Source organism: Amycolatopsis sp. NPDC051903 (genome assembly GCF_044452505.1).
Lineage (GTDB): Bacteria > Actinomycetota > Actinomycetes > Mycobacteriales > Pseudonocardiaceae > Amycolatopsis.
This window is the reverse complement of record NZ_JBITBT010000016.1, coordinates 65,623-120,897: the sequence shown is the minus strand read 5'-3', so window position 1 is coordinate 120,897 and position 55,275 is coordinate 65,623. Positions and strand designations below refer to the sequence as shown.

Below are 55,275 nucleotides of genomic sequence, written 5' to 3'. Positions count from 1 at the left end.
GTCGTAGGCGGCCTTCTGCACCTTCGGGTCGATCGTGAGCTTCACGTTGCCACCGCGCGGATCGCGGCCGGTGATCATGTCCGACAGGCGGCGCACGAACAGCCGCGGGTCGGAGCCGTTGAGCACGTCGTCCTCGGCGCGCTCCAGGCCGCCGGCGCCGTAGTTGATCGAGTAGAAGCCGGTGACCGGCGCGTACATCGCGCCGTCGGTGTAGGTGCGGGTGAACTTGAACTTGTCGCTCGAGGGCTTCACCCCGGCGAGCACCGTGCCGTCGGGCGCCACGATCTGGCCGCGCTGGCGCGAGTACTCGTCGTAGAGCACGCGCTGGTTGCGCGGATCGGTGCGGTAGTCATCGGCCTTGACCACCTGGATGTAGGTGTCGTTGGCCAGCAGCAGGACGATCATCACGAGCATCGCCATGCCGACCTTGCGCAGCGGGGTGTTCACGGTGTCCTCCCGTCGCCGTTCGGGCCCGCGCCGGGAGCGGGGCGCTGCACCAGCACGGTGTGCGCCTCGGCGATCGGAGCCTGGGGTTGCTGCGCCTTCGGGCGCTTGGCCGGCCTGCGGGCCGCGTCCGAGATGCGCAACAGCAGCGCGACGAGGATGTAGTTCGCGAGCAGTGACGAACCGCCCTGGGACAGGAACGGCGCCGTGATGCCGGTTTCCGGGATCAGCGCGGTCACGCCGCCGACGACCACGAAGATCTGCATCACGATCGTGAACGCGAGCCCGCCGCCGAGCAGCTTGCCGAACGTGTCGCGCACGGCCAGCGCGCTGCGCATGCCGCGCATCGCGATCAGCAGGTACAGCATCAGCACGGCGGCCAGGCCGATGAAGCCCAGCTCCTCGCCGATCGACGCGGTGATGAAGTCGGTGCCCGCCGCGGGCACGATGTCCGGCCGGCCGGCGCCGAGACCGGTCCCGCCGACCCCGCCGGTGCCGAGGCCGAACAGGCCCTGCGCGAGCTGGTAGGAGCCGCCGAGCTCGTCGTAGCGCGGGCCGAGCGGGTTGAGCCAGTTCTCCACGCGCTGCTGCACGTGGGTGAAGAGGTTGTAGGCGATCAGGCAGCCGCCCACGAAGAACGTCAGCCCCACCACGACCCAGATCACGCGTTCGGTCGCGACGTAGAGCATCACGAGGATGATGCTGAAGTACAGCAGCGACGTGCCCAGGTCCTTCTCGAACACCAGGATGCCGATGCTCGCCGCGGCCGCGATGAGGATCGGGCCCAGGTCACGGGCGCGCGGCAGCTCCACGCCGAGGACCTTCTTGCCCGCCACCATGAACAGGTCCCGTTTGGACACCAGGAACGAGGCGAAGAAGATCATCAGCAGGATCTTCGCGAACTCACCGGGCTGGATCGAGAAGAACGGCAGCTTGAGCCACACCTTCGCGCCGTTGACCTCGGACAGGCTCGAGGGCAGCACGGCGGGCAGGGCGAGCGCGATGATGCCGACGAGACCGAAGGTGTAGCCGTAGCGCGTGAGGGTGCGGTGGTCGTTGACCACGATCAGCACGACCACGAACAACGCGAGCGAGATGACCGTGAACAGGACCTGCTTGGTCACCTCGGGGCTGTAGTCCGTGCCCCGCTGCGCGGCTTGCTCGGCTTCCGCGAGGTCGAGCCGGTGGATGATCACCAGCCCGATGCCGTTGAGCAGTGCGACGCACGGCAGCAGCACGGGGTCCGCGTACGGCGCCCACCTCCGGACGGCGAGGTGCGCGGCCGTGAGCACACCCATGTACGCCAGGCCCAGCCACAGGATCGAAAGCGTGAGCTCCTGCTCCTGGTTGGCCTCCACCAGCACCAGGGCGAGCGTGACGATGAACGCGGCGAACCCGAGCAACAACAGCTCGGTGCCCCGGCGCTTGGGCAGCTCCCGGGGCGGATTGGTGGCGAACTGGGCCGACAACGGGTCGGCCACGGGCTGGCCCATCAGTTACCGCCCCCTGCCGGCGCCGTACTCGACGTCGAGCAGTCCCTCCCCGCAGGCTGGTTCGCCGACGAAGAGGTGCCGCCCGAAGGCGGCGCAGCGGCGCTGGACGACGCCGGTGGCCCACCCGGAGCCGTCGGCACCCCGCCGGACGACGGCGGCACCGAAGTCGCCGAGGTCCCGGTTGTGCCGGGCGCGCCCGGCGTCACCGGCGAGCAGTCACCCAGCTGCTTCTTCAGCCGCAGGAAGTCGTCGATGTACTTGCGCGCGTCGTCCAGGCTGTCGCGCTTCACGCCGTTCTGCACGGCGATGCGCGCGTCCTCCTGCAGCGCCGGGACGCGCAGCTTGTCGGAGCACAGCTGACCCGGCGGGCACGAGCCCTGCTCGAGGGAGTGCAGCTGGATGCCGAGGATGCTGCCGGGTACCCCGCGGTAGATCACGACCTCCTGGTCGGGACCCTCGCCCACGTAGTACTGGCTGAGCACGAAGTAGCGCGTGGCGATCGCGGCCGCGGCCAGCACGATCAGCACCACGACCGCGCCGACCAACCACCGGAACCGCTTGCGGCGCTTGGCCTTCGGATCCTCCTCGAACGCCTGCGGCTCGGGCCGCGGCGGAGGGGGCGGCTGCGTGAGCGCCCGGGCGCGCGCGGCGGGCGAATCGCCCTGGTGCTGTTCGTCACTCCCGTCGCCCGCGGCGCCGCCGACGATCGGGGCGTCTTCGCCGAAGTCGACGTCGACCACGTCGGCGATGACCACGGTGACGTTGTCCGTACCACCGCCCTTGAGGGCCAGCTCGATCATCCGGTCCGCGCAGTCCTGCGGGTCCGGGATGCGGATGGCCTCGGCCATCGTCTCGTCGCTGACCATGCCGGACAGGCCGTCGGAGCAGATCAGGTACCGGTCACCGGCACGCGCTTCGCGCACGGTGAGACTCGGCTCGACCTCGTGGCCCGTGAGCGCCTTGAGCAGCAGCGAGCGCTGCGGGTGCACCGCGGCCTCTTCGGCCGTGATGCGGCCCTGCTCCAGCAGCTCGTTCACGAAGCTGTCGTCGCGGGTGATCTGGGCGAACTGGCCGCTGCGGAACAGGTAGGCGCGCGAGTCGCCGACGTGCACCACGCCGAGCCGGTTGCCGGCGAACAGCACGGCGGTGAGCGTGGTGCCCATGCCGTCGAGGTCGGGGTCCTGCGAAACGAGCTCGGCGATCGCCGCGTTGCCGTTCTGCACCGCCTCGCGGAGCTGGGCGAGCAGGTCGTCGCCCGGCTCGTCGTCGTCGAGCGGCGCAAGCGAGGCGATGACGACCTTGCTGGCCACCTCGCCCGCGGCGTGGCCGCCCATTCCGTCGGCGAGCGCGAGCAGGCGCGGGCCGGCGTACACGGAGTCCTGGTTGCTCGAACGCACCAGGCCCCGGTCACTGCGGGCCGCGTAGCGGAGGACGAGAGTCATGGGCGAAGCTCGATCACCGTCTTGCCGATCCGGATGGGGACTCCGAGCGGGACCCGGAGGGGTGCAGTGACCTTAGCCCGGTCGAGGTAGGTCCCGTTCGTCGAGCCCAGATCTTCCACGTACCAGTCCTCCCCGCGCAGCGAAATGCGGGCATGACGGGTCGACGCGTAGTCGTCGTCCAGCACGAGCGTCGAGTCGTCGGCCCGGCCGATCAGGATCGGCCGGCCGTCGAGCGCGATGCGGGTACCGGCCAGCGCCCCGTGCGTGACCAGGAGCTGCTGCGGCGACTTGCTGCCCCGCGGCTTCTTCTCCTTGTTCCGCCGGAACGACGGCACCTGCACCCGGAGGCCGGACGCCGCGTAGAGATCCGAACGGACGACCCGCAGGGCGGCGAACACGAAGAGCCAGAGCAGCACGAGAAAGCCGACTCTGGTGAGTTGAACGACCAGCTCTGGCACTTGTTGTGTCCGCTCCCGACTCTGCCTGCAAGCCGCGGTGCGCGCGCACCGCGGATCCCCCCGCACGACAATTCTGCGGGAACCCCGTCACCGGCCTCTGGTCAGCCCTGGGTTCGGAACACCAGCGACGAGTGCCCCACCCGGATGACGTCGCCGTCGGCGAGCTGCCACGTCTGCACGGGGGTCCCGTTCACGGTGGTGCCGTTCGTCGACCCGATGTCGGCGAGCGTCGCGCTCTGGCCGTCCCAGGTGATCTCGAGGTGCCGGCGCGACACGCCCGTGTCGGGCAAGCGGAAGTCGGCGTCCTGGCCGCGGCCCACGACGTTCCCGCCCTGTTTCAGCGAGTACGTCCGGTTCGAACCGTCGTCGAGCTGCAGGCTCGCCGCGAGCTGGCGGCCACCGGCCGGGGCGCCGGGCTGGCCGTAGCCGCCCTGCTGGCCGTACGGGTCCGCCGGCGCCTGGCCGTAGCCACCGCCCTGCTGGCCGCCGTACTGGTCGTAGCCACCCTGCTGGGGCTGGCCGCCGTACTGGTCGTAACCGCCCTGCTGGGGCTGGCCGTAACCCTGGTCGTAGCCCTGCTGGCCGTAGCCACCCTGCTGCGGCTGGCCGCCGTACTGGTCGTAACCACCCTGTTGCGGCTGGCCGCCGTAACCCTGCTGGTCGTAGCCGCCCTGCTGGTAGCCCTGGTCGTAACCGGGCTGGCCACCCTGGCCGCCGTACTGGTCGTAGCCGGGCTGCTGGCCGTAACCCTGCTGGTCGTAACCGCCCTGCTGGCCATAACCCTGGTCGTACCCGGGCTGCTGGCCACCCTGCTGTCCGTAGCCGTACTGGCCGCCTTGCTGGCCGTACGGGTCACCCTGGTCGTATTGGCCGTAGCCGGGGGGCTGGCTCATTGCTGGGTCTCCTGCGTTGCTGGGTCGTGCCGACCGTGACGAGCCACCTGCCGCGCGGGCGTCTGGATCGACGGACGAACGGGTCTTGAACTGTCCAGTATGCAGCGCCTCGTTGCGCTCGAGTGATACGACGACGTCACCATAGGTGTCCCAGCCGTGCTCGGCGAGGTGTTCCGCCACCGCTTGTGCGAGAACCGCGGTGACCCGCTGCTCGTCACCGGCCATGCGATCGTGGTCAGCCGTCCCCAAAGACACGATGTAGTGATTCGGGGCGAGCTGCCGACCGCCTGCCAGCTCACGAACGTTCTCCTCGCCTTCCCGCTCGAGCGCCACCGCCACTTCCTGCGTGACGACGTTGCCACCGAACATGCGCGCGAAGGTGTTCCCCACGAGGTTCTCGAGACGCCGGTCAAAGCGCTCTGCGCGACCCACCCGGGGAGCCCTCCTCACACGTGTACTTCCGAACCGATCCTATCCGGGAGAGGAAGCCTCGACACGGCCCCCGCTGAAACCCGTGAAAACACCCTGCTAAGCTTCACTGGCTGCCAACGGGAAGACCCGTTGCGACTCGCGCGAGTGGCGGAATGGCAGACGCGCACGGTTCAGGTCCGTGTGTCCGAAAGGACGTGAGGGTTCAACTCCCTCCTCGCGCACCGTGTTCAGGGCCCTGGTTGCTAGCGCAACCAGGGCCCTTCCCGTTGTCGGTCGTCATTTTTCCCGGGGGGCGACCCCCCGGACCCCCACGGTGCGATCGGTGGCTGACCCAGCACGGTTCTGTAGGTGAACGCGGATCCCGCCGTGCTGTTGGTGGCTGACCCGGCACGGTTCTGTAGGTGAACTTGGATCCCGCGGTGGTGTTGGTGGCTGATCCGGCACGGTTCTGTGGGTGAACGCGGATCCCGCGTGCTGTTGGTGGGCGGTTCAGCGTGGTTTGGACCGGGTTGGGGTGTGGATCTTGGGGGCTGGAGCTGGGGGTATGAGGTTTGTCATGGCGGGGAGGTGGGGGATTCACGCGCAGGTGGTGAGGGCTGCGTCTGGGGGCGGGCAGGGGGTCCGGCCACTGTGGGGGCATGGGTAGGGAAGTGGTTGTCGAGGTGGACGGGCTGCGGATCGACTACGGGTCGTTCGTGGCGGTCCACGGGCTGAGCTTTTCGGTGCGCGCCGGTGAGGTCTTCGGGCTGCTGGGGACGAACGGCGCGGGCAAGACGTCGACGATGGACGTGCTGGAGGGGTACCGGCGTCCGGCGGCGGGGAGCGTGCGGGTCTTCGGGGTCGACCCGGCGCAGCAGCGGGAGAAGATCGCGCCGCGAGTCGGGATCATGCTGCAGGAAGCCGGGTTCTTCGACGACCTGACGGTGCTCGAGTCGATCCGGGCCTGGCGCCGGTTCACGGCGGAGCCGATGGGGCTCGACGAGGTCGTCGACCTCGTCGATCTGGGGAAGGTCGCCGGCACGCGCGTGGGGAAGCTGTCCGGCGGGGAACGCCGACGGCTCGACCTGGCCCTGGCGGTACTGGGGCGGCCGGAGCTGCTGTTCCTCGACGAGCCGACGACGGGGCTCGACCCGCAGGCGCGGCGGCGGACGTGGCACGTGCTGGAGAACATGGTCAGCCAGGGCATGGCGATCCTGCTGACCACGCACTACATGGAAGAGGCGCAGTACCTGGCCGGCCGCGTCGCGATCATGGACCGCGGGCGCATCGTGCGGCACGGGTCCGTCGACGAGGTCATCGGAGCCGATCACGGGTCCACGATCACCTTCACCAGCGACGCCGCCGTGCCCATCGAGCTGGCCGGCGTCGCCGAAGACGGCCGCCGCTACGAGACCAGCAGCACCGACCCGCAGGGTGACCTCCACACGTTGCTCGACTGGGCGTACCGGGCGGGCGTGCGGATTTCCGACCTCGAGGTGCGGCGGAACTCGCTGGAAGACGTCTTTCTCAAGGTGGCCGACGAGGCCGACCTCGCCACGACCGCGAAGGAGCGGTGATGACCGCAGCAGCACCCGCGCTCGCCCCGAACCGAACGCTCGGCTGGTGGCGCTACACGTGGTCCCAATTCCTGTTGTCGCAGAAGGTGCACTGGCGCGATCTCGGTTTCGCGCTCACGGGTGTGCTGATTCCACTCGGCCTCGGCATCGGATTGCCCGCGAGCCAGCACGGCAAGGGCGACATCGCCGGTGTCGACGGCGGCGTGTACCTCCTTCCGGGGATGATGGGATTCGTCCTCGTCTGGATCGTTTACAACGTCGTGAACTCGGCGACGAGCCGGCGCGGAAAATTGATTTACAAACGACTTCGCGGCACCCCGTTGCCCGATACCGCCATCATGACCGGCGAAGCCATGAGCGGTTCCGTCACGAGCGTCGCGCAGGTGGTCGTGCTCCTCGTTTTCGGCCTGGCGTACCTGAAAGCTCCCGCGCCGGCGAACCCGCTGTTGCTGCTGGTCGGTGTGGTGCTCGGCGCGTTCACGTTCGCGTTGCTGGCGATCGGCGTTTCCGGGCTGCTGCCCACGAGCGAGGTTTCCACGTGGCTCGTCACGCCATTCCTGTTCCTCATGATGTTCGCGTCCGGGATCGTTTTCCCGCTGTCCGAAATGCCGCACTTCCTGCAGGTGCCGGTGCAGTACCTGCCGTCGAGTTCGGTCGTCGAAATTCTGCGCAGCGCGTATCTCGGCCGGGACTTCGCGTCGAATCCCGCGACGGCGCAGCTGCCGCACCAAGTCGGATTCCTGGAGTCGTTCCGCGCGTGTGTTATGCCGCTGGGACTACTCTGTGCCTGGATCGGCGTTTCCCTCGGCCTGGGCAAGCGCTTCTTCAAGTGGGATCCGAAGCGGGCCGGCTAGGCGGGAGGGGACGTGGACCGGTGGAACCCCGGGACACTGGGCCGCGTCGTCGCGCTGCTGATCCTCGGCACGGTCGTCGCGTTCACCCTCGAGGCGTTCTTCCTGTGGCTGAGCACCCACCCGCCGGTGGTCGACGTGCTCTTCGCGGTGCTGGCCGGCGCGGGTGTGCTGGTCAGCACCGGCCGCGTCGTCTGGGCGGCCGTGCGGCGCTCGGCTTCGCGCGAGCACCTCGTCGACGTGGCGATCGGCACGAGCCTCACGTACGCGCTGCTGCTGGCGTTCGGCCCGGCCTGGCTGGCGCTGCCGTCGCTGGTCGCCGGTGCCGCCGTGATCAGCTTCGCCGGGCTCAAGCGCTGGATCTTCCCGCTGGCGGTGCTCGCCACGACGACCGGCATCGCGTTCCTGATGCAGCTGCCCGCGTTCGCCGTGGCCGAGGTGATGCTCCGCTCGGTGGTGACGATCGTGGTGCTCGCCGGGATGGGGCTGCTGGTCACGTACGCGTCCGAAGTGCACGCCAACCGCGACGAGCTGGCGCGCATGGCCGTGGTGGAGGAGCGGCTCCGGTTCGCCCGTGACCTGCACGACGTGCTCGGGCGCGGGCTCTCGGTGGTGCGGCTCAAGGCCGAACTCGGTGTGCGGCTGCTCGACACCGACAAGGACGCCGCCCGCGACCAGCTCGTGCAGATCGCCGAACTGGCGGGCGGTTCGGTGACGGAGCTGCGCCGGGTGATCGCCGGCTACCGCCAGGCCGGCCTGGCCGAGGAGCTGCGGGGCACGTCGTCGATCCTCAGCCTCGCCGGGGTCCGCGTGGTCGCCGACCCGGTCCCGGAAGGACTGCCCGCGCCGGTCGCCGAGGCGATCGGCGCGACCATCCGCGAAGGCGGCACCAACATCCTGCGGCACAGCGCCGCCGAGAACTGCCGCGTCGAGTTCGTGCGCGAGCGGGGTGCGCTGACCGTCCGCATCCGCAACGACCGACCCCACGCCGGGGGCGTCCGCGCCGGTCACGGCCTCACCGGCCTGGCCGAGCGGCTGGCCGCCGTGCGCGGCACGCTGGAGCACGCCGAAGCCGGCGGCGATTTCGTGCTCACCGCCCGCGTGCCCCTTGACCTGCCGAGGAAGAGCTCATGACCCTGCGGATCGTGCTGGCCGAGGACCACGCCCTGCTCCGGGAATCTCTGCGCACGGTGTTCAGCCTGGTCGACGACATCGAGGTGGTCGAGGCCGTCGACAACGGGGCCGACGCGCTGGCGGCGATCCGCCGCGAACGGCCCGACGGCGCCATGGTCGACATCGACATGCCGCGCCTGTCCGGCCTGGAAGTGGCCGAAGCGGTGAAGGCCGAAGGGCTGCCGTGCGGTCTGCTCGTGGTCACCAGCTACGGCAAACCCGGCTACCTGCACCGCGCGATGCGGGCGGGCGTGCGCGGGTTCGTCACCAAGAACATCTCGCCGGACGCGCTGATCGACGCCGTGCGCAAGGTGTGCTCCGGTGGGCGGCACGTGGACCCGGAGATCGCGGCCGACGCGCTCGCCGTCGGGGAGACGCCGCTGACCGAGCGGGAACTCGAAGTGCTGCGGCTCTCGGGCGCCGGCCTGCGACCGGCGGAGATCGGCGCGCGGCTGTCGCTGGCCGAGGGCACCGTGCGCAACTACCTGTCGAGCACGCTCACGAAGCTGCAGGTGGACAACCGCGTGGCCGCCTACCGCGTCGCCGAGGAGGCCGGGTGGCTGTGACGGAGCTGGTCGAGCTGTACGAGGACCTGCACCGCCACCCGGAGCTGTCGGGAGCGGAGGAGCGGACCGCGGCCGTGCTGGCGCGCGAGCTGGGTGCGCTGGGCTTCGCCGTGCGCACCGGCGTCGGCGGCCACGGTGTCGTCGCCGCGTTCGACAACGGCGACGGTCCCGCGGTCGCGCTGCGCACGGAGCTGGACGCGTTGCCGCTGGTCGAGCGCACGGGGTTGCCGTACGCGGCCGACGGCGCGGCGATGCACGCGTGCGGGCACGACCTGCACCTCGCCGCCGTCATCGGGGCCGCGCGGGAGCTGGTGGCGGACCGGGCGTCGTGGCGCGGGCGGCTCGTGGTGCTGGGGCAACCGGCCGAGGAAACGCTCGACGGCGCGCTCGCCATGGTCGCCGACGACCTGCACGGCGTCGGCCCGCTGGCGGCGCTGCTGGCGCAGCACGCCGTGCCGGGGCCGGTGGGGCGCGTCGGCCATTCGCCGGGGCAGATCACCGCGCCGTGCACCGAGCTGGCGATCACGGTGCACGGCCGGGGCGGGCACGCCGCCGTGCCGCACCTCGCCGTGGACCCGGTGGTGCTGGCCGCGCACCTCGTGGTGCGCCTGCAGTCGGTTGTTTCGCGTGAAACCAACCCGGCCGAGCCGGTGGTGGTCACCGTCGGTGCGATCCACGCGGGCGAGGCGGCCAACGTGATCCCGGACCGCGTCGAGCTCGGCGTGAGCGTCCGCGCGGCGACCGACGGTGCGCTGGCCGGAGCGCTGGCCGCCCTCGAGCGCGTGTGCCGGGCGGAGGCCGAGGCTTCTGGCGCCGCGGTCGAGCCGGAGGTCAAGACCGTCCGCTCGGCGCCGGCGACGACCAACGACCGGCACCTGGCGATCGCCGTCCGGGCCGCGCACGTGGCGGGGCTGGGCGCCGGCAGCGTCACGTGGACGGCGCCCGTGGCCGCGGCCGAGGACGTCGGCCACCTGGCGCGACGACCGGACGGCACGCGGGTGCCGCTCTGCTACTGGACCCTCGGCGTCGGCTCGCGGGGCACCAACCACTCGCCTGACTTCGCTCCGGAGCCGGCGGCGCTTTCGGCGGGGGGACGGGCGCTCGCGGTCGCCGCCCGGGCTGTACTCACCGTGACCAGTGAGTAGTCAGTCGTGCACCCTGAGCACGGCCACCCTAAGGGAACCCTAGGGAAACCCTAAGATAGCTGGCAGCTACTTACTCCAGACGGGTGACATCGGTGATTAACTCTCCACTCGGACGCCCAGTTGGGTTTAGCGTCACCTCCGTGCGAATCGCTCAGAGCGAATAGCGCAAAACTGGGGAATCAAAAGCCTGGGGGGGCTTGCGAGATGAGAAGTGTCATCGTTGCCGCTTTTGTCGTTGTGTCCGTTTTGTTCGGTATCTCCGCCGCTGAGGCCAGCGTGCCGGCACCACCTGAGTGCGTGCCGAGCACGCAGTTCAAGAACGTCGGCTTCGAGCTGGCGAAATGGGAGTACCTCGGTACTGCCGGCGGGGATTACGGCTACCGGTACAGCTTCAACAGCTGGGATCAGGGCACTGTCACCTGTACACCCTAGGTGAATTCCTTTCGCATGTTACCAATCCGACCAAAAGTAGGCGGATGCCCAGCGGGACGGTACTCGAGTACCGCAACGGTTTCCGCCGTGGCTGTGGTCGGATTGGTAACGATCGACACAGTTGCCTCTGGAGGGAGGTGAAAGGAATGCAGGAAAACACCATCGCCACCGAGGCGGTCGAGGAGCTGCAGGTCGAGGAGCTGGTGGAGACCACCGCGGCCGGCACCGCCTTCTGCGTCGGCAGCGCGGGTTGCCCGTCGAGCGCCGGCACCGCGTCCAGCTTCGGCTGAGCAATCCGCACCACCACAACACAACCGAGGAGACCGAGATGAACGAGTTCGACAACCAGGTCGAGCAGGCGTTCGCCGAGGACATCACGGTGGAGGAGCTCGGCGAGATCGCCGGCGCCGGCACCACGAACACCGGCGGCACCATCAGCTCCACCACCTGCCCGGCGTGCGTCGGCACCGCCTTCAGCTGGTCCTGAGAGGAAACGACATGGAGATCCAGGAGTCGCAGGACTTCACCGAGGAACTGACCGTCGAAGAGCTGTCCGACGCCACCGGCGCCGGGTGGTGCGTCGGGTCGGCCGGCACGTTCGGCTGCCCCTCCAGCGCCGGCAGCTACGGCACCGTCAGCTCGCACTGACGTTCTGAACAGGAGAAACGAGATGAACGAAGAGATCCGCGAGCCGGCCACGGCCGACCTCACGATCGAGCAGCTCTCCGACGACCAGGCCGGCAGCTTCTGCATCGGCACCGTGGGCACCGCGGGGTGCCCGAGCTCGGCGGGCTCGGTCGGCACCGCGAGCTCGAGCTGACAATCCCCCAGGACATCCGCGGCGAAACGAACCTCTGAAGGGAGGTTGTCATGGAGAACGTTACCACGCAGGTCACGCCGGTCGAGGAGCTCGTGATCGAGGAGCTGACCGAAGCCGGCGCCGGCAACTGCTTCGGAACTGCGGGCAGCGTCGGTTGTCCGGTGTGCTTCGGCACGTACGGCTGCGCCACCTGATCCAGGTGCGTTAGCCCGGCTATTCCACCCACACCGCGTGGTCGCCGTCTATTCGTGAATCATTTTTCGGCGGCGACCACGTGGTGCGGACGAACACGTGCCTGAAAGGACTTGGGGGATGGCAGAAATCGTCCAGCGGTTGTGGCGGCACTTCGCGCGCCAAGTTCCGTTCGGGATGCAGGCTCCGGAATTCTTCGCGGAGCTGGCCGAGCAGGCGCCGGTGGTGCGCTTCGACGGGATGTGGGTCATTTCCGGCTACGACCTGGTGACCCGCCTCTGCACCCAACCCGGCTTCCCGATGGCCGCCCCGGTCTTCCCCGAAGCGGTGCACCGGGATAACCCACAGTTTGTTCGCTTCTTCAGCAGCACTATGTCCGTGCGCGCCGCCGAGGAGCACCAGCGGCTACGCAGCGTGCTGACAGGGGCGTTTTCCGGCCGCCGGCTGGCCGCGCTGCGCGACCGCATCGACGACGTCGTCGCCGAGCTGCTGGCCGAACCGCTGCGGCGGGGCGAGGCCGAGTTCGTCGGCGAGCTGGCGACACCGCTGCCGGCGCGGGTGACCGCGGTGCTGCTGGGCGTCCCGCCCGCCGATCGTGAGTTCGTCACCGAGCGGGCCACGGGCATGATGAACCAGCTCGCCGCCGGCTTTCTCGCCGAGACCCACCCCGAGGCCGGCCCGCCGATCACCGCCGCCGAGTTCGCCGAGCTGCGCGAATACGTCACCGGACTGCTCGAGCAGCGCCGCGCCGAACCGGCCGAAGACCTCATCGGGCACCTCGCCGGGTCGTACCAGGCGGGCAAGCTGTCCGCCGGCGAAGCCGTGGACATGGTCCTGCTGCTGTTCATGACCGGACTGGACACGGTCACGGCCGCGCTCGCCAACACCCTCGTCGTGCTGTCGGAGCGCCCGGAGATCGCCGCGGCGCTGGCCGCGGACCCGGCGTGCGCCGACCGCGTGTTCGCCGAGGCCCTCCGGTTGCGCACCCCGGTCGCGTTCGGATCGCGCCAGGTCGCGCACGACCTGTCCGTCGGGAAACTCCACTTCAAGGCCGGTGACACGGTGATCCTCGCCTTCGCCGCCGCCAACCTCGACCCGCGCAAGTTCGAAGCTCCGCTCGAATTCCGGTGGGACCGGCCGATCACCGGCAACGTCGCGTTCGGCCACGGCAGTTACTACTGCCTCGGCAGCGCGCTCGCCGGGATGACCGCGCTATCGCTGCTGCAGGCGGTGCACGACCGGCTGCCGACGCCGAGCCGTCCACTGGCCGAGTTGCCGTGGCGCGCTTCGCTGGCGTTCCCGACTCCGCGCGTGCTGCCGGTGACCTTCTCCCCGGCGCTCGCGGAAAGCGGCGCACGATGAGTACGCGCTACCGCTCGCGCGCCGGCGCGGAGTTCCGCCAGGTCGAGGAGTCCGACTGCGGCGCCGCCTGCCTCGGGATCCTGCTCGCCGGGTTCGGCAAGTTCCTGACCTGGCCGGAGCTCTCGCGGGCGTGCGGCGGCGGGCGCGACGGCATCAGCGCCGCGACGCTGGCCCGGCGCGGCCAGCAGTTCGGGCTGACCGTGAGCGCCAAGCGCGTGCGGCTTTCCGGAGACGACGCGGATGTCGCGACGCTGCGGGCGTTGCCCACGCCCGGCGTGGTCTTCGTGGACAACCGGCACTTCGCGGTGCTGGAACGCGTCGGCCGGGGTGGGCGCGTGCGCCTGCACGATCCGGCGGCCGGACGGCACACGCTGTCGCTCGCCGAGTTCCGCGCGCGGTTTTCCGCGCTGTACTTGGGTTTTCAGCCGGGTACCGCCTTCCGGCCGAGTGGCGCGCCGCGCAAGGCGCTGCCGCGAGCGGTGCGGTGGCTGGGTTCCGGGCTGCCCGTGGCCCTCGGCGCCGTCGTGGCCGGGGTGCTCACCGCGGGGTTGACCGTGGTGGCCGCGCTGCTCGCGCGTTCGCTGGTCACGGCGACGGCCGGACCCGGGGCGCTGTGGTGGCTGGCCGCGGTGGCGGTCGGCGTCGCGCTGGCCGGGTGGGCGCAGCAGCGGCTCGTTTCCGCCGCGCTGCTGCGGACTTCGCTGACGCGCTCGACGGAACTCGTCGGGCACCTGCTGCGACTGCCCGGCAGCTACTTCCACCGGCGGTTCACCGGGGGCGTCGCGGCGCGGGTGCAGATCGCCGACACCATCGCGCAGCAGCTGACGACGGTGGTGCTGCCCGTCGCGGTGCACCTCGCCGCGGTGGCCGGCCTGCTCGTGGTGCTGGCCGTGCTCGCGCCGCCGGCCGCCGGGCTGCTGGTGGGAAGCACGCTGGTGACCGCGCTGGTCGTGCGGCTCGGCAGCCGGTCGGGCACCGAACGGCAGTCGGCGCTGCTGGTGGAGCAGTCGGCGCGCGACGGCCTCTCGCTGAACGTGCTGTCGGCCATCGACACCGTGAAGGCCGAGGGCAGCGGACGGCAGGCGTTCGCGCGGTGGTCTTCGGCGCAGCGGAAAGTGCTGGCCGCGCAACGGCGAGCGGCGCTCGGTGAGCACGGCATCGGCCTGGGCGTCACGGCGGTGCACGCGCTCGGGTACGCCGTCTGCCTCGCGCTGACCGCGGTGCTGACGCCCGGCGAGGTGATCACCGTCGCCGTGCTGGCGGGTGTCTGGCAGTTGCACGCGGGCGGGCTCGTCACGGGACTGCACCGGATCGGTGGCCTGCGCAGCAGCTTCGCCGCGTACGACGACGTGGCGGGCGCCGAACCCGATCCGTCCGATGTGGACGAACCGGTCGCGGTCGGCCCGGGCCGGCTCACCGTGCGAGGCCTGCGCTACGGCTACGACACCAACTCCGCGCCGCTGCTGGTTTCGCTCGACCTCGACGTGCCGCCCGGCGGCCGCCTGACGCTCGTGGGTGCGAGTGGGTGCGGCAAGTCGACGCTCGCGAAACTGCTGGCCGGGCTAGTGCGGCCGTGGTCCGGCGTGGCGCTCGTCGACGGCCGGGGCAGCGCGGACCTGCCGCCGTCGGTGCGGCCGTTCCTGGTCGGCTACGTGCCGCAGCGGCCGGCGTTCTTCGAGGGCACCGTGCGCGAGAACCTGGAACTCGGCACGCCGTTGCCGGACGCCGCGATCGCTGCCGCCCTCGCCGACGCCCAGCTCACCGACACCATCGCCCTGCGCGGCGGCGTCGACGGCGCCGCGGTCGCGCAGCAGGCCCGCAACTTCTCCGGCGGCGAACGCCAACGGCTCGCTCTCGCCCGAGCGCTGGCCCGCGACCCGCGCGTGCTCGTCCTCGACGAAGCGACCAGCGCGGTCGAAACGGCGCTGGCCGCCCGCATCGACGCCGCCCTGCGCGCTCGCGGCACCACGACGGTCGCCGTGGCCCACCGCCTCTCCGAAGTGCGCGGCGACGACACGGTCGTCCTGCTCGAGGCGGGCCAGGTCCGCGTCTACGGCACGCACGACGACCTCGTCGCCCACTCCCGCGGCTACCGCGATCTGACGGAGGTGGCCGGATGACCGCCACACTCCCGCACGACGGTGCCCCGCGGTCCTGGTTCGAAGAAGCCGGCGCGACGGCCGCCGACCTCCGCGAGGCCCGCACCGCCGGCCGGCCCACCATGCCGCACCCGTACCTCGACGCGAGCACCGACGAAGCCCCGGTCGGACCTGCGTTTACGCGCGAAGCAGCAGCGCCGGCGCAGTCCGGGCGAAGCGTCGCTGCCCTTCCGCGGCAGCGATCCAGTGCACCGCGGGGTGCAGCCGTGCTGCCGCACGAAGGCACCACCGGTCGTGGTCTGCTGTCGTTTGCGTTGAAGGGCCAGCGGATCCGGCTCATCGCGGCCGCGGTCGTCGGGCTGCTGGCAACCGTGTTCGGGTTCGTGGTGCCGCTGGCGGGGATGGTGCTCGCCCTCGCGATCGGGGCGGGTACCCGCGCGGCCGTGCCGTACCTGGCCGGAGCGCTGCTGGGGTTGCTCGCGCTGCAACTGCTGACCACGGCGGCCGTGGAGCGCGGGCTGCTGACGCTCACCGACGGAGCGCAGGACCGCCTGGAGTCCGCGATCTGGCAGCGCCTGCTGAGCCTGCCCGCCGCGTTCTTCCGGCAGTACCCGTTGCGGCGGCTCATGGGCTTCGCCGGTGGGGTGGGCCAGCTGCGGGGCCTGCTCGGCAGTGGTGGGCTGACCGCCGCGCTGCACGCGGTGTTCGCGCTGGTCGCGGTGGCGTTGCTGGGGCTGCTCGACCCGTGGCTCGCCGTCGCGGCGACCGGGCTGTTCGCGCTGGTGCTCGGCGCGATGCTGTGGCTTTCGGTGCGCCAGCAGCGCTACGACACGGCGGTCCTCGCCGCGGTGGACGACGTGCAGGCGGCCGTGTACCCGGCGATGCTGGGGATCGACGACGTGCGCGCGTTCGGTGCCCAGTCCTATGTGGTCAGTCGGTGGCGCGCCGCGTTCGGGGCGCAGAAGCGGTCGGACGACGCGGGGCTGCGGTACGCCGAAGTCGCGAGTGCGCTGGCCGTCGCGTGTTACCCGGCGCTGCTGGCCGTGCTGCTGCCGATGGCGTCCGGGCTCGGCTTCGCCGGGCAGTGGACCGTGGTGATGGTCGCGATGACGCTCAACCTCACGGCCACCCGCCTGCAGAGCGCGCTCGTCGGGTTGTTCGCGATCGGGCCGGTGCACGCGCGGCTCGCGCCGGTGCTGACCACGCGGCCGGAGACGCCCGCCGACCCGGCCGGCTTGCCGGCGGCGCGCGGTGCGGTCGTGCTCGACGACGTGAGCTTCCGCTACCCGGGCCAGACGCGTGACCTGCTCACCGGCATCTCCCTGAGCATCCGGCCGGGGGAGTTCGTCGCGCTGGTCGGCGCCTCCGGGGCGGGCAAGTCGACGCTGCTGCGACTCGTGCTCGGCCTCGACCGGGCCGACCGCGGCCGGGTGCTGGTCGACGGCGTGGACGTGGCCCGGTGCGACGTCGACGAGTTGCGCACGCGCATCGGTTACGTCGCCCAGGACGCGACGCTCATGCGCGGCACGCTCGCCGAGGTCATCTGCGGCGCCACCGACGACGTGGACCTCGACCTGGCCGGGCGCGCGGCCGAGTCGGCGCAGCTCGGGGACGCGGTGGCCGCGCTCCCGATGGGCCTGCACACGCAGGTCACCGACGGCGAGAGCGGGCTCTCCGGCGGCCAGGTCCAACGGCTGCTGCTGGCCCGCGCGCTGGCCAAACGCCCCGCCGTGCTGCTGCTCGACGAGGCCACGAGCGCGCTCGACGTCGCCGCGCAGGAACAGGTGCGGCGCGCCGTCGACGACCTGCGGCTCACGCGGGTGGTGGTGGCCCACCGGCTGTCCACGATCCGCTCGGCCGACCGGATCGCCGTGCTGGAGCACGGCCGCATCGCCGACCTCGGCACGTTCGCCGAGCTGTCGCGCCATTCGAAGGCTTTCGCCCGGCTGGTGGGCACCGCCCGCCGCGAGGACTGAGGGGATCGACCATGACGAAGAGCATCAACCGGATCACGAGGTTCAACCGGTCGTTGCGGGTGCTGACCGTGCCCGGCGACGCGGTGTACCTCACGAGCGAGCGCACCACGCAGACCCGCCTGGCCGGCGCGCTCGTCGAACGGCTGGCTCCGCTGCTGGCCGGCGAGCACAGCCGCGACGCCATCAAGCAGCTGCTGGCCGAAGCCGACCCGGCCCGCATCGACGGAGCGCTGGATCGCCTGCGCCGCAGCGGGTACGTCGTGGAGGTCGACCCCGAGGTCGACCCGCGCGTCGGCGGGTACTGGGAAGCGTCCGGTGTGGACGGTGACGAGGCCGTGGCCCGGCTGGCGGGCGCCGATGTGCGCGTGCTGACCGCGGGCGACGTCGACGCCGGCGGGTTCACCGAAGCGCTGCGCGCGCTCGGCGCGGGGGTCACGACGGAGATGGGCGGCTTCACCGTCGTGCTCACCGACGACTACCTGCGCCCCGAGCTCGCCGAATGGGGCACGCAGTGGCACGAGGCCGGGATCCCGTGGCTGCCGGTGAAGCCGGTCGGCAGCATGATCTGGGTCGGCCCGGTCTTCGAGCCCGGTGTCACCGGCTGCTACGAATGCCTGCGCGTGCGGCTGTCCAACAAGAACGTGCTCGCGTCCTACCTGCGCCAGCGCGGGGTGCTCGACAGCCCGGCGCTGGTCAATTCGGTCACCGGCACCGGCGTCACGCAGGAGCTGGCGCACCGGCTGGCCGCGCTGCACGTCGGCAAGTGGCTGACCGGCGCGTTCGCCGCGGGCCGGGCCTCGCTGCCGGAGCCGCCGGGCGGAGTGGCCGCCGAGTTCGGCACGCCGTGGCAGGCCGAGGTCATCACGCTCGACACGATCAGCCTCACGCAGGAGCACCACCCGTTCCAGCGCCGGCCGCAGTGCCCGCTGTGCGGTGAGCCGGAGGTGCAGTCGCGCCGGCAGGAGGAGCCGGTGCGGATCGAATCCCGGCCCCGCACCGCGAGCAGCGACGGCGGGTACCGCTCCCGTCCGCCGGAGCAGTTCGTCGCGCGGTACGAGCACCTGATCAGCCCCGTCACCGGGCCGATCAGCAACCTCGTCAAGGTGCCGCTGGAGGTCGAAGGCCTGCACACCTACACCGCGGGCCAGAACTTCGCGATCCCCATGGCCAACGCCAACGACCTGCGCGCGGGCCTGCGCAGCTGCAGCGCGGGCAAGGGGATGAGCGACGCGCAGGCCAAGGCGTCGGCGCTGGGTGAGGCGATCGAGCGCTACTCCGGCCTGTTCCACGGCGACGAATCCCGCCGCACGGCGCGGTTCGCCGACCTCGACCCGGCCGAGGCCATCCACCCGAACGCCCTGCACCTCTACAGCGACGCGCAGTTCCGCGACCGCGCCGAGTGGAACGCGCGCCCGTCGCACTTCCACTGGGTCGCCGACGAGTTCGACCCGCGGGCCGAGATCGAGTGGTCGCCGCTGTGGTCGCTGACCGAGCAGCGCACGAAGCTGTTCCCCACCTCGGGCCTGTACTTCGCTTACCACAACCCGAAAACGCCGTTCCAGGCCGGCGCGAACTCCAACGGGTGCGCGGCGGGCACCAGCATCGAGGACGCCGTGCTGCAGGGCTTCATGGAGCTCGTCGAGCGCGACACCGTCGCGATGTGGTGGTACCACCGGCTGTGCCGGCCGGCCATCGACTTGTCGACCTTCGACGTGCCGTACTTCGCGCAGTGGCAGCAGCGCTACGACGACCTGGAGCGCGACTCCTGGGTGCTGGACCTGACCAACGACCTCGGCATCCCGTCGGTCGCCGCGGTGTCGGTGCGCCGCGACAAGCCCGCGCAGGACATCCTGTTCGCGCTCGGCGCGCACTTCGACGTCGAGGTCGCCATCGGGCGGGCGCTGTCGGAGATGAACCAGTTCCTGCCCGCGGTGATCGGCATGAAGGCCGACGGTTCGGGTTCCTACGCCTACAACGATCCCGACCAGCTGGACTGGTGGCGCACCGCCACGACCGAGAACCAGCCGTACGTGCTCCCGGCCGAGGGCGCGCTGCGCACCAAGGCCGACTTCGAGCGCTACGACAGCGCCGACGTGCGCGACGACGTGCTCCGCGCCGAGCGAACCGTGGCCGAGCGGGGCCTGGAAATGCTGGTGCTGGACCAGACGCGCGTGGACATCGGCCTGCCCGTCGTCCGCGTGCTGGTGCCGGGGATGCGGCACTTCTGGCCCCGCTTCGCGCCCGGCCGGCTCTACGACGTGCCGGTGGAGCTGGGCTGGCTCGACCACCCGACGTCCGAAGCCGACCTCAACCCGATTGCGATGTTCCTATGACCACGCTCGAACGAACCGCCGAGTACACCGTCACCTTCCGCCGCGACGTCGCGGTGCTGAGCAAGGACGACCAGGTCCTGCTCGGGCTGGCCGACCGCGCCGGCTACCGGCTCAAGGGCGTCGGCGCGCCGATGCTCGAAGCGCTGCAGCAGGTGCGCGCCGGGGTGCACACCGAAGCCGAACTGGTGGCCGCGCACCCGAAGTCGCCGGTGGCGAACGTGCTGGCGAAGGTGGAACCCTTCCTGGCCACCGGGTTCCGGCTGCGCGGGGAGCGCGTCGCCGTGCTGGAGCGCACGGGTGTGACGCCGCCGCGCCCGGAGCTGCCCGAGCTGACCGGCGCGTGGCTGCGGCTGGGTAAGTTCAGCCTGCTGCGCCGCCGCGGCGGGGAGCTCGTCGTGGAGTCGCCGGTGAGCAAGTACCGCGCCGTGCTGCTCGACGCGGCGCTGGCCGGTGCCGTCGCCGCGCTCGCGGTCGCGCAACCGGCGTCCGAAGTGGACGGTGAGTGGCACCCCGTGCTGGCCGCGCTGGCGGGCGCCGGGTTCCTCGACGTCGGCATCGACGGCGAGTTCCCCGTGGACGAAGACGACGTGCTGCGCCAGTGGGACGTGCACGACCTGTACTTCCACAGCCGCAGCCGGATCGGGCGCACCGACGAGGCCTTCGGCGGCCGCTTCCCGTACGTGGGCCAGATCGAGCCGCTGCCCGCGCTGAAGCCGGCGCCGGCGGGGCCGCGCATCGAGCTCTTCCGGCCGCGGTTCGACGACGTGCGCTCGGCCGATCCGGGGTTGCAGGAGACGATCGAGGCACGCCAGTCGATCCGGTCCTACGGCGAGCAGCCGATCACCGCCGAGCAGCTCGGCGAATTCCTCTACCGCACGGCTCGCGTGCGCGGCACGTACGGCCCGCGGCCCGAGGTGCGCATGCCGTACGAGGGCTCGAGCCGGCCGTACCCGTGCGGTGGTGCGGGGTACGAGCTCGAGCTGTACCTGACCGTGCGCCGGTGCGCCGGGCTGGCGCCGGGCATCTACCACTACGACGCCGGTGAGCACGTGCTGCGGCTGGTGAACACCGACGAGGCCGCGCGCGAGGAACTGCTGTCCGTCGCGACGCTCTCGACCGGCGGCCAGGCGGTGCCGGACGTGCTCGTGACCATGACCTCGCGCTTCCAGCGGCTGTCGTGGAAGTACCAATCGATCGCGTATGCCGTGACGCTCAAGCACGCCGGCGCGCTGTACCAGACGATGTACCTCGTCGCCACGGCGATGGGCCTCGCCGGCTGCGGGCTCGGCAGCGGGGACGCCGACGCGTCGGCGCGCGCGTTCAAGCTCGACTACCTGCGCGAATCGTCGGTGGGCGAGTTCATCCTCGGCAGCGCCCCGGCGCAGCTGCCCGCTCCGGTGAGCGGCGACGGCGCGCTCGACTGGCGCACCGGAAACGACCCGGGCTGGCAGGCCGAAGCCCTGGCCGCGCGGAGGCGGTGACACCGTGTCCGAGCTGCTCGTCTCCCGGATCTGCGGGCTGCCCGCCGCCGTGCTCGACGGCCTGCGCGCCCCGGAAACCCTCGCCCTGCTCGACGAGGCCGAGGCCGCCGCCGCGCGCAAGCGCGAGCAGCGGGACCCGGTCTGCGACGCGCTGCACGCCGTGATCGGCCGCGACGAGCTGAGCCGCGACCAGCGGCGCGGGCTCATCCGGCTGCGCCGCGGCGTGTTCAACGACCGCGGCGACGAAGCCGGGCTCCGGCTCGCGCGGGACGTGCTCGGCGCGGAGGAGGCGGAGCGGCTCGGCGAATGGCACCAGGCGCTCGTGCGCGAGCGGGAACTGCTGGAGAAGGCCGGCCGCGCGCTCACCGGCGAGCTGGCCGCGGCGCAGCACGCCGTGGCCACCGCCCTGCGGACGCCCGACGTGCTGGCCGCGCTGGCGCTGGCGAGCCCGGAGTTCGTCAGGGCGTTCACCGATCGCACGGAGCTCGGCAAACCCGGTGGGCGGCTGAGCCGCAGCGCGGTGTCGTACCTGGTGCGGACCGCGCTGAAGCCGAGCCCGTTCGGCGCGCTGACCACGGTCGGCGTCGGGGACTTCGGCGGTGCGGTCGACCCGGGTGTCCGGCGGCGGCTGGTGAGCTCGTCGCGCGTCGCCGCGCGGCTCGCGTACGCGGCGTTGGAAGACGACCCGGTCGTGGTGCCCCTTGTGGACACCCGGCTGGTCGGAGCGGAGTGGCTGGCCGCACTGCCCGCGCACCGGATGCGTCACGGCGTCTACTTCCGCGAGGACGAGATCACCGCGGTGCCCGGTCCGGTGCCGCTCGACGCGAAACCGCGGCGGCTGCGCGGGCTGGCCGCGGAGCTGGGCTGCCCGCCCGAAGACCTGCGCCGGTTGCTGGACCAGGGTCTGCTGCTCCTGGCGCCGCCGTGGCGGCTGACCGAGCCGCGGCACTTCACCGCGTGGGGGCACCTCGGGCTGGCCGAGGCCGAGAAGGTCGTAGCCGGTGGGGCGGACGGCCGCCGACGTGCGGACGCGGTGCTCGCGTTGCGCGGCCGGCTGCGCAAGACGCTGGCCGAACGCGATCCGGCGCGCGCGGGCTGGCTCGACGGGCTCGGGCTGGTGCACGAGACCGTCGCCCACGGCCCGGAGCCGGAAACCACACCACCCGCGTGGGCCGACGGTGAGCTCGGCCGGCTCGACGGCCTGCTGCGTTCGACCGCGCGGCCGCGCGCGGGCTACTTCGACCTGGTGCGGTTCTTCTTGCACCACTATGGAAACGGTGGTGTCGCCGACCTGGCGGAGTTCGCGTTCCGCGCGGTCCGCGACCTGGATCCGATGTGGTGGCTCTCGCGGTGCGCCGTGCCCGACCCGCAGGTGCGCGACGTCGCCGGCGCGAGCGTCGGGCGCCCCGCGCACTCGGTGTTCTGGCAGGTCGCGGGCGACGCGCTCGTGGTCAACCAGGTGCACGCGGGTTACCTCGGCGCGGTGGCGCGCTGGGCCGGCGTGCCCGGGTTGACTGAACGCGTCGAAGCGGCGATGACTTCGTTGCACGAGAAGCGGTTCCCCGGTTGCGCGGTGTACCAGGTGACGGCGCACGCCGATTGGACCGACACCCAGCGGCCCGCGGTGCGCTCGGCGCCGGCGCTGGTCTGGGGTGCGGAGCGGCCGTACGGGGGTGTTTCGATCGACGGCTTCCGCGTGCGCCACGACCTGGCCACCGGCACGCTCGAAGTCCTCGACCCGGCCGGGCGGCCCGCCGCGCTCAGCTACCTCGGCGCGGTGCCCGCGCACCTGCTGCGCGGGGTGCCCCGCGTGCTGCAGCTGCTGTCGGATCCGTGGCTGTCGCTCGGCCCGTGGGCTCCGGTCGCCGAACCGGGGTTCCGCGAACGCGTGACCGACGGCCGGCTCGTGCTGCGCCGCGCTCGCTGGACGCTGCCCGCGTCCGCTCTGCCGTCGGTGTCCGATGGGCCCGACCTCGACTTCCTCCGCGCCGGCCGGATGTTCCTGGCCGAGCACGGTCTGTCCGAGCAGGTGTTCGTCCGCGGCCTCGCCGCGGGCGGGGTCCCGCAGGGCAAACCGCAGTGGCTCAGCTTCGCCCACCCGCTCGCGGCGTGGACGGCGCTGAAAGGCCTGGCCGGCGCGGAGGGCCTCGAACTCACCGAAGCGCTGCCCGCCGCGGGCGCGGATGCGCGGCGCGTCACGGAGTTCCTCACGGTGGTGACCCATGCTTGACGCCCTGCTGCGTCCCGACTGGCGCTACTGGCGGATCTACGTCCCGGACCTGGGTACGGTCACGCGGCTGCTGCACGACGTCGTGCACCCGGTGGTGGCCGGGCACCGAGAAGTGCTCCGGCGCTGGTTCTTCCTGCAGTACATGGACCTGTCGGGCCTGCAGCTGCGCGTGCGGCTGAGCGCCCGGCCCGACGCGGCGGCCGACGTCGAGGCGGAGCTGGACCGGCGGTTCGCCGAACGCGGCGCCGAAGTCGTGAAGCGCTGGTACGAACCGGAACTCGCGAAGTTCCGCGGCCCGGACGGGGTCGAGTTCGCCGAGCGCGTGGCGCACCTCGGCAGCGAGACCGCGTTGCAGCTGCTGCCGGGCCGCGCGTCGGCTCGCCGCATCACGCAGGCCGCGGCGCACACCGCGGCGATCGTCGAGGGGCTGCCCGCCGAACAGCGGGTGAGCTTCCTGCACCAGTACGCGTGGTACTGGTCGGGCCGCGGCGCACGGACGGTCGCGTGGCGACCGGCGGCCGCCACCGCGCGTCCCGACGACCCGGGCGCGGTGCGCCAGGCGGGCCGCCTCGCCGGAAACGTGGCCCGGGAGCTGGAAAGCGAGCACGTGGGCGCGCCGCTGCGCCGGTACGCCGAGCGGTTCTGGTCGGAGTACCGGGAATCGGCGCGCCGCGTTTCGCCCTATCGGGCGGCTTTTCAGCACGTCCACCTGATGAACAACCGGCTCGGCGCAGTTCCGGGAGAGGAGGCGCAAATCGCGCGGTTGTTGTGGCTGCAGCGGCTGCGTAGCATGAATTAGGTCGGGATTCTTTCGAATACGACGAAAAGCGCAACACCACAAGTTGGGGAGAAAGACATGGATTCTGGTTCCAGCGGCGCTGCGAGCGGCATCGGCGACCCGGACGACGACCACCCGAACCCCGTCGGCGACGCCGTGGTCAGCGGCGTGCGCTCGGTGCTCAACAAGCTCGGCCCGGCGGGTAAAAAAGCCGCCGACCAGCTGCCGAAGAAAAAGGACAAGTAACAAGCGCAGCCGGCTGTCGGTAGAGTTGTGGTCACTTGCTTCAACGGGGGTGGCTGCGGCGTGGAAGCGCGTAACGAGATCGGTGCGGTCCACGGCGGGTCCGGGGCGCAGGCCGGCTACATCGGGCAGGTGACCGTGGTGCCGCCCGAGCGTGCGGTGCCACACCAGCTCTCGCGGGCCGTACCGAGACTCGTCGGCCGAGACGACGAAGTCGGCCTTCGCGCGGCCGGTAATGCCCTGGTGGTGCTCACCGACGGGCTCAGGGGTATCGGGCGAAGGGCCTTCGCCCGATACCTCGCCCGGCAGCTTTCACGCAGCTTCTCCGGCGGTGAGGTGTATCTCGACCTCTCGACGTTCCTGGTCGACGGCGAGCGGCTGATCCCGTCCGCGTTGCGAGCGATCTTGCGCGCAGTGGGTGTCGCCGACCGACGTTATGCCGCCGGATCCGGAACTCCCCACGCGGTGGCGGACGAAAGCCGCTGAGCGGCCCTTTCTCGTGCTGATCGAAAACGTCACCGAAGCGGAGCAGCTGCTGGCGCTGCTGCCCGGGGGAAACGAGAGCATGGTGCTCGCGACCGGCCGGGTCGAATCGCAGGCTCGCATCCGAGCGATCGGTGGAGCGGTCGTGACCCTGCGCCCGCTGGAACCCGGAGCAGCAGCAGAAATCTTCACCTTGTTGAGTGGTTTTTGTGAAATCCGACGCCGTGCCCCAGAACCAGAACGGGGCCGTTCAGGTGGGCGAAATCGACGTTCTCACTGGCGGTCACAACGAGTGAATAGTCAATATCCGGCACTTTTCCCACGGGATGACCGTGACTCGGGAATCATCGAGCAGGCTGTCCACCCCGGCGCTGAACTCCGAGCAGCCGATGTCCAGGTTCGTACGACCCCGAAAACAGTTCGCGGGGCAAAGTATCCCACCTGATTTGCCGCTCGCAATTTCGATTCTTGCGTTCTCAGGATTCTCCGCTGAACACTGCCCGATTGAAATCCGGTGAACGACACGACACGGACCGTGACCGTTCGGGTAACCTGGCCATTGACGACAGCGGGACGGGGGGCGAGTGAACGACCGCAACTTCTTTGACGGCACGGCCGACAGCGTCTTTCAAGGGCGCGACGTCTACGGCGGCGTCCACTTCCACCCTCCGGCCGGGCCGGCCGTGCCGCCGGTCCAGGTTCTGGAGCCACCTCGGCATTATCGGAACAACGAGGCGCAGCTCGATGAGCTGACCCACATCCACGACGAGGCCGCTGGGCGGGTTGGCATCGCGATCCTGATCGGTGCCCCTGGCAGCGGGCGCACCACGCTGGGCGAATGCTGGGCGTTCCGGAACCGCGATCGATTCCCTGACGGCGTCTTCCCCGTTCGCCTCGGTAACAGACCGGTCACCGACGTGCTCGCCGACCAATTGGGCCTGGTCGGCTACCACGCGGATCAGCTACCCGCCAGTCTCGAAGCTCGCTCAGCGATGTGGCGGGCCTGGTCAGCGACGAAACGGATTGCTCTGCTGATCGACGACGCGATGAGCGTCGCCGAGGTACGGGCGCTGCTGCCCGCCGGGCCGGGGTCGATGGTGGCTGTGGTGGAGGCGGCCCGGTTGACCGAGCTCACAACCCGCCACTCGGCGCGCTACGTCGAGCTGGAACCGTTGAGCGACGACGCAGCTGAGGGCGTGCTCACCGCACTCGTGGGTGCTGAGCGGCTCGCCGCCGAACCCGTTCAGCTGGTCGCCTTGCTGCGCATCTGCGCGGGTTCCGCCGCGGAACTGACGGTCGCGGGCGCGATGCTGTCCGAATCGACGTGGTCGGTGGAGGAGCTGATCGGCCGGATCCGACGCAAGGGCGGTCTGGCGAAACCGGTGTTCGACGTTGCGTACGACCGCTTGCGACCCGACACACAGGCTGTGTACCGGGTCTTCGGAGCACATCCCGGCGATGGTGACGTCGCGGAGGAAACCGTTGCGGCCGTTCTCGAGCTGGACTGCTACGACGCCCAGGACGCACTGGACGATTTGGTGCGGGCCAAGCTGATCCACCGCGCCGGAGCGGACCGGTATCGGATGGCCGAGCTCACTCGACTGCACGCCAGGTCCAAGGGAGACACGCTCACGTCGGCTGTGGTCTCGCATTACGCTTCGGTCGGACTCGCGATCGCTGAAAGCGCGTTGCCGAGAGGCTGGGCTGCGCAGCTGTGGCCGGGGTTCGCAGCGGACGGCCGCACCTCGCGCGTGGCCCTGGACTGGCTCGAAGCAGAACGCCTCAACCTCGTCGCCGCCGCTGAATCCGCGTACCGGCTGGGTGCTCTCGAGGATGCTTGCCGGCTGGCGCTGGTGCTGTGGCCCGTGCACAAGGACGGTGGGCACACGGCCGAGATGAACGTGGTGAACCAGAACGGTGTCGCGGCCGCTCGAGCCTGGTCTTCCGTGCTCGCGGAGGCGCTGATGTACACCCAGCTCGGCTTCGCCGCCATCCAGAGCCGGGATTGGCAAGGCGCTCGTGAGCACCTGGGCCGAGCGGCCAGTCTCGCCGAGAAGTCGGGTTCGGTCGAAGCACAGGCGACCGCGGTGGAGTCGCTGGCACTGGCCTGTTTCGAAGCAGGTGAGCAGCGTGAAGCCGAGGAACACTTCCGTCGCAACCTCGATCTCGCCGAGGGGCTCGGCAATGCGCGCCGTTCAGCGCTTGCCCGGATGCACCTTGCCAAGGTCGCCCCGTACCGGGAAGCGGTGGAGCTGCTCGCCGCGGCTGGCGAGGTGCTCGCCGGGGAGCCCGGTAACCGGGTGAAGATCGTGCTTTGGCGCGGCCGCAACGCGATCGAAGCCGGCGCGTTCGACGAGGGAATAGCGTTGCTCGCCGACGCGATCCAACTCGCTGCCGACGGGGGCTTCCACCGCGAACGGATCCTGGCTGCCCGCACGCGCGCCGAAGCAGCCCTGAGCCGCGGTGACGTCGCGGTGGCCCGAGCACACGCCGAGGATGCGCTGAACGTGGCCCGGCTGCGCGGGTACACGGCTGAGGCCGGTGATCTCCTGGAATGGCTCGGCCGGCTCGGTTGAGCGATCTGTCGACGTCGTCTGTTGATGGCGAGGCGATGTGACGGTGTCGGCCGGGCACGGCCTGCTGGAACCGGCTGCCCTGCCGAGGAACGCCAGCTGAGCAGGGTTTGCCTCGGATGGGCGGGTCGCCGAGGCTGAAGGGCTGCTGCAGGTGCTGCGCCGACTTGCCCGGTTGGCTGGTCACGGGCGTTGATCGAGGAGCAACTCGACCTCGACCTCGTGGGTCGTTACCCCGGTGGTGAACCGCTTGGGCAGGTCTGGCTCAAGTGCGTGCAGCAGGGACGGGACGACCTGCGGGAGTTCGGGGGTGGTGTAGCGCACTAGCGTTCCGGTGCTGCTGCCCGCGAGCCAGCCGAACGCGTCAGGGCAGGCAGCCCACTGACAGCCGGGTAGTGAGCGGAGCGTAGCCACGATCCAGCGGAGCGGGTCAGCCGTGCGGCTGCCGAGAACCACGCTCGCGCGTTCCAAGAGGCGTGGATCCGGGGAATCGGTTGTGACCACCAGGTGCCCCTCCGCCAGAGCCACCGGGCTGTTCGCGGCACGTCGGACGATTTGTTCGCCGATGACCGTGACCCACGTGGCGCTCGGTTCGCCGCGGACGAATCCGGGTAGGGGGAAGTCTGGGAGCGTGGGTGCGGGATCAGGCAGCGACAGGCGGAGCGTCCGGTAGCCCAGGGTGAGGAGCCGAGTGGCTGATCCTCCCGGGACACTCGTCGCCAGGTCGGTCACGGCCTGTAGTGGCGCGGGCCGGTTGAGGGTCGCCGTGAGCTGTTCGGCGAGATCGCCGTCCCCGAGCCGTGGCGCGGCGCGGAGGAGCGCAGCGATCGGCGAAGCGGCGTCGACGGCTTCGTGGGGTGCGGTCGCCAAAAGCACCGGTGTGCCGAGACAAGCCGAGTAGAAGGTGACCGAGCCGTGATCGCCGATCGTGACGTCGGCGGCGATCGCCGCTTGTTGCCACAGGTCCTCTCGCGGCAGCACGCCGATTCCGCTGCGCCGGCTGTCTTCCAGCCACATCCGCAGCTGCCACGGGAAATGGCCCTGTCTGATGTTCGGGTGCAGGGCGAGCAGCACGACGAATTCGTCGATCGGCAGGTTCCGCGCTATCCTCGCAGGCAGACCGGGCTCCTGCCCGTAGAGCGAATCTGGCCCCCAGGTTGACGAAACGAAGACCACTTTCTGGCCGGTCCGCACGCCGAACGACTGCCGGTACGCCTCGCGCAGCGAAAAGCTGTCCCGGAGCCGGTCCAGGCAGGGATCACCAGCGACCACCGCACGGTCGGCCGCCGGAGGACAGCTGCGTCGGAGACGATCGAGTTGTTCGCTGTGGGACAGCACGATGTGCGTCGGCACGACGACGCCCTCGTGCATCAGCCACGGAGCGGAAAGCCCGAAAACCGGTTTCCGGTTTCCGGTTTCCGGTTTCCGGTTTCCGGTTTCCGGTTTCCGGTTTCCAAAAACTTATTGTATCCCATTCCGTGCGGTAGAATAGTCAGCGGAGCGCGCAGTTCGTGCAGATCTCCGCCGTAACTGGCCGAAACTGCCCAATCGAACTCGGTCTGGGTGGCCTCGGACCAGGGAATCAGCGGAATACCCTGCTCTGCGAGGTATTCCTCGGTGCCGCGGGTGAAGGCGCTTGAACCCGGGCAGGTGAACACCGTTTGAATGCGCTGGTCACGAGCGAAGAGTGGCAGCACGTCGAGGAGGCGTGTCGCGGCGGTGATGTTGTGGACGACTCCCAGCATGGTGCGTTCCGCTCGCACAGTGCGCCACTGTGGAGGAACGGGAATCGACGGATGGGGCACGGAGAGCAATGTTACTCATCGCTCTCCGTGCGCTCACAGACTGATGTTGCCGTGCACGTCACGCAACTGGACGACTTTGGCGCCTTCGGCCACGGTGCCCACGTGGTTCGTCACGCCACCAGTGCGGGCCTCCTGGTGCACCTCGAACTCGGTGCGCAGCGCCGCGGCGAACGCCGGGTCCTCGCGGCCCGCGACGTCCAAGCGTTCAGCGAGTGCCTGCACCGTCTCCGGCTTCTCCGGAGTTGCCGCTTCGAGGGTCGCCACGGCCTTCTTGTCGCCGGAGAACTTGCGCTTGACCAGTTCGTAGAGGCCGGTGGCCGCTTTCGTGGCCAGCGTGGTCGCGACTGCGGTCAGGATCGGCTCGGGCATCTGCAGCTCCTCGGGTCGGCAGTGAGTTCCAAGGTACTCATTTCGTGCGATCGGCAATCCAGTCCGCGATCACGTCCACGCGCGAGGTCGTTTCGGCGGTGGTGTGCGGGCAGTCCGGGCCGGTCGTTTCGACGGAAACGAGCTGGCCTCCCGAGCCCGCCGGGATGAAGTAGGGCGCGCCGGAGTCGTAGACGCACGCGCTGGTCGTCGCGGCCGGCGCGACGCCGCGCACGCCGAGCGTGGTGCTGCCGACGGTCGAGATCTGCACCGTGCCCTGCTGCAGTTTCGAAGCGGGCACGGGGTTCTTCGCCGTTTTGCTGCCCCAGCCGGCGAGGGTGAGGCGCTGGCCCGTGGCCGGGGCGAGGCGGTTGACCGTGAGCGGCGTGATGCCCGGGACCGGGCTGTCGAGCTGCAGCAGCGCGACGTCGTTCTCCGCCGACTGCAGCACCTGCGTCCCCTTGAGGGTGACGCCCTGTTCCTTGCTCTCGTCGACCAAGCCGAGCGTGACCGTGGTCGGGTACGGCACGGGGCCGGACACGCGGTTGCGCTGCGCGTCGTGGAAGCAGTGGCCGGTCGTGAGGATCCACTGCGGAGCGACGAGCGAACCGGAGCAGAAGCTCGTGTACGTGCTGCCGTCCGGGCGCGGGATGCTCGCCATGGTGAGCTTGGCGGTGAAGCCGAACTGGCCCGGGGCCACGTCGGACCCGTCGGCGACGGCCAGCGCCGGCGCGGCGGTGAGGAGGGGCAGGAGGACTGCTGCGGTGAGTGCGGCGCGGACGCGCATTCTTTCCCTTCGTCGGGCCACCGGCGGGCGCCGATGATCGACCCTCAACGCTAACCAGCTACCCGCAGGTCAGGAATTCCCTTGTCGGGCGAAAGAAAAAGGCCCCGCGACCTGTGCGCGGGGCCTTGTTTCTGGTAGTCGGGGCTAGTGGATCGTGCCGGTGATCCAGTCGGCGACCACGTCGACGCGCGAGGTCGTCTCCGCGTCCGCGTGCGGGCAGTCCGGGCCTTCGGACTCCACCGCGACGATCCGGCCGCCGCGGCCGGAGGCCACGAAGTACGGCGCGCCCGAGTCGTACAGGCAGGCGCTGGTGTCGGCGGCCGGCGCGACGCCGTGCACGCCGAGCGTGGTGGCCGCGACCTCGCCGACCGCCACGGTGCCCTGCTGCAGCTTCGTCGACGGCGCCGGGTCCACGGCGCTCAGGCTGCCCCAGCCGGCGAGCGTCAGCGGCTGCCCGACGACCGGCGTCGCGCGGCTGACCTTCAGCGGCGTGATCCCGCGGACGGGCTTGTCCAGCTTGGCCAGCGCGATGTCGTTGGTGCCGGCCTGGACGACGTCGGTGACCTGGCGCGGCACGCCGCGGTCGCCCTCCTGCACGGTGGTGCCGAGGAGCACGGCCGTCGGGTACGGCACGGGGCCGGAGATCGGATTGCGGTCCACGTCGTGGAAGCAGTGGCCCGCGGTGAGGATCCACTGCGGTGCGATGAGCGCACCGGAGCAGCCGCTGTCGTAGTGCGTGCCGTCGGGCCGCGGGATGTTCGTCATCGTCAGCTTCGCCGCGAACTCGAACTTGCCCTGGGGCACGTCCGCGCCGTTGGCGACGGCCAAGGCGGGCGCAGCGGGCACAGCGGTGGCCAGCGCGGCCCCGAGCGTGAGCAAAGCGGCGGAAAGCACTGCGCGAAGGCGCATTTCAGTTGTCCCCCTGATCGTGGTACAGACCAACACAACCGGTGATGGCGGGCAGCGTAGCCACGATCGGGTTCACCCGGAAGGATCAGACAGCTGGGCTGCCTCTGCGGACCAGCCCAGCTGCCCGGGTTTCCAGCTCAGTTCACGCCGACCAGGTCGACGACGAAGATCAGCGTCTCGTTCGGCTTGATCACGCCGCCCGCGCCACGCTCGCCGTACGCGAGGTGCGGCGGGATCACGAGCTTGCGGCGGCCACCGATCTTCATGCCGGCCACACCCTGGTCCCAGCCGGGGATGACCTGGCCGGCGCCGAGCGCGAAGCGCAGCGGCTCGCCGCGGTCCCAAGACGCGTCGAACTGGTCGCCGGTCGAGTGGGACACGCCGACGTAGTGGACCGTCACGGCGTTGCCGGACTGGGCCTCCGCGCCGTCACCGACGGTGAGGTCGGTGATCTCGAGTTCTGCCGGCGGTGGGCCGTCCGGGCGGTCGATTTCGGGCTTTTCCAAGGTCATGGCGCTCACCGTACATACCGGCACTGAACTGCGCCGATCGGACTAGGCCCAAAGAGGGGAGAAACGCGAATAGTCTTCACACTTCAGCTACCCGCCGGTAGCGTGCGCTGCGTCACCTGGGGGAACTCGTGGACGGGAGCTCCGGTATGCGACGACGCATCCGCACCCTGACCGTTGCCGCGCTGGCTTTCACCGCGGCGGGCCTGCTCCAGACGGTCGGCGGCGCTCCGCCCGCCACCGCGGCCTTGCCCGGCAACGACTACTGCGCGGGGCAGTGCAACGACATCCTGCCCCCGGGGGAGAACGGCAGCGCGACGCTCGCCGAAATCCTCGGCAACAAGGCGTTCGGCACCCAGCCCGCGCACGCCGACGACCAGCTCGGCAAGTACGCCGACCTCGCCGGCGGGTACCACACGCTGACCACGGACACGATCGGCAAGTTCTTCAACGATTCTTCGTTCGGCGTCCCCGCCGACCAGGTCGCGAGCACGCTGCAGCCGCGCTCCGACGTGACGATCACCCGCGACAAGGCCACCGGCGTGCCGCACATCCAGGGGACCACGCGCTCGGGCACGGAGTTCGGGGCCGGCTACGCGGCGGCGCAGGACCGCTTGTGGCTCATGGACATCATGCGCCGCGTCGGCCGCGGCCAGCTCACCGCGTACGCCGGTGGCGCGCCCGCGAACCGCGAGCTCGAGCAGTCGTTCTTCGCCGCCGCGCCCTACACCGAAGACGAGCTGCAGCAGCAGATCGACGCCACGGCCGCGAGCGGCCCGCGCGGCAAGCAAGGTCTCGCCGACGCGCAGGCCTACCTCGACGGCATCAACTCCTACATCACCGACGCCCACAACGGCCGCTACTTCCCGGGCGAGTACGTGCTCACCGGCCACGTCGACGCGATCACCAACGCCGGCACGATCGAACCGTTCAAGCTGACGGACCTCGTGGTGCTCGCGTCGGTGGTCGGCGCGCAGTTCGGCGCCGGCGGTGGTGGTGAGGTGCAGAACGCGATCGCGAAGCTCGCGCTGCAGGAGAAGTACGGCGTGGCCAAGGGCGAACAGGTGTGGCAGAGCCTGCGCTCGGCCGACGACCCCGAGGCCGTGAAGACGCTGCACGACGGCCAGACCTTCGACTACGGCACGACCCCCGCCAACCCGCAGGGGATGGCGTTGCCGGACAAGGGTTCCGTGACCCCGCAGCAGCTCGTGTACGACGCCACCGGTTCCGCTGCCACGAACACACCCGCGAAGGTCGACGTCGCCGCGCCGAAGGGCCAGGAAGCCGCGCGCGGCATGTTCGACGACGGTGTGCTGCCCGGAGACCTGCTGAGCGACAAGCACGGCATGTCCAACGCGCTCGTCGTGTCCGGCGCGAAGACCGCGAGCGGGCACCCGGTGGCCGTGTTCGGCCCGCAGACCGGGTACTTCGCGCCGCAGTTGCTGCTGCTGCAGGAACTGCAGGGCCCGGGCATCAGCGCGCGCGGCGCGTCGTTCGCCGGCCTGAGCATGTACGTGCTGCTCGGCCGCGGCCAGGACTACTCGTGGAGCGCGACGACGTCGGCGCAGGACATCACCGACACGTTCGCGCTGCCGCTGTGCGACCCGAGCGGGAAGCCGGCGACGAAGGACTCGGACTACTACACCTACCAAGGCCAGTGCCTGCCGATGGACGTCGTGGAGCGCAAGGACTCCTGGTCGCCGACGGTGGCCGACGGCACGGCCGCCGGTTCGTACACGTTGCGCAGCTACCGCACGAAGTACGGGCCGGTGCTCAGTCGCGCGACGATCGGCGGCCGGCCGGTGGCGTACGCGTCGCTGCGGTCCTCGTACTTCCACGAGGTCGATTCGCTCATCGGGTTCCAGGAGTTCAACGATCCCGGCTTCATCCACTCCGCGGCCGATTTCCAGCAGGCCGCGAACGACGTCAACTTCACCTTCAACTGGTTCTACGCCGATTCGAAGGACGTCGCCTACTTCAACTCCGGCGCCAACCCCGTCCGCAACTCCACTGTGGACCCGATGATGCCGGTGTGGGGCGACGAGGGCTACGACTGGCAGGGCTGGCACCCCGACGGCAACCAGGCGAGCTACACGCCGATGTCGCAGCACCCGCAGTCGATCGACCAGGACTACTACGTCAGCTGGAACAACGCTCAGGCCAAGGGCTACGCGTCCGGCGGCGCCGACAAATCGGCCGTGCACCGCGCCGACCTGCTCGACGCCCGCGTGAAGGCGCTGATCTCCAGCGGCACGAAGGTCACGCGCGTCAACCTCACGCAGGCGATGGAGGACGCGGCGCTCGCGGACCTGCGGGCGGAGAAGGTGCTGCCGCTGCTGCTGCAGGTGCTCGACAAGGCCCCGCTCACCGGTGCCGCGGCCGACGCCGAGGCGAAGCTCAAGACGTGGCTCGCCCACGGGCACCAGCGCGTCGAATCGTCCCCGGGCAGCAAGGCGTACAACGACGCCGACGCGATCCGGATCATGGACGCGTGGTGGCCGCTGCTCGTCACCGCGGAGTTCAAGCCGGCCATGGGCGACGACGCGTTCACCGCGATGACGAACGTGCTGCAGATCAACGAGAGCCCGTCCGGCTTCCAGAACGAGGTGCCGGGCAAGCACGTCGGCCAGCCGCACCAGGGTTCATCCTACCAGCACGGCTGGTGGGGTTACGTCAGCAAGGACCTCCGCACGGTGCTGGGCCAGCCGGTCGCGGGCCCGCTGGGTTCGACGTTCTGCGGCGGCGGTGACCTGACCGCGTGCCGAACCGCGCTCGTCGACTCGCTGACGGCGGCCGCGGCCCAGCCGGCGAACACCGTGTACCCCGGTGACGCCGACTGCTCGGCCGGCGACCAGTGGTGCGCGGACACCGTGATCCAGCGTCCGCTCGGCGGCATCACGCACGGCAAGATCAGCACGCAGAACCGCCCGACGTTCCAGCAGGTCGTCGAATACCCGGCGCACCGCGGCGACAACGTCGCGAACCTGGCGGCGGGCAAGCCGGTGAGCGCGACGAGCGCCGAGACGGGCTTCTACCCCTCGCCGGCGAGCAACGCCGTGGACTCGAACGCGAAGACGCGGTGGGCCAGCGACTGGAGCGACGACCAGTCGATCACCGTCGACCTCGGTTCGGTCCAGCAGGTGGCGCGCGTGGTGCTCTCGTGGGAGGCGGCGTACGCGAAGGGGTATCGGATCCAGCTCTCGGCCGATGGTGAGAACTGGCAGGACGCCGCGGTGGTCACCGACGGCAACGGCGGCACGGACAACGTGTCGTTCGCGCCTTCGGACGCCCGGTTCGTCCGGATGCAGGGCGTGCAGCGGGGCACGAACTACGGCTATTCGCTGTACGAGTTCGAGGTGTACGCGCACTGACAGGGACGTGGTCGGCTCATCGGCGCGGGTGAGCCGACCGCCACATCCCGGCTGCCCGGCCGCGTTCGCGAAGCTACCGTGTCCTGCATGGACGATTGGACACCGCGCACGCTCGCGATCGCGGCCGGGCGGCCGCACGGCCCCGGCGAGCCCCTGAACACCCCGATCGTGGCCACGAGCACCTTCGAGGCCGGTGGCGACTTCGTCTACGCGCGCTCCGACGGCACGGAGACCTGGCACGCGCTCGAGGAAGCCGTCGGCGCGCTCGAAGGCGGCCACGCGACCAGCTTCGGCTCCGGCGTCGCGACCCTGTCGGCCGTGCTGGACACGCTGCCGGTCGGGTCGTCCGTGGCGGTGCCGACGTTCAGCTACGCCGTCACGCGCGGCGCGATGCACCACGCGGAGAAGATGGGGCGGATCAGCGTCACCGAGCTCGATCCCACCGACACGCAGGCGTGGCTCGACTGCGACGCGGACCTGCTGTGGCTCGAATCGCCGACCAACCCGACGCTCGAGGTGATGGAGCTCGAGACGATCGCGCGCGGCACCCGCGGCCGCGTGGTCGTGGACAACACCTTCGCGACGCCGTTGCACCAGCAGCCGCTGCGGCTCGGCGCGGACATCGTGGTGCACAGCGCGACCAAACTCATCGGCGGGCACAGTGACCTGCTGCTCGGGATCACGGTGGCGGCCGACGAAGCGGTCGCCGCCGAGCTGCGCGGCGCGCGTACGCGGATCGGTTCGACGCCCGGCGCGCTCGAGGCGTGGCTGGCGTTGCGCGGGCTGCGGACCATGCCGGTTCGCCTCGCGGAGCAGTCGAAGACGGCCGCGCTCCTGGCTTCCCGGTTGGCGGAACACCCGGCGGTCACGAAGGTGCGCTACCCCGGGTTCGGGATGATGGTGTCGTTCGAACTGCCCGACGCCGAGGCCGCGGACAAGGTGTGCGCCGCCGTCCGGCTGATCCGCCCGGCGACGAGCCTCGGTGGCGTGGAAAGCCTGGTGGAGCGGCGAGCCTGGCTGCCCGGTGAGGAACGCGTGCCGGCCGGATTGCTGCGGTTCAGCGTGGGTCTCGAAGATCCGGAAGACCTCTGGCGCGATTTGCTCACGGCACTGGCCTGATTGCCGCCAATGATTCACCAGGGGTTCGCCGGCGGGCCGGAACTGTTACAGTAAGGCCACGGTCTCGCCGATTTCCCCTTGGTTGAGCCAGATCATCGCTGAGACCCCGGTGTTCGTTACCTCTCTTTCAGGTGCTTTTAATCACCGCCAAAGGGTTTCACCTTTTTCGGTGATCTCGGGAAGGATCAGCACACGCGGTGGGGGTCACCGCGCTTTCTTTCCAGGGAGAAAATCACGTGAAGAAGACCCTGGGCAGACTCGCGGGCGCCGTGCTCGCGAGCGCCCTGATCGGCCTCGCCGTCGCCCCGGTCGCTTCGGCGCAGGAGGCGGACACCACGGCGCCCACCTCCGAGGTCGCGACTCCGCCCACTTCGGACACTCCCGCCACGGACGTGCCCACCTCCGACGCCCCGACGTCGGACGCACCGACCTCGGACGCGCCGTCCACTTCGGACACCCCGACCACCGGTGCGCAGCCGACCGACTCGACCCAGCCGGGCGAGCCGTCGAACACCGGTGAGCCGACCTCGCAGCCGACCGAGCCGACGTCCACGACCACGTCGGGCTCCGAGGAGACCACCACTCCGGAAGAGCCGCCCTACGAGGACGACATCGCCTTCGGCATCGACCTCGACGGCAACCAGGGCATCTTCGTGATCGCCTGCGCCGCCGGCGAGCCGACGAACGTGCACTCGAACGACTTCGACCTCGTCGAGGGTCCGATCCAGGACGAGACCGACGGCCGGTACTGGGAGTGGCTCGTGACGCGCCACGACGGCGTTTCGTTCGACGCCGGCAACGTGACCGCCGACTGGACCTGCTCCGGCAAGCCGGCCGACGACCACCCGGTGCCGCCGGCCGGTGGCGCGAGCTCCGGCTCCGCGGGCACCACGGGCGGCGACGGCACTTCGCAGGTCAAGTACGCGCCCAAGGGCGGCGTCGAGACCGGCTTCGGCGGCATGGCCGCCTGATGCGCAGGAAGTTCGGGCAGGGCGCCGCGCTCGCGGGCGCCCTGCTCCTCTCCGTGACGCTGAGCGCGTGCGGTTCGGACGCCCCGGCCCCGGCCGCGGCGGCGAAGCCCGCGCCCACCTCGGTGCCGGTGACCAAGCCCTTCACCGGCCTTCGCCCCACGTCGGTGGAGATCCCGAAGATCGGCGCGAAGTCGTCGCTGATCACCGTGCTGCCCAACAAGGACGGGCAGATCTCGGTGCCTTCGGTGAAGACGCCGATGCAGGCCGCGTGGTACCGCCTCTCGCCGGTCCCCGGTGAAGTCGGCCCCGCCATCGTGCTCGGCCACGTCGACGGCAACCACCAGCCGGGCATCTTCTACAAGCTCAAGGACGTGAGCCCGGGCGACGAGGTCGACATCGAACGCAGCGACGGCAAGAAGCTGAAGTTCGTGGTGGACCACAAGGACGAGGTCCCGAAGGACACGTTCCCCACCCAGGCGGTCTTCGGCAACACCGACAAGCCGCAGCTGCGCCTGATCACGTGCGGTGGCGTGTTCGACCACGCCGAGCACAGCTACAAGGACAACATCATCGTGTACGCGAACCTGGTGGCCTGAGCTCCTTCAGGAACGGAACGACACAGCCCGGCGCCGGCGGCGGCCGGGCTGTGCCCGTTCTCCGCCTTGGCCGGGCTGCTGCGCCGGTTCGACGCGCAGCCACCCGAGCCGGCCGGTCCGGTCGGGCACGCCGGTCGACAGCAGCACCGGCGCGCCGAGGCGGTTGGCCAGCCAGCGGCCCATCCGCGGCACCTCCGCCGGTGCGACGTGCGGCGCCACCACGCGGACCTGCTTGCGCGGGAAGTGCTTCAGGACTTCATTCCACGCGTCGGCCGGGATCTGGGGCGGGATGTCGAGCACCACCGTCCGCTCCGGTCCGGTCGCGACCCCGCGGCTCAGCAGCCAGGCGCGATCGCTGATGTGGCCGCCGAAGTGCATGATCGTCGCGCTGCCGACCCGGAAACTCGCCGGTTCCATTCCCCTCCTCGGCTCGAGCACCTCACGTCAACACGAGCGAAGTCTGTCCGCGGTTCAGAGCAGCGGCGTCAGCAACGCCCGCCGGCCCTCCGGCACGTACTCCGCGTAGTTGTCGTACAAGGCCCGCCGCGCGAGCCTGGCCGCGGACTCGCCGTCGGCGGCGCGCACAGCTTCCAGCACCTCGGCGTGGTGGATCAACCACGAGTTCATCAGCGCCGTCCGGTCCCGCGCGTGCTCCAGCTTGTCCTCGATCAGCTCCAGCACCACGCCGCGCACGACCTCGGCGCTCACCACCAGCAGCGGGTTGCGCGAGGCCCGGGCGATCGCCTCGTGGAACGCGACGTCGGCGCGGCTGAACTGTTCGTACCCTTCCGAAGCGCCGGCGCGCATAGCCGCCAGCGCGGCGTCCAAGGCGGACAGGTCCTCGTCGGTGCGGAGCGTCGCGGCCAGCAGGTGGGCGGACCCGTCGAGCACCATCCGGAACTGGAGCAGCTCCGCCAGCCCGACGTGGTCGGCGCGGGCCAGCCGGTGCATCGACCGCTGCAAAGCCGCTGGTGACGCGGCCAGCACCTCGGGGCCGCGCGGGTCGCCGGGCCGCGAGCGGATCAGCTCCGCCGCCTGCAGCACCCGCAGCGCTTCGCGCACCGTGGAGCGCCCGACGGCGAACTGCGTCATCAGCTCGCGTTCGCCGGGCAGGCGCTCGCCGGGCTTGAGGCGGCCGCTGATCACGGCCTCCTCGATCTGCTGCACGATCCGCTCGTACGCGCGGACCGGGGCCACCGGTTCGAACTTCATCCCTTGACCTCGGGCTCGGGCGGTGCCAACCTCAGGCTACTGGTCAGACCAGTGTACTTCCTCGGCCGGTTGCGCAGGAGGCTGAATGAAAACCCGGCTCCACCTCGCGGCGCTCGCGGTGCTGCTCGCGGTGTCCGGCTGCTCCGCCGGGTCCTCGGCGAGCGTCTCGAGCGGGCCGGACACGCTGTCCGTGGGCTTCACCGCCGAACCGGCGAACTTCGACTTCACCCACTCCGACGGCACCGCCATCCCGCAGGCGCTCCTCTACAACGTCTACGAAGGCCTGGTGAAACTCGACGCGCAAGGCCGCGTGGTGCCGCTGCTCGCGAAGTCGTGGACGGTGAGCCCGGACCGCAAGACGTACGACTTCCAGCTGCAGCCGGGGGTGAAGTTCAGCAACGGCGCGCCGTTCACGGCCGCCGACGTCAAGTTCTCGCTGCTGCGCGTGAAGACCGACTGGACGATCTCGATCAAATCGGCCATGGACGTCGTGGACCACGTCGACGTCGTCTCGCCCGAGCACGCGCGCGTGGTGCTCTCGAAACCCAGCAACGGCTGGCTGTTCAGCCTCACCAGCCGCCTCGGCGCGATGTTCAGCCCGACCGGCGTGGGCGACCTGGCGAACAAACCGGTCGGCACCGGTCCGTACGAAGTGGCGTCGCGCCGGCGCGGGGACTCCATCGTGCTCAAGGAGAACCCGGACTACTGGGGCCACAAACCCGCGTACTCCACCGTCGTCCTCAAGTACATCGCCGACCCGACGGCGCTCAACAACGCGCTGCTGAGCAACGGCATCGACGTGATCTCGTCGCTGACCTCGGCCGATTCCATCCCGCAGTTCGAGGGCGACAACCGGTTCACCGTCATCCAGGGCACCACGAACAGCGAGGTCACGCTCGCGTTCAACAACCGGCGCGCGCCGCTGAACGACCCGCGCGTGCGCCAGGCCCTGACGTACGCGATCGACCGGAAAGCCGTGCTGGACCTCGTGTTCAACGGCCGCGGCACGCTCATCGGCAGCATGGTCCCGCCGACGGACCCGTGGTACGAGGACCTGGCGCAGGTCTATCCATACGACCCGGCGAAGGCGAAGCAGCTGCTCGCGCAGGCCGGGGTGAAGAACCTCGACCTGCGGATGCGGATCCCGAACCTGCCCTACGCCGTGTCGGCCGCGCAGGTGGTGCAGTCGCAGCTGGCCGACGTCGGGGTCCGGACCACGATCGAACCGCTCGACTTCCCGGCCGTGTGGCTCAAGCAGGTGTTCACCGACCACGACTACGACCTGTCGATCGTGCAGCACGTGGAGGCCCGCGACATCACGACGTTCGGGAAACCCACGTACTACTGGGGTTACGACAGCCCGCGCGTGCAGCAGCTGCTGGCCGAGGCCGACAGCGGCACGCCGCAGCAGCAGATCACCGACATGAAGCAGGTGGCGCGCCAGCTCAACACCGATGCCGCGGCCGACTGGTTGTTCCTCTACCCCAACGTGATCGTGGCGAAGACGAAGGTCACCGGGTTCGCGCGCAACCAGGTGAGCGAATCGTTCGACCTGACGGGGCTGAGGCCGGCATGACCGGGAAAGTGGCCCGGCGCCTGGCGATCTTCGTGGTCAGCCTGGTCGTGGCGTCGATCGTGGTGTTCCTCTTCATGGCCGTGCTGCCCGGTGACCCCGCGCAGGTCGCGCTCGGCGTGAACGCGACGCCGGAGCTGCTGGCGAAGACGCGCGCGGAGTTCGGCATCGACAAACCGCTGATCACGCAGTACCTGACGTGGATCGGCGGGGTGCTGCACGGCGACTTCGGCCGCTCCTACGTCACGCGCGAAGCGATCGGCCCGCAGCTGCTCGACCGGCTCGGCGTCACGTTGTGGCTGGTCGGCGCGGGCATGGTCGTGGCGCTCGTGATCGCGGTGCCGGTGGGGACGTTCGCAGCGGTGCGGCACCGGAAAGCCAGCGGCGTCACGGTTTCCGGGCTGTCGCAGATCGGCGTGGCGATTCCGGCGTTCCTCGCCGGCATCATCCTCGTGCAGATCTTCGCGGTGCAGCTGCGCTGGCTGCCCAGCGGCGGGTGGACGCCGCCGAACCAAAACACCGGCGATTTCGTCCGCGGCCTGATCCTGCCGGCGCTGTCGCTCGGGCTGGTGCAGGGCGCGGTGCTCACGCGCTACGTGCGCTCGGCCGTGCTCGACACGCTCGGGCAGGACTACCTGCGCACGGCGCGGTCGAAGGGCCTGCTGCCGGGCCAGGCGTTGCGGCGCCACGGGTTGCGCAACGCGTCGGTGCCCGTGGTCACGGTGCTCGGCCTGCAGCTCGCGACGCTGCTGATCGGCGCCGTGGTGGTGGAGCGCGTGTTCGTGCTGCCGGGGCTGGGCAGCATGCTGCTCGACGCCGTGTCTTCGCGGGATCTGCTGACGGTGCAGGGGATCGTGCTGGTCCTCGTGGCGGGGGTGCTGCTGGTGAACTTCGTCGTCGACGTGCTCTACACCGTGCTCGACCCGAGATTGCGGGGTTCGTGATGACCACGCGCACGCCGGTCCGCCCGCGCAGCGGCAGCCTCCTCGTCGGCTCGATCCTGGTCGCGCTGGTGGTGCTCGCCGCGCTCGCGTCGTTCGCCTGGACGCCGTACGACCCGGTGCAGGTCGACGCGCAGGACAAGTTGCTGGGCTTCTCCGCCGAGCACCTGTTCGGCACCGACAAGTTCGGCCGCGACGTGTTCAGCCAGATCATGGTCGGCGCGCGGACCACGCTGTACGTCGGCGTGGTGGCCGTCGGCATCGCGGCGATCATCGGCACGCCGCTCGGCGTGCTGGCGGGCCTCGCGCCGCGGTGGCTGGGCGAGTTCGTGATGCGCGTGAACGACCTGGTGCTCGCGTTCCCCGCGCTGCTGCTGGCGATCATGTTCGGCGCGGTGTTCGGCGCCGACACGCTCACGGCGATGATCGCCATCGGCATCGCGACGATCCCGTCGTTCGCGCGGATCGCGCGCTCGGGCACCCTGCAGGTGGCGAGCAGCGAGTTCGTGCTGGCGGCGCGCGCGGCCGGGCGGTCGCGCGTGAACATCGCCGTGCGCCACGTGCTGCCGAACATCTCGGGCCTGCTGATCGTGCAGGCGTCGGTGTCGTTCGCGATCGCCGTGCTGGCCGAGGCGGCGCTGTCGTTCCTGGGCTTCGGCACGCGGCCGCCGACGCCGTCGTGGGGCCGGATGCTGCAGGAATCGCAGGAGCTGCTCACGAGCCACCCCCGGCTCGCGCTGGTGCCGGGCGTCGCGATCGCCTTGGCCGTGCTCGGGTTCAACCTCCTCGGCGACGGTCTGCGCGACCGGCTCGACCCCCGATTGGCGGCCCGCGCATGACGCTCACGGTGAAGGGCCTGCGGGTCGGTGACCTGGTGCGCGACGTGTCGTTCGAGGTCGGCGCCAGCGAGCGCGTCGGCCTGATCGGCGAGTCGGGGTCGGGCAAATCGCTCACGGCGCTGTCGATCATGGGCCTGCTGCCCGAAGGCCTGCACGCGACGGGTTCGGTGCGGCTGGGTGATCGCGAGCTGCTGTCCGCGTCCGAAAAGGACCTGTCCCGCCTGCGCGGCAACGGGTTGTCCATGGTGTTCCAGGAGCCGATGACGGCGCTGAACCCGGTGATGCGCGTCGGGCGGCAGGTCACGGAGCCGTTCCGCGTGCACGGGCGGCGCGGCCGGCCGGCCGAGGAGCTGCTGGCGGCGGTCGGGCTGCCCGGCACCGCGCGGGCGTACCCGCACCAGCTCTCGGGCGGGCAGCGCCAGCGCGTGGTGCTCGCGATGGCGCTGGCCACCGAGCCGTCGCTGCTGATTTGTGACGAGCCGACGACGGCACTCGACGTGACGGTGCAGGCGCAGATCCTCGCGTTGCTCAAGGACTCTCTGTCCGCCGAGGCGGCGCTGCTGTTCATCACGCATGACCTGGCGGTGGTGGCGACGGTGTGCGAACGCGTGCTGGTGATGCTGGACGGAGAGATCGTGGAGCGCGGGTCGACTCGGGACGTGCTCACGAATCCGCAGCACGGGTACACCAAGTCGTTGTTGGCTGCCTCAGACCTGGACGGAGCGGCCCGATGAGCGCGTTGATCGAGGTCCGCGACCTGCACCGGCGTTATGCCCGGCGCGACGTGCACGCCCTGCGCGGCGTGAGCTTCGACGTCGAGGCGGGCCGGCGGTTCGGCATCGTCGGGGAATCGGGCTCGGGCAAGTCGACGTTGGTGCGGCTGCTGGCCGCGCTGGACCGGCCGACGTCGGGCACGGTGTCGTTCCAGGGCAAGCGCATCGACGACCAGCCCGAACGCAGGCTGGGGTTCCTGCGCTCGGCACTGCAGATCGTGTTCCAGGACCCGATGGGTTCGCTCGACCCGCGGATGCGCGTACGCGACATCATCTCCGAGCCGCTGGGCCGCCGTGACCCGGCGCGCGTCGCGGAACTGCTGGCGGCCGTCGGCCTGCCGTCCGATGCTGCTTCCCGCTACCCGCACCAGTTCTCCGGCGGCCAGCGGCAGCGGATCTCCATCGCCCGCGCGCTCGCGCCGAACCCGAGCGTGCTCGTGGCCGACGAACCGGTGAGCGCGCTCGACGTCTCGGTGCGCAAGCAGATGCTGGACCTGCTCGCGCGGCTGGTCGAGGAGTTCTCGCTGACGCTGGTGTTCGTGTCGCACGACCTCGGTGTGGTGCGGCACGTGTGCGACCGCGTCGCCGTGATGCGGCGCGGGGAGATCGTCGAACTGGGTGACGTGGAGGAGGTCTACGGGACACCGCGGCACGAGTACACCCGGGAGCTGCTGGCGGCCGCGCCCAACCTGCGCGCCGAGCTGGCCCGGCTGAGTGGAGGGAGTGCGGAGGATGCCTGACCATCCCGCGGGACTGCCGATCGGCGCCGGCTGGATATCCACAGTGGACACGGCCGAGGTCGTGTTCCCCTACGACGGCACCGTGGCCGGGGTCGCGCCGGTCGGCACGGCGGAGCTGGCCACGCGGGCGATCGACGAGGCCGTGGCCGTCGCGCGCGAGGTGGCGGCGCTGCCGTCGCGCGACCGCCGGACGCTGCTGAACGGCGTGGCCGCCGCGTTGCGCGAACACCGCGACGAGTTCGAACGGCTGCTGGTGCTGGAGACCGGGAAACCCCTCGTCGACTGCCGGGTGGAGGTCGCGCGCACGATCGTCACGTGGGAAGCGGCGGCCGAAGAGGTGTCGCGGCTGCACGGCGAGACCGTGCCGCTGGACCTGCTGCCCTCGGGCGACGGGCTGGTCGGGTTCTGGAAGCGCAAGCCGATCGGGGTCGTCGTCGGGATCGCGGGGTTCAACTACCCGGTGCTGCTGGCGTCGCACAAGATCGCGCCGGCGATCGCCGCGGGCTGTCCGGTGGTGCTGAAGCCGGCGCCGCAGACGCCGCTGGCGACGTTGTGGCTGGTGCACCTCGTGCGTTCGCTCGCGCCCGTGCCGGCGATGGTGCAGCTGGTGACCGGCGACGCCGCCGTCGGCTCGGCGCTGGTCACCGACCGGCGGATCGGCGCGGTGTCGTTCACCGGCTCGGCCGCCGTCGGCCACCGGATCGCCCGCGACGCGGCGCCCACGAAGACGTTGCTGGAGCTGGGTTCCAACGCCGCTCTCGTGGTCGCCGAGGACGCGGACCTCGACGCGGCGGCCGACGCCGTGCTGCGCGGCGGGTTCTACGCGTCGGGCCAGGCGTGCATCTCGGTGCAGCGAGTGCTCGTGGTCGCGCCGGTGGCCGAGGAGTTCACGGCGAAGGTGCTGGCGCGGCTGGCCGAGGTGACTGTCGGTGACCCGCGGCTGGAGGCCACGCGGGTGTCGAAGCTGATCGACCGGCGCTCGACCGAGCGCGTGCGGGAGTGGGTCGACAAGGCGATCGCGGCCGGCGCGCGCCTGCTGGCGGGCGGCGGCCTGCGCGACGGCGCGCTGGAGCCGACGGTGCTCGCCGACGTGCCCGACGGTGCCGAGTGCTGGGACGAGGAGGTGTTCGGCCCCGTGGTCTGCGTGCGCACCGTGTCCGATGTGGACGAAGCGTTCGCGGCGGTCAACGCTTCGCGCTACGGGTTGCACGCCAGCGTGTACAGCCGTTCCCTGAATACAGCGTTGCGCGCGCTCGACGAGCTCGAGGTCGGCGGAGTGGTCGTGAACGAGGTGCCCGGCTTCCGCTCGGACACCATGCCGTACGGCGGGGTGAAGGACTCCGGCATCGGCCGCGAAGGCCCGCGCTTCGCCGTGGAAGAGCTGACCGTGACGAGGATGGCGGTGCTGCGCCCGTGAACTACGAGAACCTGTTCCGGCTGGACGGCCGCCGCGCCGTGGTGCTCGGCGGCGGCAGCGGGATCGGCCGCGAATCCGCGCGGGCGCTGGCCGCGCACGGTGCGCACGTGATCTGCGCGGACCGCGATGTGGCCGCGGCCCGTGAGACGGGTGTCGCCGAGGTGTACGAGATCGACCTGCTCGAACCGGGCGCGGTCACGCGCGCGGCCGCGAAGCTGGGGGAGCTCGACGTCGTGGTGCTCACGGCCGGCGTGAACGTGCGCAAACGCCTGCTGGACTACACGCGTGCGGAGTTCGACCGCGTCGTCGAGCTGAACCTCGGTGTCGCGTTCGAGGTGCTGCGGGCGTTCGGCGCGCCGATGGTCGAGCGCGGGCGCGGCAGCATCATCGGCTTCTCGTCGATCCGCGGCACCACCGTCGAACCGGGCCAGGGCCCGTACGCGGCGACGAAGGGCGGGCTCGTGCAGCTGTTCCGCACGGCCGCGGCGGAGTTCGGGCCCGCGGGCGTGCGCGTGAACGCCATCGCACCCGGTGTCGTCGAGACGCCGCTGACCGCGCAGATCAAGTCCAGCCCCGACTGGTACGACGCATACGCGGCGAAGGGCGCGCTGGGCCGCTGGGCGCGTGCCGACGAGCTGGCCGGCGCCGTCGTGTACCTCGCTTCGGACGCTTCGACGTTCGTCACGGGCTCCGTGCTCGCCGTCGACGGCGGCTGGACCGCTGTCGACGGGCGCTTCGAACCACCCGCTTCGTGAACCGGAGGTTTCGCATGGTTTCGCAGACCGAGTTGGCCGACCTGACCGCGGTGGAGCTGGTCGCGGGGTACCGTTCGCGCGAGCTGTCGCCCGTCGACGTCACCGAGTCCGTGCTGGCGCGCATCGAGGCGCGCGAACCTTCGCTGCACGCCCTGTACGAGTACGACGCGGCTTCGGCGCGCTCCGCGGCGAAGGAGTCGGAGGCGCGCTGGCACGCGGGCGAACCCCTGGGCCCGATCGACGGCGTTCCGCTGACGCTGAAGGAGAACATCGCGACACGCGGCACGCCGGTGCCCCTGGGTACCGCGGCGACCGCGCTGTCGCCCGCCGTCGCCGACGCCCCGGCCGCCGCGCGCGTCCGCGAATCGGGCGCGGTGCTGCTGGCCAAGACGACCATGCCGGACTACGGCATGCTCACGTCCGGGCTGTCGAGCTTCCACGAGGCTTCCCGGAACCCGTGGGACCTCTCGCGCACCCCGGGCGGCTCCAGCGCCGGCGCCGCCGCGGCCGCCGCGGCGGGCTACGGACCGCTGCACGTCGGCACCGACATCGGCGGCTCCATCCGCCTGCCCGCGGGCTGGTGCGGGCTGGTGGGCCTGAAGCCGAGCTTCGGCCGCGTGCCGGTGGACCCGCCGTTCCTCGGCCGCGTCGCCGGACCACTGACCAGGACCGTCGCGGACACCGCGCTGCTCATGGGCGTGCTGTCGGCGCCCGACGCGCGCGACCACCTGAGCCTGCCACCCGCGGCACTGCACTGGACCGCGCTGGAGGGCTCGCTGCGCGGCCTGCGCGTCGGCCTGCACCTCGACCCGGGCGTCGGGCTGCCGGTGTCCCCGGACATCCTTTCGGCCGTCACCGCCGCGGCGCAGGTCTTCGAGGCCGCCGGTGCCGTCGTCGAACCGGTGGACCCGTTCCTCACCCGCGAACTGCTCGACGGCCTGGACGTGTTCTGGCGCGTGCGCGCGTGGTCGGACCTGCTGGCACTGCCCGAGGACCGCCGCGCCCGCGTGCTGCCCTACATCGCGACCTGGGCCTCGGGCGGCGCCGCAGCGTCCGGAGTGGACACCTACCGCGGCTTCACCTGCATCGACCGCATGAGCGTCGCCGCACTGCACGCCACGGCCGCCTACGACCTCGTGCTCTCCCCGACCTGCGCCGTCTCGGCCCCGCCCTTCGACCACGCGTCGCCGACCGACGACCCGCAGCGCCCGTTCGAGCACATCCCCTTCACGGTGCCGTACAACATGTCCGGCCAGCCCGCGGTGTCCCTCAACTGCGGCTACACGAGCGACGGCCAGCCCATCGGCCTGCAACTCGCGGCCCCCCGCTTCGCCGACGTCGAACTCCTGCGCGCGGCCGCCGCGTACGAGCAGCTGCGCCCGCAGCAGCACGCCTGGCCGGTCAGCTGACGGCTTCGGCGAGTGCCAGCACGCGCTGCGCTTCCTCCACGTGCAGGTTTTCGACCATCCGCCCGTCGACCGTGACCACGCCGCGGCCGGCGGCGCGGGCGTCGTCGAAGGCGGCGATCACGCGGCGCGCGTGGTCGACCTCGGTGGCCGACGGGGCGAAGATCCGGTTGCACGGCTCGATCTGCGACGGGTGGATGAGCGTTTTGCCGTCGAAGCCGAAGTCGCGGCCCTGGTGGCATTCGGCTTCGAAACCGGAAGCGTCCTTCACGTCGTTGTAGACGCCGTCGAGGATGACCTTGCCCGCGGCGCGGGCGCCGAGAACGGCGAGCGACAGGCTGGCGAGCAGCGGTCCGCGGCCCGGGACGAACGCGGCGTGCAGTTCCTTGGCGAGGTCGTTCGTGCCCAGCACGAGCACGGTCAGCCGCTCCGACGCGGCGGCGATCTCCTCGGCGTGCAGGATCGCGAAGGGCGTTTCGAGCATCGCCCAGATCTTCGTGCGCTCCGGGGCGCCGTCCAGCGCTCGTTCGAGGCCTCGCACCTCGTCCGCCGAGTTCACCTTCGGGACGACCACGGCGGCGGGGCCGGCGGCCGCGGCGGCCCGCAGGTCGGCGTCGTGCCATTCGGTGTCGAGGCCGTTCACGCGGATGGCCACTTCGCGGTCGCCGTAGTCGCCGAGGGCGGCGCACACGCGTTCGCGCGCGGCTTCCTTCGCGTCGGGCGCGACGGCGTCTTCGAGGTCCAGGATGAGCGCATCGGCCGGCAGGGTCTTCGCCTTCTCGAGCGCGCGTTCGTTGGCGCCCGGCAGGTAGAGCACCGATCGGCGGGGGCGGACCTGCGGCATGCTTGCTCCTCACGTGACGGTCGCGTAACCCTAAACCGGGCTTGCGCGGCACCGCTGCGGCGAAAGTCACCGCCATCCGGGTGACGCCCGTGACCTGCGAAGTCCACTGTGGAACCCGTCACGGTTGCGCCGAACGGTGTAATGCACTGGACCCTTTGCCGCGCCGGTGAACCGCGCGACCCGTAGTCGTTCGTAGGCGCTCCGTAACACCACTCACCTCCGGCTCACTCGGTTGGCCGCACCGTCGGGCCGAAGTCCGACGACCGCCCACCGACCGGTCACCGACCGCTGAGCGCCGCCGATCGCAGCCACTCGTGCAACGTGAAGACCCCGTGCCGCCGCACTGGTACTCAATTCATGTGCCCGTTTCACGAGGCACGCAGGGGACAGGTTGTTGAAGGAGGCGGACTCGTGGCGGCTACACCTCAGAACACCGAGCGCTCGACGGTCGCCGGTGGCGCGAAGCGCAGCCGGTCGATGCCGAGCCGGGTGGTGCCGCCGATCGAGCTCCCCGCGAGCGTCGACGAGCTGGCGCGCAAGGCCGCGGCCCTGATGGGCTGGACCGGCGTTGTGCTGCCCACGACGACCCTGCTCGGCCGCAAGGTCAGCATCGTCGCCCGGCTCCGCACCGACGTGCACGCGGAGCGCATCGCGATGGGTGTCGGTCCCGTCGCCGATCGCGCCACCGTCGACACCTGGACCTGGCCAGAGCTGGCCGCGACCGCACCCGCGCCGGCCGCCGAGATCATCGGCGTCCTCGCGGTCGCCCGGCACTGGCGGACCGCGATGGCCTCCGCGGTTCCGTTCGCCCGTTACGGCGAGGCCGCGATGGTGCTCCCATCGCCAGCCGTACTGACGGAGGACTACGTGGCGAACTGCCTGCCGCGCGCTCGCGCGTACGGCCTCGCCATCGCCACCGCCGACCCCCACGCCCAGGTCGACCTCGACCTCGAAGGCCGCACGGAGCGCATCCTCCTCGCCGAGGACCCCGTGTCCCGCTGGGTCAACGAGATGGCCTACGACCAGCTCCTGCGCACCGCCGAAGTCCCGGCCGACGTCGACTGATCGACCCGGCGCGCCCGCTCCGCCCGGACTACCCTCGCGACCATGCGAGTCGTCATTGCCGGTGGCCACGGTCAGATCGCCCTGCGTCTCCAGAGGCTGCTCGCCGAACGCGGTGATCAGCCGGCGGGCCTCGTGCGGAATCCCGCGCACGAGGCGGACCTGACGGCGGTCGGCGCGGAGACCGTGGTGCTCGACCTCGAGAAGTCCGATGTGGACGCGGTCGCCGACGTGCTCCGCGGTGCCGACGCGGCGGTGTTCGCCGCGGGCGCCGGCCCGGGCAGCGGCGAGGCGCGCAAAGACACCGTCGACCGCGGTGCCGCCGTCCTCTTCGCCGAAGCCGCCGAACGCGCGGGCGTCCGCCGCTTCGTCCAGATCGGTTCGATGGGCGCCGACAACCCCGACGTCCCGGGACTCGACCCCGTTTTCGCCGCGTACCTGCGGGCGAAGCGGGCGTCCGAGGAGGACCTGCGGACCCGCGACCTCGACTGGACGATCCTCCGGCCCGGCCCGCTGACCAACGACTCCGGCACGGGCCACGTCAAGATCGCCGACAAGACCAGCCGCGCGGAGGTGTCGCGCGAAGACGTCGCCGCCGTCGTGGTCGCCCTGCTCGACGCGCCGGACACCGCGCGCCGCACGCTCGAGCTGATCGCGGGTGACGACCCGATCGACGAGGCGATCTCGGCGCTCTGACCTGCACCATTAGGATCGGGTTCGCATCCATCGGACCACGCGAACGGGGAATCCTCCTTGCGGGACATCGCGGTTTTCAGCGGTAGCGCTCATCCCGAACTGGCGGCGGAGATCTGCACCCACCTCGGGGTACCGCTGCTCCCGGTCCAAGTCGAGCGCTTCGCCAACGACTGCCTCCAGGTGCAGCTGCAGGCCAACTGCCGCGAGCGCGACGTCTTCCTCATCCAGCCGCTGGTGAAGCCGGTGCAGGAACACCTGGTCGAGCTGCTGCTGATGCTCGACGCCGCCCGCGGCGCGTCCGCGGCTCGCACCACCGTCGTCATGCCGCACTACGCGTACGCGCGCTCCGACAAGAAAGACGCGCCGCGCATCTCCATCGGCGGTCGCCTCGTGGCGGACCTGATGGTGACCGCGGGCGCGAACCGCGTGCTGGCCATGACCCTGCACTCGCCGCAGGTCCACGGCTTCTTCTCCGTACCCGTCGACCACCTGCACGCGCTGCACGAGCTGGCCCGCCACTTCCGCCAGTACGACCTCTCCAACGCCACCGTCGTCTCGCCCGACCTCGGCAACGCGAAGGAAGCGGCGCACTTCGCGCGGCTGCTCGGCGTGCGCGTCGCGTCCGGCACGAAGCAGCGCTACGCCGACGACCGCGTGGAGATCACGTCGGTGATCGGCGACATCACCGGCCGCGACGTGATCGTGCTCGACGACGAGATCGCGCGCGGCAGCACCGTGCTGGAGCTGCTCGACCGGCTGCGCGAGCTCGGCCCGCGCTCGATCCGCGTCGCCTGCACCCACGGCCTGTTCGCCGACAAGGCGATCGACCGCATCGGCAGCCAGGAGGACGTGCTGGAGATCGTCTGCACCAACACCGTCCCGGTGCCGTTCGAGGAACGCACCGAAAAGCTGAAGATCCTGTCGATCGCGCCGGCGATGGCCGAGGCGATGCGGCGGATCCACAACGGCGAGTCGGTCAGCTCGCTGTTCGAGCCGAACTGATCAAGCAGGGCCGAGGACCCGGTCGAGGTACGTGTTGGTGAACGTGCCGCCCGGGTCGCATTCCTTGCGCACGCGCAGGAAATCGTCGAAGTACGGGTAGCGCGTGCGCAGGGTGTGCGAGTCGAGGTCGTGCATCTTGCCCCAGTGCGGGCGGCCGCCGACCTGCGCGCAGATCGCCGCGAAACCGTCGAAGTACTCGCGGTAGGGCATGCCGACGAACTGGTGGATCGCGACGTAGGCCGAGTCGCGGCCGCTCGCCGTGGACAGCCAGATGTCGTCGCCGGCGGCCACGCGCACCTCGACTGGGAACATCACCGGGTTCGCCAGCCGGGGCACGAGCGCGCGCAGCTCGGCCAGCACGTCGAGCAGTGATTCGCGGGGCACGGCGTACTCGGACTCCACGAACCGCACGCCGCGGTGCGTCACGAACACGCGGTGCGAGAGGTCGCTGTAGTCGCGCGCCGAGAGCACCTGGGCGGCGAACCCGCCGAGCGGCTGCACGAGCCGCGGCACCGCGCGCCCGAGGCGGCACAGGCCGCCGAACGCGACGTTTTCGGTCAGCTCGTAGTCCACGAACTGGCGGACCTTGGACAGCGGCCGGCGCGGCGTCCCGAGCGGCTGCCGGTTGTTGCGCTTGACCAGCGCGTTCTTGCCGTAGGGGAACCAGTAGAACTCGAAGTGGTCGTTCTCGGCGGCGAACTCGTCGAAGCCCTCGAGCACCTGCTCCAACGGCTCGGGGCGCTCCTGCGCGGACAACACGAACGAGGGTTCGCACTGCAGGGTGACGGTGGTGAGCACGCCGAGCGCGCCGAGGCCGACGCGAGCGGCGTTGAACAGGTCCGGTCGTTCCTCGGCGGAGCAACTGACGACGGAACCGTCGGCGAGCACGAGCTGCAGCGCGGTGATCTGGGTGGCGATGCCGCCGAGGCGTGCGCCGGTGCCGTGGGTGCCGGTTGAAATCGCGCCGGCGATCGTCTGCGCGTCGATGTCGCCGAGGTTCGTCATGGCGAGCCCGAGCGCGTCGAGTTCCGCGTTGAGCTGCTTGATCGTGGTGCCGGCGCGAACGGTCACCTGGTGCGTTTCGAGGTCGGCGCGCTCGATGCCGGCCCAGCGCGTGAGGTCGAGCGCGTCGCTGTCGGCGACGGCGATGGCCGTGAAGGAGTGGCCGCTACCCCAGGGCCGCACGCGCCGTCCCGTGCTCGTGATGCCGGCGACGACGGCGGCTACCTCGGCCGTGCTGCGGGGCCGGTGCACCCGCTGCGGGGAGGCCTTGGCGGTGCCGGCCCAGTTGCTCCACGGAGTCATGCGCGCACCTTGTCGTCGCCGAGCTGAGTGTCCTCACGGTAGTGGCAGGAACAGTAAGTGAATGAGATTCGCGTTTCAACCGTTGTTGTCGTACCGTAAGTCCGTGACCACCTCTTCCCACGGGTACGACCTGGCGACGAAGGACCTCGATCCCCCCTTCGCGATCGTCGACCTGGACGCGTTCGACGCGAACGCCGACGACTTGCTCCGCCGCGCGGCGGGCAAGCCGATCCGGGTGGTCAGCAAATCCGTGCGGTGCCGCTACCTGCTGGAACGCGTGCTCGACCGCGACGGCTTCGAAGGCCTGATGTGCTACTCGCTCGCCGAGGCCGTGTGGCACGTCGAGCAAGGCACCACGCGCGACGTCGTCGTCGCTTACCCGACGGCCGACCACGAGGCCCTGCGCCGCCTCGCCGCGTCCGACGAAGCCCGCGCGGCCATCACGATCATGGTCGATTCGGCGGATCACCTGGACCTCGTCGACGCCGCCCTCGGCCAGCGGCACCCGGACATCCGCGTGTGCCTCGAACTCGACGCGTCGTGGCGCCCGCTGCCCGGCGTGCACGTCGGCACCCGGCGCTCGCCGGTGTTCACCGTGAAACAAGCCGTCTCGCTCGCCCGCGCGATCGCCGCCCGGCCGGGTTTCGTGCTCACCGGCCTGATGGCGTACGAAGGCCAGATCGCCGGCCTCGGCGACGCGGCCGGCGGCGGTGTGTCGAACGCCGTGATCGGCTGGATGCAGCGCCGGTCGGCCGCCGAGCTTTCCCGCCGTCGCGGCGCCGTGGTCCGCGCCCTCCGCGACCTGGCCGACCTCGAGTTCGTCAACGGCGGCGGCACCGGCAGCGTCGAATCGACCGGGGCGGAATCCGCCGTCACCGAGATCGCCGCCGGTTCGGGCCTCGTCGCGCCGACGCTCTTCGACGGCTACTCCCGCTTCCACCCGCGCCCGGCCGCGCTCTTCGCGTTGCCCGTCGTCCGCCGCCCCGCTCGCGACGTCGCCACCCTGTTCTCGGGCGGCTACATCGCCTCCGGTCCGGCCGGCGCCTCGCGCGTCCCCTCGCCGTACCACCCGGAAGGCTTGAAACTCCTCGGTTTCGAAGGCGCCGGTGAGGTCCAGACCCCCGTCACGGGTGCCGCCGCCCGTGCCCTGCGCCTCGGCGACCGCGTCTGGCTCCGCCACGCGAAGGCCGGCGAACTCGCCGAACGGTTCGACCACTACCACCTCGTCCGCGACTCCCAGGTCGACCGCACCGTCCCGACGTATCGGGGCGAGCACAAGAACTTCGGCTGAGCCCCAAGGTTGTCCACAGGGTTTGTCCACAACTCGAGTCCCCTGTGGACAAACAGCCCCTCTCCTCGGTGAAACCGTTGACGGCCGTGATCCGGCCGCTCGACAATGCCTCCGGAGCGCGCCGCCGGGCGCGCCGAAATGGGGGGAATTTTCATGCGCAGCACCAGTTTGCTGGCCAAAGCAGCCGTGGTCGGCCTGATCGCGCTGGCGCCGGTGGCGTTCACCGGCGCGCCCGCGAACGCCGCGACGACCGTGCCGATCTCGGCCCCGGGCGGCTACGCGAGCGACCCGTCGAGCACCCCGGCGGCCTCGAAGCACACCCGCGCGCTCGGCGCCGCCGTGACGATCCCGGCCGGGCAGACGCACTACCTCAGCAGCAAGCTGAACGTCGACGCCGCGGCGCAGGTCACCGAGGTGTCGCACCTGGTGTACTGCCGCCGCCCGGGGCAGACGACCAACGCCGCTCAGCTGGTGAGCGGCCAGAACGTGCTCGCCGGCACCGCGACCACGCTGCTCACCCGAGGTTTCGTCACCGCGCCCGCCGACAGCGCGCTCACCTGCGCCGTCTACGCGCAGTTCGTGAACCACGCCGCCAACACCGCCGGCCACCTCACGGTGCTGGGTTCGTCCTACCTGCAGGACGTGTACGGCCCGATCGCCGCGGTCAAGCAGACCTTCAACGGCAAGGTGCTGGTGAACACCTCCGCCACGGCCAACGCCGTCACGTTCACCGCGCCCGCCGGCGCCACCACGGTCCAGGCCATCGGGGACCTCAACATCACCGTTTGCTACGGCGCCGACAACGGCCTCTGCCAGCGTTCGGCCGGCGCCCGCATGAGCGGCTCGAACTCACTGGTCGGCACCCAGCTCGTGGTCAACCAGCTCGACGGCTCGGGCCACGTCTGCCACACCACCACCAATGGTCCCCTCGCCGGCGTGACCGTCACGAGCACCGTGCACCACTTCAAGATCAACACCTGGCTGACGAACGTGCCCGTGCTGGCGTCCTGCGCGCGCACCTTCGTCGCCTACACCCGCGTCACCGCCAACACGGCGCACAACTCGTTCCTCATCGAGGCGAACAACCAGAGCGTCGGCGCGGTCTTCGTCCCCTGACCGCGGCGGCGGGCTTGCCCCTCCCGCAAGGGGAGGAGGCAGGCTTACCGGCGTGGAAGACGACCTCCTCGCCATCGGTGAGCTCGCCCGGCAGACCGGCCTGACGGTCAAGGCCGTCCGCTACTACTCCGACGTCGGGCTCGTGCCGACGGCCGGGCGGGATCACGCCGGCCGGCGCCGCTACGGGGCCGAGGCCCTCGCCCGGCTCCGGCTGGTTCGCACCTTGCGAGCGCTCGGCGTCGGACTGGCGACGATCCGGGCGGTGGTCGAGCGCGAGGCCAAGGTGGCCGACGTCGCGCGGCGGGAGGCGCAGGAGCTGGGCGCCCGCATCAACGAGCTGAAGCTGCGCCGGGCCGTGCTGCTGGCCGTCGCGCGGCGGGGAGCCGGAGCAGAAGAGGTGGAGCTGATGCACGAA

55 protein-coding genes and 1 tRNA gene (2 of these 56 cut by a window edge) are annotated in these 55,275 nt (G+C 70.9%); 41 read left to right on the top strand and 15 right to left on the bottom strand.

The features are described 5' to 3' along the window. The 5 genes from ACIA77_RS29160 to ACIA77_RS29140 form a co-directional block, all read right to left on the bottom strand. Positions 1-447 carry the start of a peptidoglycan D,D-transpeptidase FtsI family protein gene (locus ACIA77_RS29160; protein ID WP_395889188.1) on the bottom strand. 1,017 nt of this gene lie to the left of the window's left edge, so only the first 447 of its 1,464 coding nucleotides appear in the window; the start codon lies at positions 445-447; its stop codon lies beyond the left edge, outside the window. Beyond that, positions 444-1,937, bottom strand: coding sequence for an FtsW/RodA/SpoVE family cell cycle protein (locus ACIA77_RS29155; protein WP_395889187.1), 1,494 nt, complete (start codon positions 1,935-1,937; stop codon positions 444-446). The genes ACIA77_RS29160 and ACIA77_RS29155 overlap by 4 nt, the downstream gene beginning before the upstream one ends. Then, positions 1,937-3,379: a PP2C family protein-serine/threonine phosphatase gene (locus ACIA77_RS29150; RefSeq protein WP_395889186.1), complete on the bottom strand. Its 1,443-nt coding sequence runs from the start codon at positions 3,377-3,379 to the stop codon at positions 1,937-1,939. The genes ACIA77_RS29155 and ACIA77_RS29150 overlap by 1 nt, the downstream gene beginning before the upstream one ends. Then, on the bottom strand, positions 3,376-3,837 hold the full coding sequence (locus tag ACIA77_RS29145; protein ID WP_395889185.1) for an FHA domain-containing protein: 462 nt from the start codon (positions 3,835-3,837) through the stop codon (positions 3,376-3,378). The genes ACIA77_RS29150 and ACIA77_RS29145 overlap by 4 nt, the downstream gene beginning before the upstream one ends. Before the next feature lie 101 nt (positions 3,838-3,938). Further along, on the bottom strand, positions 3,939-5,162 hold the full coding sequence (locus tag ACIA77_RS29140) for a DUF3662 and FHA domain-containing protein (protein WP_395889184.1): 1,224 nt from the start codon (positions 5,160-5,162) through the stop codon (positions 3,939-3,941). 138 nt (positions 5,163-5,300) lie between these two features. Here ACIA77_RS29140 and ACIA77_RS29135 point away from each other — a divergent pair. From ACIA77_RS29135 to ACIA77_RS29025, 23 genes are all read left to right on the top strand, one after another. Then, a tRNA-Leu gene (locus tag ACIA77_RS29135) sits at positions 5,301-5,383 on the top strand. Positions 5,384-5,800: 417 nt separating this feature from the next. Further along, a complete protein-coding gene (locus ACIA77_RS29130; RefSeq protein WP_395889183.1) occupies positions 5,801-6,718 on the top strand; it encodes an ABC transporter ATP-binding protein in 918 nt (305 codons plus the stop codon). Further along, positions 6,718-7,572: an ABC transporter permease gene (locus tag ACIA77_RS29125; RefSeq protein WP_395889182.1), complete on the top strand. Its 855-nt coding sequence runs from the start codon at positions 6,718-6,720 to the stop codon at positions 7,570-7,572. The genes ACIA77_RS29130 and ACIA77_RS29125 overlap by 1 nt, the downstream gene beginning before the upstream one ends. 12 nt (positions 7,573-7,584) lie before the next feature. After that, positions 7,585-8,703 carry a sensor histidine kinase gene (locus tag ACIA77_RS29120; protein ID WP_395889181.1) on the top strand — a complete coding sequence of 373 codons (1,119 nt, stop codon included), beginning with the start codon at positions 7,585-7,587 and terminating at the stop codon, positions 8,701-8,703. Further along, positions 8,700-9,308 (top strand): response regulator, encoded by a 609-nt coding sequence (locus ACIA77_RS29115; protein WP_395889180.1) that lies wholly within the window; start codon positions 8,700-8,702, stop codon positions 9,306-9,308. Before ACIA77_RS29120 ends, ACIA77_RS29115 begins: the two co-directional genes overlap by 4 nt. Next, positions 9,299-10,453 carry an amidohydrolase gene (locus ACIA77_RS29110; protein ID WP_395889179.1) on the top strand — a complete coding sequence of 385 codons (1,155 nt, stop codon included), beginning with the start codon at positions 9,299-9,301 and terminating at the stop codon, positions 10,451-10,453. Before ACIA77_RS29115 ends, ACIA77_RS29110 begins: the two co-directional genes overlap by 10 nt. Positions 10,454-10,657: 204 nt before the next feature. Then, positions 10,658-10,885, top strand: a complete 228-nt coding sequence (locus ACIA77_RS29105; protein WP_395889178.1) for a hypothetical protein — start codon at positions 10,658-10,660, stop codon at positions 10,883-10,885. A gap of 146 nt (positions 10,886-11,031) precedes the next feature. Further along, on the top strand, positions 11,032-11,175 hold the full coding sequence (locus tag ACIA77_RS29100) for a thiocillin family RiPP (protein WP_395889177.1): 144 nt from the start codon (positions 11,032-11,034) through the stop codon (positions 11,173-11,175). 38 nt (positions 11,176-11,213) lie between these two features. Continuing rightward, entirely contained in the window at positions 11,214-11,372 is a 159-nt protein-coding gene (locus tag ACIA77_RS29095; RefSeq protein ID WP_395889176.1) for a RiPP peptide, read from the top strand. Between the two features lie 11 nt (positions 11,373-11,383). Continuing rightward, positions 11,384-11,533 carry a thiocillin family RiPP gene (locus tag ACIA77_RS29090; RefSeq protein ID WP_395889175.1) on the top strand — a complete coding sequence of 50 codons (150 nt, stop codon included), beginning with the start codon at positions 11,384-11,386 and terminating at the stop codon, positions 11,531-11,533. 22 nt (positions 11,534-11,555) lie between these two features. Beyond that, entirely contained in the window at positions 11,556-11,705 is a 150-nt protein-coding gene (locus tag ACIA77_RS29085) for a thiocillin family RiPP (protein WP_395889174.1), read from the top strand. A gap of 50 nt (positions 11,706-11,755) precedes the next feature. After that, a complete protein-coding gene (locus tag ACIA77_RS29080; RefSeq protein WP_395889173.1) occupies positions 11,756-11,899 on the top strand; it encodes a hypothetical protein in 144 nt (47 codons plus the stop codon). Between the two features lie 118 nt (positions 11,900-12,017). Continuing rightward, complete coding sequence (locus ACIA77_RS29075; protein ID WP_395889172.1) at positions 12,018-13,259, top strand: cytochrome P450; 1,242 nt, start codon at positions 12,018-12,020, stop codon at positions 13,257-13,259. Beyond that, on the top strand, positions 13,256-15,379 hold the full coding sequence (locus ACIA77_RS29070) for an ATP-binding cassette domain-containing protein (protein ID WP_395889171.1): 2,124 nt from the start codon (positions 13,256-13,258) through the stop codon (positions 15,377-15,379). Before ACIA77_RS29075 ends, ACIA77_RS29070 begins: the two co-directional genes overlap by 4 nt. Beyond that, complete coding sequence (locus ACIA77_RS29065) at positions 15,376-17,334, top strand: peptidase domain-containing ABC transporter (protein WP_395889170.1); 1,959 nt, start codon at positions 15,376-15,378, stop codon at positions 17,332-17,334. The genes ACIA77_RS29070 and ACIA77_RS29065 overlap by 4 nt, the downstream gene beginning before the upstream one ends. An 11-nt stretch (positions 17,335-17,345) precedes the next feature. After that, positions 17,346-19,667, top strand: coding sequence for a TOMM precursor leader peptide-binding protein (locus ACIA77_RS29060; RefSeq protein WP_395889169.1), 2,322 nt, complete (start codon positions 17,346-17,348; stop codon positions 19,665-19,667). Beyond that, positions 19,664-21,148, top strand: coding sequence for a SagB family peptide dehydrogenase (locus tag ACIA77_RS29055; protein ID WP_395889168.1), 1,485 nt, complete (start codon positions 19,664-19,666; stop codon positions 21,146-21,148). The genes ACIA77_RS29060 and ACIA77_RS29055 overlap by 4 nt, the downstream gene beginning before the upstream one ends. Positions 21,149-21,152: 4 nt before the next feature. Beyond that, positions 21,153-23,378, top strand: a complete 2,226-nt coding sequence (locus ACIA77_RS29050; protein WP_395889167.1) for a hypothetical protein — start codon at positions 21,153-21,155, stop codon at positions 23,376-23,378. Continuing rightward, entirely contained in the window at positions 23,371-24,177 is an 807-nt protein-coding gene (locus ACIA77_RS29045; RefSeq protein WP_395889166.1) for a thiopeptide-type bacteriocin biosynthesis protein, read from the top strand. Before ACIA77_RS29050 ends, ACIA77_RS29045 begins: the two co-directional genes overlap by 8 nt. A 57-nt stretch (positions 24,178-24,234) precedes the next feature. Next, the gene (locus ACIA77_RS29040) at positions 24,235-24,402 is read left to right on the top strand and encodes a hypothetical protein (RefSeq protein ID WP_395889165.1); all 168 of its coding nucleotides are present in this window, start codon (positions 24,235-24,237) and stop codon (positions 24,400-24,402) included. 129 nt (positions 24,403-24,531) lie between these two features. Next, positions 24,532-24,885 (top strand): hypothetical protein, encoded by a 354-nt coding sequence (locus ACIA77_RS29035; RefSeq protein WP_395889164.1) that lies wholly within the window; start codon positions 24,532-24,534, stop codon positions 24,883-24,885. Positions 24,886-24,898: 13 nt separating this feature from the next. Further along, positions 24,899-25,327: a hypothetical protein gene (locus ACIA77_RS29030; protein WP_395889163.1), complete on the top strand. Its 429-nt coding sequence runs from the start codon at positions 24,899-24,901 to the stop codon at positions 25,325-25,327. A gap of 139 nt (positions 25,328-25,466) precedes the next feature. Continuing rightward, positions 25,467-27,458 (top strand): hypothetical protein, encoded by a 1,992-nt coding sequence (locus ACIA77_RS29025; RefSeq protein WP_395889162.1) that lies wholly within the window; start codon positions 25,467-25,469, stop codon positions 27,456-27,458. Between the two features lie 180 nt (positions 27,459-27,638). On the opposite strand, the gene ACIA77_RS29020 is transcribed toward ACIA77_RS29025, so the two are convergent. The 6 genes from ACIA77_RS29020 to ACIA77_RS28995 all read right to left on the bottom strand — a co-directional run bounded on the left by ACIA77_RS29020 (position 27,639) and on the right by ACIA77_RS28995 (position 31,834). Next, a complete protein-coding gene (locus ACIA77_RS29020) occupies positions 27,639-28,826 on the bottom strand; it encodes a hypothetical protein (RefSeq protein WP_395889161.1) in 1,188 nt (395 codons plus the stop codon). After that, complete coding sequence (locus ACIA77_RS29015) at positions 28,826-29,200, bottom strand: hypothetical protein (RefSeq protein ID WP_395889160.1); 375 nt, start codon at positions 29,198-29,200, stop codon at positions 28,826-28,828. The genes ACIA77_RS29020 and ACIA77_RS29015 overlap by 1 nt, the downstream gene beginning before the upstream one ends. A gap of 93 nt (positions 29,201-29,293) precedes the next feature. Further along, on the bottom strand, positions 29,294-29,629 hold the full coding sequence (locus tag ACIA77_RS29010) for a hypothetical protein (RefSeq protein WP_395889159.1): 336 nt from the start codon (positions 29,627-29,629) through the stop codon (positions 29,294-29,296). Between the two features lie 37 nt (positions 29,630-29,666). Further along, positions 29,667-30,413 (bottom strand): S1 family peptidase, encoded by a 747-nt coding sequence (locus ACIA77_RS29005; RefSeq protein WP_395889158.1) that lies wholly within the window; start codon positions 30,411-30,413, stop codon positions 29,667-29,669. A gap of 144 nt (positions 30,414-30,557) precedes the next feature. Then, positions 30,558-31,322, bottom strand: a complete 765-nt coding sequence (locus ACIA77_RS29000; RefSeq protein WP_395889157.1) for a S1 family peptidase — start codon at positions 31,320-31,322, stop codon at positions 30,558-30,560. 137 nt (positions 31,323-31,459) lie between these two features. After that, the gene (locus ACIA77_RS28995; protein ID WP_204092285.1) at positions 31,460-31,834 is read right to left on the bottom strand and encodes an FKBP-type peptidyl-prolyl cis-trans isomerase; all 375 of its coding nucleotides are present in this window, start codon (positions 31,832-31,834) and stop codon (positions 31,460-31,462) included. 146 nt (positions 31,835-31,980) lie between these two features. Here ACIA77_RS28995 and ACIA77_RS28990 point away from each other — a divergent pair, with 146 nt between their 5' ends. The 4 genes from ACIA77_RS28990 to ACIA77_RS28975 all read left to right on the top strand — a co-directional run bounded on the left by ACIA77_RS28990 (position 31,981) and on the right by ACIA77_RS28975 (position 37,888). Continuing rightward, positions 31,981-35,202 (top strand): penicillin acylase family protein, encoded by a 3,222-nt coding sequence (locus ACIA77_RS28990; RefSeq protein WP_395889156.1) that lies wholly within the window; start codon positions 31,981-31,983, stop codon positions 35,200-35,202. Positions 35,203-35,289: 87 nt separating this feature from the next. Beyond that, positions 35,290-36,321 (top strand): trans-sulfuration enzyme family protein, encoded by a 1,032-nt coding sequence (locus ACIA77_RS28985; RefSeq protein ID WP_395889155.1) that lies wholly within the window; start codon positions 35,290-35,292, stop codon positions 36,319-36,321. Positions 36,322-36,557: 236 nt separating this feature from the next. Next, the gene (locus ACIA77_RS28980; RefSeq protein ID WP_395889154.1) at positions 36,558-37,292 is read left to right on the top strand and encodes a hypothetical protein; all 735 of its coding nucleotides are present in this window, start codon (positions 36,558-36,560) and stop codon (positions 37,290-37,292) included. Beyond that, positions 37,292-37,888 carry a class F sortase gene (locus tag ACIA77_RS28975; protein WP_395889153.1) on the top strand — a complete coding sequence of 199 codons (597 nt, stop codon included), beginning with the start codon at positions 37,292-37,294 and terminating at the stop codon, positions 37,886-37,888. The genes ACIA77_RS28980 and ACIA77_RS28975 overlap by 1 nt, the downstream gene beginning before the upstream one ends. Positions 37,889-37,894: 6 nt before the next feature. On the opposite strand, the gene ACIA77_RS28970 is transcribed toward ACIA77_RS28975, so the two are convergent. Both ACIA77_RS28970 and ACIA77_RS28965 read right to left on the bottom strand, forming a co-directional pair. Further along, the gene (locus ACIA77_RS28970; protein WP_395889152.1) at positions 37,895-38,305 is read right to left on the bottom strand and encodes a hypothetical protein; all 411 of its coding nucleotides are present in this window, start codon (positions 38,303-38,305) and stop codon (positions 37,895-37,897) included. Between the two features lie 54 nt (positions 38,306-38,359). Further along, positions 38,360-39,100 carry a FadR/GntR family transcriptional regulator gene (locus ACIA77_RS28965; protein WP_395889151.1) on the bottom strand — a complete coding sequence of 247 codons (741 nt, stop codon included), beginning with the start codon at positions 39,098-39,100 and terminating at the stop codon, positions 38,360-38,362. A gap of 85 nt (positions 39,101-39,185) precedes the next feature. Between ACIA77_RS28965 and ACIA77_RS28960 the strand changes: the two genes are divergently transcribed. The 8 genes from ACIA77_RS28960 to ACIA77_RS28925 are packed head-to-tail and all read left to right on the top strand — an operon-like array spanning position 39,186 to position 47,547. Then, on the top strand, positions 39,186-40,676 hold the full coding sequence (locus ACIA77_RS28960; RefSeq protein WP_395889150.1) for an ABC transporter substrate-binding protein: 1,491 nt from the start codon (positions 39,186-39,188) through the stop codon (positions 40,674-40,676). Beyond that, positions 40,673-41,617, top strand: coding sequence for an ABC transporter permease (locus ACIA77_RS28955; RefSeq protein WP_395889149.1), 945 nt, complete (start codon positions 40,673-40,675; stop codon positions 41,615-41,617). The genes ACIA77_RS28960 and ACIA77_RS28955 overlap by 4 nt, the downstream gene beginning before the upstream one ends. Further along, a complete protein-coding gene (locus ACIA77_RS28950) occupies positions 41,617-42,453 on the top strand; it encodes an ABC transporter permease (RefSeq protein ID WP_395889148.1) in 837 nt (278 codons plus the stop codon). Before ACIA77_RS28955 ends, ACIA77_RS28950 begins: the two co-directional genes overlap by 1 nt. Further along, on the top strand, positions 42,450-43,187 hold the full coding sequence (locus ACIA77_RS28945) for an ABC transporter ATP-binding protein (RefSeq protein ID WP_395889147.1): 738 nt from the start codon (positions 42,450-42,452) through the stop codon (positions 43,185-43,187). Before ACIA77_RS28950 ends, ACIA77_RS28945 begins: the two co-directional genes overlap by 4 nt. Beyond that, positions 43,184-43,966, top strand: a complete 783-nt coding sequence (locus ACIA77_RS28940; protein WP_395889146.1) for an ABC transporter ATP-binding protein — start codon at positions 43,184-43,186, stop codon at positions 43,964-43,966. The genes ACIA77_RS28945 and ACIA77_RS28940 overlap by 4 nt, the downstream gene beginning before the upstream one ends. Next, complete coding sequence (locus ACIA77_RS28935) at positions 43,959-45,383, top strand: aldehyde dehydrogenase family protein (RefSeq protein ID WP_395889145.1); 1,425 nt, start codon at positions 43,959-43,961, stop codon at positions 45,381-45,383. Before ACIA77_RS28940 ends, ACIA77_RS28935 begins: the two co-directional genes overlap by 8 nt. Beyond that, positions 45,380-46,138: an SDR family NAD(P)-dependent oxidoreductase gene (locus ACIA77_RS28930; protein ID WP_395889144.1), complete on the top strand. Its 759-nt coding sequence runs from the start codon at positions 45,380-45,382 to the stop codon at positions 46,136-46,138. Before ACIA77_RS28935 ends, ACIA77_RS28930 begins: the two co-directional genes overlap by 4 nt. Before the next feature lie 14 nt (positions 46,139-46,152). Beyond that, a complete protein-coding gene (locus ACIA77_RS28925; RefSeq protein ID WP_395889143.1) occupies positions 46,153-47,547 on the top strand; it encodes an amidase in 1,395 nt (464 codons plus the stop codon). Here the strand turns inward: ACIA77_RS28925 and ACIA77_RS28920 are convergent. After that, positions 47,540-48,388, bottom strand: a complete 849-nt coding sequence (locus ACIA77_RS28920; protein ID WP_395889142.1) for an HpcH/HpaI aldolase/citrate lyase family protein — start codon at positions 48,386-48,388, stop codon at positions 47,540-47,542. The two genes, ACIA77_RS28925 and ACIA77_RS28920, sit on opposite strands and share 8 nt — an antisense overlap. A gap of 411 nt (positions 48,389-48,799) precedes the next feature. On the opposite strand from ACIA77_RS28920, the gene ACIA77_RS28915 reads away from it, so the two are divergent. Genes ACIA77_RS28915 through ACIA77_RS28905 form a run of 3 tightly spaced genes read left to right on the top strand, consistent with a single transcriptional unit; the run spans position 48,800 to position 51,148 of the window. Further along, positions 48,800-49,453, top strand: a complete 654-nt coding sequence (locus ACIA77_RS28915) for a hypothetical protein (protein ID WP_395889141.1) — start codon at positions 48,800-48,802, stop codon at positions 49,451-49,453. 42 nt (positions 49,454-49,495) lie between these two features. Next, entirely contained in the window at positions 49,496-50,146 is a 651-nt protein-coding gene (locus ACIA77_RS28910; protein WP_395889140.1) for an SDR family oxidoreductase, read from the top strand. Positions 50,147-50,203: 57 nt separating this feature from the next. Continuing rightward, positions 50,204-51,148 carry a ribose-phosphate diphosphokinase gene (locus tag ACIA77_RS28905; protein WP_395889139.1) on the top strand — a complete coding sequence of 315 codons (945 nt, stop codon included), beginning with the start codon at positions 50,204-50,206 and terminating at the stop codon, positions 51,146-51,148. On the opposite strand, the gene ACIA77_RS28900 is transcribed toward ACIA77_RS28905, so the two are convergent. Continuing rightward, positions 51,149-52,453, bottom strand: a complete 1,305-nt coding sequence (locus tag ACIA77_RS28900; RefSeq protein WP_395889138.1) for a D-arabinono-1,4-lactone oxidase — start codon at positions 52,451-52,453, stop codon at positions 51,149-51,151. A gap of 61 nt (positions 52,454-52,514) precedes the next feature. On the opposite strand from ACIA77_RS28900, the gene ACIA77_RS28895 reads away from it, so the two are divergent. The 3 genes from ACIA77_RS28895 to ACIA77_RS28885 form a co-directional block, all read left to right on the top strand. After that, positions 52,515-53,744 carry an amino acid deaminase/aldolase gene (locus ACIA77_RS28895; protein ID WP_395889137.1) on the top strand — a complete coding sequence of 410 codons (1,230 nt, stop codon included), beginning with the start codon at positions 52,515-52,517 and terminating at the stop codon, positions 53,742-53,744. A 153-nt stretch (positions 53,745-53,897) separates the two neighbouring features. Beyond that, the gene (locus ACIA77_RS28890; protein ID WP_395889136.1) at positions 53,898-54,860 is read left to right on the top strand and encodes a hypothetical protein; all 963 of its coding nucleotides are present in this window, start codon (positions 53,898-53,900) and stop codon (positions 54,858-54,860) included. A 52-nt stretch (positions 54,861-54,912) separates the two neighbouring features. Next, positions 54,913-55,275, top strand: the 5' end (the start) of a protein-coding gene (locus ACIA77_RS28885) for a MerR family transcriptional regulator (protein ID WP_395889135.1). It continues 489 nt past the right edge of the window; only the first 363 of its 852 coding nucleotides appear in the window; its start codon is at positions 54,913-54,915; the stop codon falls past the right edge of the window.

What these genes read in the sequence shown, in the direction of transcription:
- ACIA77_RS29155 (WP_395889187.1), bottom strand. Translation starts at nt 1,937, where the DNA reads ATGGGCCAGCCCGTGGCCGACCCGTTGTCGGCCCAGTTCGCCACCAAT.
- ACIA77_RS29150 (WP_395889186.1), bottom strand. Translation starts at nt 3,379, where the DNA reads ATGACTCTCGTCCTCCGCTACGCGGCCCGCAGTGACCGGGGCCTGGTG.
- ACIA77_RS29130 (WP_395889183.1), top strand. Translation starts at nt 5,801, where the DNA reads ATGGGTAGGGAAGTGGTTGTCGAGGTGGACGGGCTGCGGATCGACTAC.
- ACIA77_RS29125 (WP_395889182.1), top strand. Translation starts at nt 6,718, where the DNA reads ATGACCGCAGCAGCACCCGCGCTCGCCCCGAACCGAACGCTCGGCTGG.
- ACIA77_RS29115 (WP_395889180.1), top strand. Translation starts at nt 8,700, where the DNA reads ATGACCCTGCGGATCGTGCTGGCCGAGGACCACGCCCTGCTCCGGGAA.
- ACIA77_RS29105 (WP_395889178.1), top strand. Translation starts at nt 10,658, where the DNA reads ATGAGAAGTGTCATCGTTGCCGCTTTTGTCGTTGTGTCCGTTTTGTTC.
- ACIA77_RS29100 (WP_395889177.1), top strand. Translation starts at nt 11,032, where the DNA reads ATGCAGGAAAACACCATCGCCACCGAGGCGGTCGAGGAGCTGCAGGTC.
- ACIA77_RS29095 (WP_395889176.1), top strand. Translation starts at nt 11,214, where the DNA reads ATGAACGAGTTCGACAACCAGGTCGAGCAGGCGTTCGCCGAGGACATC.
- ACIA77_RS29090 (WP_395889175.1), top strand. Translation starts at nt 11,384, where the DNA reads ATGGAGATCCAGGAGTCGCAGGACTTCACCGAGGAACTGACCGTCGAA.
- ACIA77_RS29085 (WP_395889174.1), top strand. Translation starts at nt 11,556, where the DNA reads ATGAACGAAGAGATCCGCGAGCCGGCCACGGCCGACCTCACGATCGAG.
- ACIA77_RS29080 (WP_395889173.1), top strand. Translation starts at nt 11,756, where the DNA reads ATGGAGAACGTTACCACGCAGGTCACGCCGGTCGAGGAGCTCGTGATC.
- ACIA77_RS29075 (WP_395889172.1), top strand. Translation starts at nt 12,018, where the DNA reads ATGGCAGAAATCGTCCAGCGGTTGTGGCGGCACTTCGCGCGCCAAGTT.
- ACIA77_RS29070 (WP_395889171.1), top strand. Translation starts at nt 13,256, where the DNA reads ATGAGTACGCGCTACCGCTCGCGCGCCGGCGCGGAGTTCCGCCAGGTC.
- ACIA77_RS29065 (WP_395889170.1), top strand. Translation starts at nt 15,376, where the DNA reads ATGACCGCCACACTCCCGCACGACGGTGCCCCGCGGTCCTGGTTCGAA.
- ACIA77_RS29060 (WP_395889169.1), top strand. Translation starts at nt 17,346, where the DNA reads ATGACGAAGAGCATCAACCGGATCACGAGGTTCAACCGGTCGTTGCGG.
- ACIA77_RS29055 (WP_395889168.1), top strand. Translation starts at nt 19,664, where the DNA reads ATGACCACGCTCGAACGAACCGCCGAGTACACCGTCACCTTCCGCCGC.
- ACIA77_RS29045 (WP_395889166.1), top strand. Translation starts at nt 23,371, where the DNA reads ATGCTTGACGCCCTGCTGCGTCCCGACTGGCGCTACTGGCGGATCTAC.
- ACIA77_RS29040 (WP_395889165.1), top strand. Translation starts at nt 24,235, where the DNA reads ATGGATTCTGGTTCCAGCGGCGCTGCGAGCGGCATCGGCGACCCGGAC.
- ACIA77_RS29020 (WP_395889161.1), bottom strand. Translation starts at nt 28,826, where the DNA reads ATGCACGAGGGCGTCGTCGTGCCGACGCACATCGTGCTGTCCCACAGC.
- ACIA77_RS29015 (WP_395889160.1), bottom strand. Translation starts at nt 29,200, where the DNA reads ATGCTGGGAGTCGTCCACAACATCACCGCCGCGACACGCCTCCTCGAC.
- ACIA77_RS29010 (WP_395889159.1), bottom strand. Translation starts at nt 29,629, where the DNA reads ATGCCCGAGCCGATCCTGACCGCAGTCGCGACCACGCTGGCCACGAAA.
- ACIA77_RS29005 (WP_395889158.1), bottom strand. Translation starts at nt 30,413, where the DNA reads ATGCGCGTCCGCGCCGCACTCACCGCAGCAGTCCTCCTGCCCCTCCTC.
- ACIA77_RS29000 (WP_395889157.1), bottom strand. Translation starts at nt 31,322, where the DNA reads ATGCGCCTTCGCGCAGTGCTTTCCGCCGCTTTGCTCACGCTCGGGGCC.
- ACIA77_RS28995 (WP_204092285.1), bottom strand. Translation starts at nt 31,834, where the DNA reads ATGACCTTGGAAAAGCCCGAAATCGACCGCCCGGACGGCCCACCGCCG.
- ACIA77_RS28990 (WP_395889156.1), top strand. Translation starts at nt 31,981, where the DNA reads ATGCGACGACGCATCCGCACCCTGACCGTTGCCGCGCTGGCTTTCACC.
- ACIA77_RS28985 (WP_395889155.1), top strand. Translation starts at nt 35,290, where the DNA reads ATGGACGATTGGACACCGCGCACGCTCGCGATCGCGGCCGGGCGGCCG.
- ACIA77_RS28975 (WP_395889153.1), top strand. Translation starts at nt 37,292, where the DNA reads ATGCGCAGGAAGTTCGGGCAGGGCGCCGCGCTCGCGGGCGCCCTGCTC.
- ACIA77_RS28970 (WP_395889152.1), bottom strand. Translation starts at nt 38,305, where the DNA reads ATGGAACCGGCGAGTTTCCGGGTCGGCAGCGCGACGATCATGCACTTC.
- ACIA77_RS28965 (WP_395889151.1), bottom strand. Translation starts at nt 39,100, where the DNA reads ATGAAGTTCGAACCGGTGGCCCCGGTCCGCGCGTACGAGCGGATCGTG.
- ACIA77_RS28960 (WP_395889150.1), top strand. Translation starts at nt 39,186, where the DNA reads ATGAAAACCCGGCTCCACCTCGCGGCGCTCGCGGTGCTGCTCGCGGTG.
- ACIA77_RS28955 (WP_395889149.1), top strand. Translation starts at nt 40,673, where the DNA reads ATGACCGGGAAAGTGGCCCGGCGCCTGGCGATCTTCGTGGTCAGCCTG.
- ACIA77_RS28950 (WP_395889148.1), top strand. Translation starts at nt 41,617, where the DNA reads ATGACCACGCGCACGCCGGTCCGCCCGCGCAGCGGCAGCCTCCTCGTC.
- ACIA77_RS28945 (WP_395889147.1), top strand. Translation starts at nt 42,450, where the DNA reads ATGACGCTCACGGTGAAGGGCCTGCGGGTCGGTGACCTGGTGCGCGAC.
- ACIA77_RS28940 (WP_395889146.1), top strand. Translation starts at nt 43,184, where the DNA reads ATGAGCGCGTTGATCGAGGTCCGCGACCTGCACCGGCGTTATGCCCGG.
- ACIA77_RS28935 (WP_395889145.1), top strand. Translation starts at nt 43,959, where the DNA reads ATGCCTGACCATCCCGCGGGACTGCCGATCGGCGCCGGCTGGATATCC.
- ACIA77_RS28925 (WP_395889143.1), top strand. Translation starts at nt 46,153, where the DNA reads ATGGTTTCGCAGACCGAGTTGGCCGACCTGACCGCGGTGGAGCTGGTC.
- ACIA77_RS28920 (WP_395889142.1), bottom strand. Translation starts at nt 48,388, where the DNA reads ATGCCGCAGGTCCGCCCCCGCCGATCGGTGCTCTACCTGCCGGGCGCC.
- ACIA77_RS28910 (WP_395889140.1), top strand. Translation starts at nt 49,496, where the DNA reads ATGCGAGTCGTCATTGCCGGTGGCCACGGTCAGATCGCCCTGCGTCTC.
- ACIA77_RS28900 (WP_395889138.1), bottom strand. Translation starts at nt 52,453, where the DNA reads ATGACTCCGTGGAGCAACTGGGCCGGCACCGCCAAGGCCTCCCCGCAG.
- ACIA77_RS28895 (WP_395889137.1), top strand. Translation starts at nt 52,515, where the DNA reads ATGAGATTCGCGTTTCAACCGTTGTTGTCGTACCGTAAGTCCGTGACC.
- ACIA77_RS28890 (WP_395889136.1), top strand. Translation starts at nt 53,898, where the DNA reads ATGCGCAGCACCAGTTTGCTGGCCAAAGCAGCCGTGGTCGGCCTGATC.